At 58.7% G+C, this 57,671-nt stretch carries 48 protein-coding genes, 3 tRNA genes and 1 other RNA gene (2 of these 52 only partly in view); 16 read left to right on the top strand and 36 right to left on the bottom strand.

All coding sequences use genetic code 11. The features are described from left to right. On the bottom strand, positions 1 to 753 hold the 5' portion of the coding sequence (locus J4E63_RS24480) for a DUF1631 domain-containing protein (RefSeq protein WP_207283600.1). 1,461 nt of this gene lie to the left of the window's left edge; only the first 753 of its 2,214 coding nucleotides appear in the window; its start codon is at positions 751 to 753; its stop codon lies off the left edge, out of view. Positions 754 to 976: 223 nt separating this feature from the next. Here J4E63_RS24480 and nadC point away from each other — a divergent pair, with 223 nt between their 5' ends. After that, positions 977 to 1,825 carry a carboxylating nicotinate-nucleotide diphosphorylase gene (nadC, locus tag J4E63_RS24475; protein WP_060739212.1) on the top strand — a complete coding sequence of 283 codons (849 nt, stop codon included), beginning with the start codon at positions 977 to 979 and terminating at the stop codon, positions 1,823 to 1,825. A 38-nt stretch (positions 1,826 to 1,863) separates the two neighbouring features. Here nadC and J4E63_RS24470 read toward each other — a convergent pair whose 3' ends face one another. Then, positions 1,864 to 2,169 (bottom strand): DUF6388 family protein, encoded by a 306-nt coding sequence (locus tag J4E63_RS24470; protein WP_060739213.1) that lies wholly within the window; start codon positions 2,167 to 2,169, stop codon positions 1,864 to 1,866. A 305-nt stretch (positions 2,170 to 2,474) separates the two neighbouring features. Here J4E63_RS24470 and J4E63_RS24465 point away from each other — a divergent pair, with 305 nt between their 5' ends. Beyond that, complete coding sequence (locus J4E63_RS24465; protein ID WP_060739214.1) at positions 2,475 to 3,023, top strand: hypothetical protein; 549 nt, start codon at positions 2,475 to 2,477, stop codon at positions 3,021 to 3,023. Positions 3,024 to 3,036: 13 nt separating this feature from the next. Here J4E63_RS24465 and J4E63_RS24460 read toward each other — a convergent pair. The 16 genes from J4E63_RS24460 to rlmE form a co-directional block, all read right to left on the bottom strand. Next, positions 3,037 to 3,109: transfer RNA gene (locus tag J4E63_RS24460), tRNA-Thr, on the bottom strand. Positions 3,110 to 3,234: 125 nt separating this feature from the next. Beyond that, positions 3,235 to 5,340 carry a polyribonucleotide nucleotidyltransferase gene (pnp, locus tag J4E63_RS24455; protein ID WP_060739215.1) on the bottom strand — a complete coding sequence of 702 codons (2,106 nt, stop codon included), beginning with the start codon at positions 5,338 to 5,340 and terminating at the stop codon, positions 3,235 to 3,237. Positions 5,341 to 5,534: 194 nt separating this feature from the next. Further along, positions 5,535 to 5,804 (bottom strand): 30S ribosomal protein S15, encoded by a 270-nt coding sequence (gene rpsO, locus J4E63_RS24450; protein WP_011332409.1) that lies wholly within the window; start codon positions 5,802 to 5,804, stop codon positions 5,535 to 5,537. Positions 5,805 to 5,947: 143 nt separating this feature from the next. After that, entirely contained in the window at positions 5,948 to 6,865 is a 918-nt protein-coding gene (gene truB, locus J4E63_RS24445; RefSeq protein WP_207283599.1) for a tRNA pseudouridine(55) synthase TruB, read from the bottom strand. A gap of 3 nt (positions 6,866 to 6,868) precedes the next feature. Continuing rightward, on the bottom strand, positions 6,869 to 7,270 hold the full coding sequence (rbfA, locus tag J4E63_RS24440; protein ID WP_060739217.1) for a 30S ribosome-binding factor RbfA: 402 nt from the start codon (positions 7,268 to 7,270) through the stop codon (positions 6,869 to 6,871). Positions 7,271 to 7,429: 159 nt separating this feature from the next. Further along, complete coding sequence (gene infB, locus J4E63_RS24435) at positions 7,430 to 9,949, bottom strand: translation initiation factor IF-2 (protein WP_060739218.1); 2,520 nt, start codon at positions 9,947 to 9,949, stop codon at positions 7,430 to 7,432. A gap of 27 nt (positions 9,950 to 9,976) precedes the next feature. After that, positions 9,977 to 11,458 (bottom strand): transcription termination factor NusA, encoded by a 1,482-nt coding sequence (gene nusA / locus J4E63_RS24430; RefSeq protein ID WP_003177868.1) that lies wholly within the window; start codon positions 11,456 to 11,458, stop codon positions 9,977 to 9,979. Between the two features lie 59 nt (positions 11,459 to 11,517). Then, positions 11,518 to 11,976 (bottom strand): ribosome maturation factor RimP, encoded by a 459-nt coding sequence (rimP, locus tag J4E63_RS24425; protein ID WP_053118762.1) that lies wholly within the window; start codon positions 11,974 to 11,976, stop codon positions 11,518 to 11,520. Positions 11,977 to 12,116: 140 nt separating this feature from the next. Further along, positions 12,117 to 12,193 (bottom strand) — tRNA-Met (locus J4E63_RS24420). A 97-nt stretch (positions 12,194 to 12,290) separates the two neighbouring features. After that, positions 12,291 to 12,376: transfer RNA gene (locus J4E63_RS24415), tRNA-Leu, on the bottom strand. A 21-nt stretch (positions 12,377 to 12,397) separates the two neighbouring features. Continuing rightward, complete coding sequence (gene secG, locus J4E63_RS24410; protein ID WP_003197714.1) at positions 12,398 to 12,781, bottom strand: preprotein translocase subunit SecG; 384 nt, start codon at positions 12,779 to 12,781, stop codon at positions 12,398 to 12,400. A gap of 4 nt (positions 12,782 to 12,785) precedes the next feature. Further along, complete coding sequence (tpiA, locus tag J4E63_RS24405; protein WP_060739219.1) at positions 12,786 to 13,541, bottom strand: triose-phosphate isomerase; 756 nt, start codon at positions 13,539 to 13,541, stop codon at positions 12,786 to 12,788. A gap of 66 nt (positions 13,542 to 13,607) precedes the next feature. Beyond that, positions 13,608 to 14,945 (bottom strand): phosphoglucosamine mutase, encoded by a 1,338-nt coding sequence (gene glmM, locus J4E63_RS24400; protein ID WP_092202126.1) that lies wholly within the window; start codon positions 14,943 to 14,945, stop codon positions 13,608 to 13,610. Between the two features lie 16 nt (positions 14,946 to 14,961). Beyond that, positions 14,962 to 15,813, bottom strand: coding sequence for a dihydropteroate synthase (gene folP / locus J4E63_RS24395; protein ID WP_092173275.1), 852 nt, complete (start codon positions 15,811 to 15,813; stop codon positions 14,962 to 14,964). Positions 15,814 to 15,821: 8 nt separating this feature from the next. Next, complete coding sequence (gene ftsH / locus J4E63_RS24390) at positions 15,822 to 17,735, bottom strand: ATP-dependent zinc metalloprotease FtsH (RefSeq protein WP_053118351.1); 1,914 nt, start codon at positions 17,733 to 17,735, stop codon at positions 15,822 to 15,824. A 191-nt stretch (positions 17,736 to 17,926) separates the two neighbouring features. Next, the gene (rlmE, locus tag J4E63_RS24385) at positions 17,927 to 18,577 is read right to left on the bottom strand and encodes a 23S rRNA (uridine(2552)-2'-O)-methyltransferase RlmE (protein ID WP_060739222.1); all 651 of its coding nucleotides are present in this window, start codon (positions 18,575 to 18,577) and stop codon (positions 17,927 to 17,929) included. Between the two features lie 106 nt (positions 18,578 to 18,683). Between rlmE and J4E63_RS24380 the strand changes: the two genes are divergently transcribed. Then, positions 18,684 to 18,992 carry a YhbY family RNA-binding protein gene (locus tag J4E63_RS24380; protein WP_003177852.1) on the top strand — a complete coding sequence of 103 codons (309 nt, stop codon included), beginning with the start codon at positions 18,684 to 18,686 and terminating at the stop codon, positions 18,990 to 18,992. Between the two features lie 10 nt (positions 18,993 to 19,002). Here the strand turns inward: J4E63_RS24380 and J4E63_RS24375 are convergent, their stop codons facing one another. The 8 genes from J4E63_RS24375 to grpE all read right to left on the bottom strand — a co-directional run bounded on the left by J4E63_RS24375 (position 19,003) and on the right by grpE (position 29,481). After that, positions 19,003 to 19,407, bottom strand: a complete 405-nt coding sequence (locus tag J4E63_RS24375) for a hypothetical protein (protein WP_060739223.1) — start codon at positions 19,405 to 19,407, stop codon at positions 19,003 to 19,005. A gap of 28 nt (positions 19,408 to 19,435) precedes the next feature. Beyond that, on the bottom strand, positions 19,436 to 19,912 hold the full coding sequence (gene greA / locus J4E63_RS24370) for a transcription elongation factor GreA (RefSeq protein ID WP_030139783.1): 477 nt from the start codon (positions 19,910 to 19,912) through the stop codon (positions 19,436 to 19,438). A gap of 2 nt (positions 19,913 to 19,914) precedes the next feature. After that, positions 19,915 to 23,136 carry a carbamoyl-phosphate synthase large subunit gene (gene carB / locus J4E63_RS24365; RefSeq protein ID WP_092202117.1) on the bottom strand — a complete coding sequence of 1,074 codons (3,222 nt, stop codon included), beginning with the start codon at positions 23,134 to 23,136 and terminating at the stop codon, positions 19,915 to 19,917. A gap of 105 nt (positions 23,137 to 23,241) precedes the next feature. Further along, positions 23,242 to 24,378, bottom strand: a complete 1,137-nt coding sequence (gene carA / locus J4E63_RS24360) for a glutamine-hydrolyzing carbamoyl-phosphate synthase small subunit (RefSeq protein WP_003197697.1) — start codon at positions 24,376 to 24,378, stop codon at positions 23,242 to 23,244. A 255-nt stretch (positions 24,379 to 24,633) separates the two neighbouring features. Beyond that, positions 24,634 to 25,440: a 4-hydroxy-tetrahydrodipicolinate reductase gene (gene dapB / locus J4E63_RS24355; RefSeq protein ID WP_207283598.1), complete on the bottom strand. Its 807-nt coding sequence runs from the start codon at positions 25,438 to 25,440 to the stop codon at positions 24,634 to 24,636. A 9-nt stretch (positions 25,441 to 25,449) separates the two neighbouring features. Further along, complete coding sequence (gene dnaJ / locus J4E63_RS24350; protein WP_207283597.1) at positions 25,450 to 26,574, bottom strand: molecular chaperone DnaJ; 1,125 nt, start codon at positions 26,572 to 26,574, stop codon at positions 25,450 to 25,452. Positions 26,575 to 26,896: 322 nt separating this feature from the next. Further along, positions 26,897 to 28,813, bottom strand: a complete 1,917-nt coding sequence (gene dnaK / locus J4E63_RS24345; RefSeq protein WP_003177839.1) for a molecular chaperone DnaK — start codon at positions 28,811 to 28,813, stop codon at positions 26,897 to 26,899. A gap of 101 nt (positions 28,814 to 28,914) precedes the next feature. After that, positions 28,915 to 29,481, bottom strand: a complete 567-nt coding sequence (grpE, locus tag J4E63_RS24340; protein WP_060739227.1) for a nucleotide exchange factor GrpE — start codon at positions 29,479 to 29,481, stop codon at positions 28,915 to 28,917. A 243-nt stretch (positions 29,482 to 29,724) separates the two neighbouring features. On the opposite strand from grpE, the gene recN reads away from it, so the two are divergent. Further along, a complete protein-coding gene (gene recN, locus J4E63_RS24335) occupies positions 29,725 to 31,398 on the top strand; it encodes a DNA repair protein RecN (RefSeq protein WP_072411328.1) in 1,674 nt (557 codons plus the stop codon). 75 nt (positions 31,399 to 31,473) lie between these two features. Here the strand turns inward: recN and fur are convergent, their stop codons facing one another. Then, positions 31,474 to 31,878: a ferric iron uptake transcriptional regulator gene (gene fur / locus J4E63_RS24330; protein ID WP_003197684.1), complete on the bottom strand. Its 405-nt coding sequence runs from the start codon at positions 31,876 to 31,878 to the stop codon at positions 31,474 to 31,476. A 97-nt stretch (positions 31,879 to 31,975) separates the two neighbouring features. Between fur and J4E63_RS24325 the strand changes: the two genes are divergently transcribed. Further along, positions 31,976 to 32,503, top strand: a complete 528-nt coding sequence (locus J4E63_RS24325; RefSeq protein ID WP_060739229.1) for an outer membrane protein assembly factor BamE — start codon at positions 31,976 to 31,978, stop codon at positions 32,501 to 32,503. A 59-nt stretch (positions 32,504 to 32,562) separates the two neighbouring features. Here the strand turns inward: J4E63_RS24325 and J4E63_RS24320 are convergent, their stop codons facing one another. The 3 genes from J4E63_RS24320 to J4E63_RS24310 are packed head-to-tail and all read right to left on the bottom strand — an operon-like array spanning position 32,563 to position 34,716. Then, positions 32,563 to 32,865, bottom strand: a complete 303-nt coding sequence (locus tag J4E63_RS24320) for an RnfH family protein (RefSeq protein WP_207283596.1) — start codon at positions 32,863 to 32,865, stop codon at positions 32,563 to 32,565. Continuing rightward, the gene (locus J4E63_RS24315; RefSeq protein ID WP_060739231.1) at positions 32,862 to 33,305 is read right to left on the bottom strand and encodes a type II toxin-antitoxin system RatA family toxin; all 444 of its coding nucleotides are present in this window, start codon (positions 33,303 to 33,305) and stop codon (positions 32,862 to 32,864) included. The genes J4E63_RS24320 and J4E63_RS24315 overlap by 4 nt, the downstream gene beginning before the upstream one ends. A gap of 7 nt (positions 33,306 to 33,312) precedes the next feature. After that, positions 33,313 to 34,716 carry a sodium-dependent transporter gene (locus tag J4E63_RS24310; RefSeq protein WP_060743081.1) on the bottom strand — a complete coding sequence of 468 codons (1,404 nt, stop codon included), beginning with the start codon at positions 34,714 to 34,716 and terminating at the stop codon, positions 33,313 to 33,315. A 118-nt stretch (positions 34,717 to 34,834) separates the two neighbouring features. Here J4E63_RS24310 and smpB point away from each other — a divergent pair, with 118 nt between their 5' ends. Next, positions 34,835 to 35,317 carry an SsrA-binding protein SmpB gene (smpB, locus tag J4E63_RS24305; RefSeq protein WP_042730880.1) on the top strand — a complete coding sequence of 161 codons (483 nt, stop codon included), beginning with the start codon at positions 34,835 to 34,837 and terminating at the stop codon, positions 35,315 to 35,317. 195 nt (positions 35,318 to 35,512) lie between these two features. On the opposite strand, the gene J4E63_RS24300 is transcribed toward smpB, so the two are convergent. Continuing rightward, positions 35,513 to 36,280 carry an FCD domain-containing protein gene (locus tag J4E63_RS24300; protein ID WP_072411334.1) on the bottom strand — a complete coding sequence of 256 codons (768 nt, stop codon included), beginning with the start codon at positions 36,278 to 36,280 and terminating at the stop codon, positions 35,513 to 35,515. Between the two features lie 263 nt (positions 36,281 to 36,543). Between J4E63_RS24300 and J4E63_RS24295 the strand changes: the two genes are divergently transcribed. The 9 genes from J4E63_RS24295 to J4E63_RS24255 all read left to right on the top strand — a co-directional run bounded on the left by J4E63_RS24295 (position 36,544) and on the right by J4E63_RS24255 (position 48,169). Next, a complete protein-coding gene (locus J4E63_RS24295) occupies positions 36,544 to 38,238 on the top strand; it encodes a lactate permease LctP family transporter (RefSeq protein ID WP_060743082.1) in 1,695 nt (564 codons plus the stop codon). 150 nt (positions 38,239 to 38,388) lie between these two features. Beyond that, a complete protein-coding gene (locus J4E63_RS24290; RefSeq protein WP_207283595.1) occupies positions 38,389 to 39,213 on the top strand; it encodes a (Fe-S)-binding protein in 825 nt (274 codons plus the stop codon). Then, positions 39,210 to 40,679: a LutB/LldF family L-lactate oxidation iron-sulfur protein gene (locus J4E63_RS24285; protein WP_207283594.1), complete on the top strand. Its 1,470-nt coding sequence runs from the start codon at positions 39,210 to 39,212 to the stop codon at positions 40,677 to 40,679. The genes J4E63_RS24290 and J4E63_RS24285 overlap by 4 nt, the downstream gene beginning before the upstream one ends. Beyond that, positions 40,676 to 41,347, top strand: coding sequence for a lactate utilization protein C (locus tag J4E63_RS24280; protein WP_207283593.1), 672 nt, complete (start codon positions 40,676 to 40,678; stop codon positions 41,345 to 41,347). Before J4E63_RS24285 ends, J4E63_RS24280 begins: the two co-directional genes overlap by 4 nt. Beyond that, positions 41,344 to 44,154, top strand: coding sequence for an FAD-binding and (Fe-S)-binding domain-containing protein (locus tag J4E63_RS24275; protein WP_207283592.1), 2,811 nt, complete (start codon positions 41,344 to 41,346; stop codon positions 44,152 to 44,154). Before J4E63_RS24280 ends, J4E63_RS24275 begins: the two co-directional genes overlap by 4 nt. Before the next feature lie 126 nt (positions 44,155 to 44,280). After that, complete coding sequence (locus tag J4E63_RS24270) at positions 44,281 to 44,559, top strand: hypothetical protein (RefSeq protein ID WP_207283591.1); 279 nt, start codon at positions 44,281 to 44,283, stop codon at positions 44,557 to 44,559. Positions 44,560 to 44,653: 94 nt separating this feature from the next. Next, positions 44,654 to 45,050: a transfer-messenger RNA gene (gene ssrA, locus J4E63_RS24265) on the top strand. Between the two features lie 186 nt (positions 45,051 to 45,236). After that, positions 45,237 to 46,493, top strand: coding sequence for an integrase domain-containing protein (locus tag J4E63_RS24260; RefSeq protein ID WP_207283590.1), 1,257 nt, complete (start codon positions 45,237 to 45,239; stop codon positions 46,491 to 46,493). Positions 46,494 to 46,882: 389 nt separating this feature from the next. Then, complete coding sequence (locus tag J4E63_RS24255) at positions 46,883 to 48,169, top strand: hypothetical protein (RefSeq protein WP_207283589.1); 1,287 nt, start codon at positions 46,883 to 46,885, stop codon at positions 48,167 to 48,169. A 142-nt stretch (positions 48,170 to 48,311) separates the two neighbouring features. Here the strand turns inward: J4E63_RS24255 and J4E63_RS30985 are convergent, their stop codons facing one another. From J4E63_RS30985 to J4E63_RS24240, 4 genes are read right to left on the bottom strand one after another with little or no spacing between them, the layout of a single operon-like run. Continuing rightward, positions 48,312 to 48,602 carry a hypothetical protein gene (locus J4E63_RS30985; protein ID WP_259334203.1) on the bottom strand — a complete coding sequence of 97 codons (291 nt, stop codon included), beginning with the start codon at positions 48,600 to 48,602 and terminating at the stop codon, positions 48,312 to 48,314. Continuing rightward, positions 48,599 to 49,579, bottom strand: a complete 981-nt coding sequence (locus tag J4E63_RS24250) for an integrase domain-containing protein (RefSeq protein ID WP_207283588.1) — start codon at positions 49,577 to 49,579, stop codon at positions 48,599 to 48,601. Before J4E63_RS24250 ends, J4E63_RS30985 begins: the two co-directional genes overlap by 4 nt. Next, positions 49,563 to 49,916 (bottom strand): hypothetical protein, encoded by a 354-nt coding sequence (locus J4E63_RS24245; RefSeq protein ID WP_207283587.1) that lies wholly within the window; start codon positions 49,914 to 49,916, stop codon positions 49,563 to 49,565. Before J4E63_RS24245 ends, J4E63_RS24250 begins: the two co-directional genes overlap by 17 nt. Beyond that, on the bottom strand, positions 49,903 to 51,309 hold the full coding sequence (locus J4E63_RS24240) for a YfjI family protein (RefSeq protein WP_207283586.1): 1,407 nt from the start codon (positions 51,307 to 51,309) through the stop codon (positions 49,903 to 49,905). The genes J4E63_RS24245 and J4E63_RS24240 overlap by 14 nt, the downstream gene beginning before the upstream one ends. Before the next feature lie 1,557 nt (positions 51,310 to 52,866). Between J4E63_RS24240 and J4E63_RS24230 the strand changes: the two genes are divergently transcribed. Beyond that, entirely contained in the window at positions 52,867 to 53,364 is a 498-nt protein-coding gene (locus J4E63_RS24230) for a hypothetical protein (RefSeq protein WP_207283585.1), read from the top strand. A 132-nt stretch (positions 53,365 to 53,496) separates the two neighbouring features. On the opposite strand, the gene J4E63_RS24225 is transcribed toward J4E63_RS24230, so the two are convergent. Further along, a protein-coding gene (locus tag J4E63_RS24225; protein WP_207283584.1) for an AAA family ATPase crosses the window boundary here: on the bottom strand, positions 53,497 to 57,671 show its 3' portion. It continues 388 nt past the right edge of the window; 4,175 of the gene's 4,563 nt are visible here — the last part of the coding sequence; the start codon falls outside the window, past its right edge — the gene reads right to left on this strand; the stop codon is at positions 53,497 to 53,499.

The following is a 57,671-nucleotide window of genomic DNA, read 5'->3' as shown; positions in this document are numbered from 1 at the left end:
GATTTCGGCGCTGGGCCTGGGGTTATCCTCGGAACGATCCGACGCCCGGCGCGCCGGGGTCACCTTGAGCTCCGGCAAGATGCCCGTGGCGGCCAGCAACTGATTGGCCTCGGTATAGAGCTGGTCGCACTCGCTGAGCACATAACGCTCGAAGAGCTTGAGCAGGATCAGCTTGACCTTGATGCCCACGCCCAGGTTACGCCCGGCCTGCAGGAACTTCTCGCACAGCAGTGCCGGGCTCAGGGGGTTGTACTGGTTGGCCAGCGGTCGGTCCAACAGCACACCGAGCCGGGCCGTCAGTTGCTCCAGCGACACGCCATCGCGCCTGAGCACCCGAGTGACCATGGCCTCGACCGCCAGATGACGTTCCAGCTCATCGTGGGAGCGCTGGGTCTGGCCGTCCGGCGCCAGGGCGGGCGCCAAGCTGGCGTGGGTCAGGTCGTACTGGGCCAGGCTGACGAAGGTCTCGAAAAACTGCTCGATGAATTCCCGCTCGATGCTTTTGCGCTTCAGGCGCAGGTCCCGCATGGCCTCGAAGTACAGGTTCTGCTCGACGTCGTCGCGCGCCCGGTCGGCCATTTCAAACAAGGTGTCGTCGGCGTTATCGAACAGCCCCTGCAAGCCCAGGCGCAACTGTTGGGCGGCCTTGTCGCGAACCTGAAGCAGAATCACAGGCAGGCGGGCGAGCGGCGAGCGATTCGCCTGATCGGTAGGCACCTTGTGTAAAGGCACTACATTCCCGTCGTTGTGCATCCTGGCCTCCTGAAACGGTTTTCGGTTCGCAACGTCAAAGCTATGACGTCAATCGAAAGGCGGATTATCGGGTAAAACAACCCTGTCGTACCAGCACACTCTGTGATCCAGCTCGAAATACGGCGCAATAAGTGACCGGGAAAATGAGGAAATGTTGCGAGGACGCGACCAAATGCAGGTTTCGACACCCTATAATCGGGCCACTTTGTTTGTGGAGCCCGTTATGCCGAATCTACGCCTCGCCGATCTGACCGCCGAAATCGAAGCCAACGTGCGCCGTGCGTTGCTTGAAGACATCGGCAGCGGCGACATCACCGCGCAACTGATCCCCGCCGAACGCCTGGCCAAGGCCACCATCATCACCCGCGACGCGGCGATCATCAGTGGCACGGCCTGGGTCGATGCCGTGTTCCGGCAACTGGATCCGCGTGTCGCGGTGCATTGGCAAGTGCACGACGGCGACCGGGTCAGCCCCGATCAGGCGCTGTTCCACCTGGAGGGCCCGGCCCGCTCGCTGCTGACCGGCGAACGCAGCGCCCTGAACTTCCTGCAAATGCTCTCGGGCGTCGCCACGCGAGCCCGTTACCTGGCCGACTTTGTCGCCGGGACCCAGGTCAAGCTGCTGGACACCCGCAAGACCCTGCCCGGGCTGCGCCTGGCCCAGAAGTACGCGGTCACCTGCGGTGGCTGCCATAACCACCGCATCGGCCTGTACGACGCTTTCCTGATCAAGGAAAACCACATCGCCGCCTGCGGCGGGATCGCCCAGGCCATCGCGGCCGCCCACAAGATCGCACCGGGCAAACCGGTGGAAATCGAAGTGGAAAGCCTGGCGGAGTTGAACGAAGCGCTGGCGGCCAACGCCGACATCATCATGCTCGACGAACTGAGCCTGGACGACATGCGTGAAGCTGTGCGCCTCAATGGCGGCAAGGCGAAGCTGGAGGCCAGCGGCGGGATCAACGAAAGCACGTTGCGCCCGATTGCCGAGACCGGGGTGGACTACATCTCGATCGGCGCGATGACCAAGGATGTGAAGGCAGTGGATCTGTCGATGCGCTTGAGCCTCTGACAACGAAAAACGCCAGCCTTGAAAGGCTGGCGTTTTTTTCAGACCACCAGATTGTTCATCTCGCAGTACTCATCCCATTCCACACCCAGCACCTCGGCCGCTTCCTTGTGCAACGCAAGGCGCTGCACCTCGAACTCTTCAGGCGTGCTGGTGTACTTGAGCGTCAACTCCCAAGGCTGCAGCCCCTGGGCTTCAGCCTCGTCCTCGAACGCCCATTGGATCTGGTCCTTTTGATCGTCGGCAGACAAGTCCTTGATCTCTTCCAGCAACTGGGGCGCATCCAGCACGTACTTCTTCAGCGCTTCTTCGTGCCTGGCTTCCTGGGTCAATTCTTTAACAGTCATGGCGTTCTCGTTGATCGGGGGAATGGAAGATGGATCTGGATCATCAAGGATCTCTCTGACGCAAAAAACCGTGTGAAGCCCGGTTTATCTGGCCTTCAGAACCATTCGGGGATCATCTGAAAACTGCTGGGCGATGCACATGCAGGCAACGAATATAGGATGTTTTGCCGACGATTTACACGGTTCTTTACATCTATCCCACAAAAAAACCATGCGCCGGAGAAACCAGGGGAGCTTGGGAACATCTGTCAAAATAACCAGTCATAGCCATGTGCCATGCCGGCACTTCAAAAGGAACCCCAGTGATGCGCAGCTTTTCGAAACGCTCGTCGATCCAACTTGTCACCGCGACTTTGCTGCTTGGTAGCCTGACCTTGACTGACGTGACTCAAGCGGCGGTTGAAGTCTCCTCCGATGGGCCGTCTGACAACGATGCCATTCCCGCCCTTCACTATGACCAGTTCGATAAGTACAAGCTCGTCAAGACCGATGTCAGCGCCAGCGTCCTGGAAAGTCTGCCGAAAACCGTGAAAAGTAATGCTGACGAACTGGAAAACCAAAAGCGCACCCTCAGCGAGCAAGCTCGTCAGATCGAAGAACTCAAGCGCAACAGCGGCTCCAGCTCCACCTCCAGCAGCAAGGAGATTGACGAGCTCAAGCGCACCGTCAAGGAACAGGAACGCGACCTGAACGACCTTGGCAAGCAAGTGGAAGAACTCAAGCGCAATAGCGGCTCCAGTTCGAGTTCGAGCAACAGCGAGATTTCGTCCCTGAAACGGGAACTCAGCGATCAGGATCGAGAGATGGACCAGCTTAAACGCACGGTCGAGGAACTGAGCAGGAAGGTGAAATAACGAGGGGAAATCTTGCCCGAGACAGGAATCGAACCTGCGACCTTCGCGTTACGAGTGCGCTGCTCTACCGACTGAGCTACACGGGCGGTGGCTAAAACTAGCACCGTCTCCCGTGGCCAGGCAACCTGCCTGGCAGGGATTTTCGTCACACAGCAAAACGCCCCGAACCAGTCGGGGCGTTTGCTTGTTCAGCGCTTAGGCGATGGGGTGATTAAACGCCCGATGCCTTGGCTGCTGCGACGTCCTTGATGGACAGCTTGATACGGCCGCGGTTGTCCACGTCCAGTACCAGCACTTCCACTTCCTGGCCTTCTTTGAGGATGTCGGTCACTTTCTCGACGCGAGCATCGCTCAGCATGGAGATGTGAACCAGACCGTCCTTGCCCGGCAGGATGTTGACGAACGCGCCGAAGTCGACGATGCGTTCAACCTTGCCGACGTAGATCTTGCCGATCTCGGCTTCCGCGGTGATCCCCAGGACGCGCTGGCGTGCTGCTTCTGCCGCTTCCTTGGTTTCGCCGAAGATCTTGATCGAACCGTCGTCTTCGATGTCGATCGAAGCCTTGGTTTCTTCACAGATCGCACGGATGGTCGCGCCGCCTTTACCGATGACATCACGGATTTTGTCGGTGTCGATTTTCATCGCGATCATGGTCGGAGCATTTTCCGACAGCTCGGTACGGGACTGACCGATGATCTGGTTCATCTGGCCGAGGATGTTCAGGCGCGCTTCCAGGGCTTGGCCCAGGGCGATTTCCATGATCTCTTCGGTGATGCCCTTGATCTTGATGTCCATCTGCAGTGCGGTGACGCCCTTGGCGGTACCGGCCACTTTGAAGTCCATGTCGCCCAGGTGGTCTTCGTCACCCAGGATGTCGGTCAGGACAGCGAATTTCTCGCCTTCTTTCACCAGACCCATGGCGATACCGGCAACCGGTGCCTTCATCGGCACACCAGCGTCCATCAGGGCCAGGGAAGCGCCGCAGACCGAAGCCATGGAGCTCGAACCGTTGGACTCGGTGATTTCCGATACCACGCGAATGGTGTACGGGAACACGTCAGCGGCTGGCAGCATGGCCTGGACCGAACGACGGGCCAGACGGCCGTGACCGATTTCGCGACGACCGGCGCCACCCATGCGACCACACTCGCCCACCGAGAACGGCGGGAAGTTGTAGTGCAGCATGAACGGGTCTTTCTTTTCGCCTTCCAGGGTGTCCAGCAGTTGCGCGTCACGGGCGGTGCCCAGAGTGGCAACGACCAGGGCCTGGGTTTCGCCACGGGTGAACAGTGCCGAACCGTGGGTCTTTGGCAGGACGCCGACTTCGATGTTCAGCGGACGTACGGTGCGGGTGTCGCGACCGTCGATACGCGGCTTGCCGTTGACGATGTTTTCGCGAACGGTGCGGTATTCGATTTCACCGAAAGCCGCTTTCACTTCAGCGGAAGACGGCTGGCCTTCTTCACCGGACAGCTTGGCAACGACCTGGTCTTTCAGCTCGCCCAGGCGTGCATAACGGTCGGCCTTGACGGTGATGGTGTAGGCCTGGGAGATCGCTTCGCCGAACTCGGCACGGATCGCGCCCAGCAGCTCGGTGGCTTCGGCTTGCGGAGCCCAGGTCCAGGTTGGCTTGGCGGCTTCGGCAGCCAGTTCCTTGACGGCGTTGATCACCACCTGGAACTCGTCGTGGGCGAACAGCACGGCGCCCAGCATCTGGTCTTCGGTCAGCTCTTTGGCTTCGGATTCAACCATCAGCACGGCTTCGGAAGTACCGGCCACGACCATGTCCAGGCTCGAAGCCTTCAACTGCTCGTAGGTCGGGTTCAGCAGGTAGCCGGTGCTTTCGTGGAACGCGACGCGGGCAGCGCCGATCGGGCCATCGAAAGGAATGCCGGAGATGGCCAGGGCAGCCGAGGTACCGATCATCGCAGCGATGTCCGGATCGGTTTTCTTGCTGGTGGACACGACGGTGCAGACAACCTGCACTTCGTTCATGAAGCCTTCTGGGAACAGCGGACGGATCGGACGGTCGATCAGTCGGGAAGTCAGGGTTTCTTTCTCGGAAGGACGGCCTTCGCGCTTGAAGAAACCGCCAGGGATCTTACCGGCAGCGTAAGTCTTTTCCTGGTAGTGGACAGACAGAGGGAAAAAGCCCTTGCCTGGATCGGCTTGCTTGGCACCGACAACGGTCACCAATACGCTGACGTCGTCGTCAACGGTGACCAGCACTGCGCCGGAGGCCTGACGGGCGATACGGCCAGTCTCGAGGGTAACGGTCGACTGACCGAACTGGAATTTTTTGATTACCGGGTTCACGGTGTCCTACCTTCTTTGTGGCTCTTGGGGAACTTGTCTTCTTGCGAAATTCTTGGGCAATGACGGGAATCGGCCCGACGCCTGTCCAGGGTAAAACGTGTATCCAGATAAAACTTGAGGCTGGGAGCCTGCCATGCGCCAGCGGGAAACCCACTGACGCACGACAGACCACCAACCTCTAGCGCAATCGCTTATTAGCGACGCAGACCCAGGCGAGCGATCAGAGCGCTGTAACGGCTCACGTCCTTGCCTTTCAGGTAGTCCAGCAGCTTACGACGCTGGTTTACCATGCGGATCAGACCACGACGGGAGTGGTGATCCTTACCGTTGGCCTTGAAGTGACCTTGCAGTTTGTTGATGTTGGCGGTCAGCAGTGCAACTTGCACTTCTGGCGAACCAGTGTCACCAACAGCTTGCTGGTAGTCAGCTACGATTTGAGCTTTTTCTTGAACGTCGAGAGCCATGAGGCAATCCTTTTAGTCAGGAAACTGTTCCGAGGAAACAGCTTCAACAGGCCAGGGACAAATCCCTGTATCTATAAATGAGTAGTGACCGTGCCTGTTAACAGCCACACTCGCCAACCTGCTGTTACGCAGGCTGGTTCCGGTCATTCCGACCGAATCAGTCGACGCGGCGCAATGCGCCCGTCTTCGCTCACTTCACCGATACCGATGAAACGACCGTTGTGATCCTGTACCCGGACCATGCCGAACTTCGGCGCATCCGGGGCGCGTACCGGCTGGCCGTTGAGCCAGTAGAACGCACTGTGTTCCGAGAACTGCAAGAGCGGCCAATCCAGCAACCCGCTGTCCGATGGCATCAGGAAACGGTCGACCGCTTCGTTGCCGCCTTCGGCATGCACCGCTTCGAGCTCTTCCAGCGTGACCGTCTGGGCCAACGTGAAAGGTCCGGCCTGGGTCCGTCGCAATTCTGCCACGTACGCGCCACAGCCGAGCTGCTCGCCGATATCCTCCACCAGGGTCCGGATATAGGTGCCCTTGCTGCAATCCACGGCCAGCCGTGCAGTATTACCGTCAAAGGCCAGCAATTCCAAGCGCGCAATAGTAACAGAACGCGGTTCGCGCTCCACTACTTCGCCTGCACGGGCCAGTTTATACAATGGCTGCCCATCACGCTTCAAAGCGGAGTACATCGGCGGTATCTGGCTGATTTGCCCGCGAAAAACCGGCAAGACCGCTTCGATATCCGCCTGACCAACGGTCACCGGGCGTTCCAGCAAAACCTCACCTTCGGCATCCGCCGTGGTGGTGGTCTTGCCCAGTTGCGCCAGGGTTTCATAACCCTTGTCGGAATCGAGCAGGTACTGGGAGAACTTGGTCGCCTCGCCAAAGCACAGCGGCAGCACGCCGGTGGCCAGCGGATCGAGGCTACCGGTGTGCCCGGCCTTTTCAGCATTGAGCAGCCAGCGAACCTTCTGCAACGCCGCGTTGGAGGTGAACCCCAGCGGCTTGTCGAGCAGGATGATACCGCTGACGTTACGACGGATACGTTTGACCTGAGCCACCGATTACTCCTTGGTGTCTTCGGGGTCAGCCGCAACCGGGTGCTGGCTGTCTTGCGCCACGGCGCGCTCGATCAGTGCCGACAGATGCGCACCCCGTGCGACGCTTTCGTCGTAGTGGAAGTGCAACTGTGGGACGCTGCGCAGCTTCATCTCCCGGGCCAGCTGCATACGCAGGAAGCCGGCGGCCGAGTTGAGCACCTTGATGCTCTGGGCGATTTCTTCGGCGCTATCCTGACCCATCACGGTGATGAAGATCTTGGCGTGACCGACGTCACGACTGACTTCCACTGCGGTGATGGTGACCAGGCCGACGCGCGGGTCTTTGACTTCGCGACGGATCAGTTGGGCCAGCTCGCGCTGCATCTGATCGCCGATTCGTTGGGTACGGCTGTATTCTTTTGCCATGTCTTGTTACCTGTTACTGCCCCACGGTGAAACCCGCGAGGTCTGAAAGCGGCAAACGCCCGGCCTGGCAAAAGCCAGACCGGGCGTTGCGTTTAGAGTCCGCCAGCCAGGCAGTGCATGTTCATGCGACTGCCCGGTGCGGCTCTTGAAGTGCGCGAGTTAGAGGCTGCGAGCAACCTGGACCTTCTCGAAGACTTCGATCTTGTCGCCGACCTTGACGTCGTTGTAGCTCTTGACGCCAATACCGCACTCCATGCCGGCACGTACTTCGGAAGCGTCATCCTTGAAGCGGCGCAGGGATTCCAGCTCGCCCTCGAAGATCACGATGTCTTCACGCAGTACACGGATCGGACGGTTACGGTGAACGACACCCTCGATCACCATGCAACCGGCGATGGCGCCAAACTTCGGCGAACGGAACACGTCGCGAACTTCGGCCACGCCCAGGATGTTCTCCCGCACGTCGCTGCCCAGCATACCGGTCAACGCTTTCTTGACGTCTTCGATGATGTCGTAGATCACGTTGTAGTAACGCATATCCAGGCCTTCCTGCTCGACGATCTTGCGAGCGCCGGCATCGGCACGCACGTTGAAGCCGAACAGTACAGCGTTGGAAGCCAGTGCCAGGTTGGCGTCGGACTCGGTGATACCACCGACACCGCCGCCGACCACACGCACTTGCACTTCGTCGTTACCCAGGCCATTCAAGGCGCCGTTCAACGCTTCGAGCGAACCACGGACGTCGGATTTGAGGACGATGTTGAGCGTCTTCTTCTCTTCCTGACCCATGTTCTCGAAGATGTTTTCCAGCTTGCCGGCGTGAGCACGAGCCAGTTTGACTTCGCGGAACTTGCCTTGACGGAACAGAGCCACTTCACGGGCTTTCTTCTCGTCAGCCACAACGCTCATCTCGTCGCCAGCATCCGGGGTGCCGTCCAGACCGAGGATCTCGACCGGGATAGCCGGACCGGCTTCCTTGATGGACTTGCCGTTCTCGTCGAGCATGGCGCGCACGCGGCCATAGTTCGAGCCGACCAGCACCATGTCGCCTTGACGCAAGGTACCGTCCTGGACCAGGACGGTCGCCACCGGGCCACGGCCCTTGTCGAGACGGGATTCAACGACCACACCACGGCCAGGAGCCGAAGGCGTAGCGGTCAGTTCCAGAACCTCGGCTTGCAACAGAACGGCTTCGAGCAGTTCGTCAACGCCGGTACCCATCTTCGCCGAGACCGGAACGAATGGAGTGTCGCCACCCCACTCTTCGGAGGTCACGCCGTGGACCGACAGTTCGCTGCGGATGCGATCGAGATCGGCGCCCGGCTTGTCGATCTTGTTCACTGCAACCACCAGCGGCACACCAGCTGCCTGGGCATGCTGAACGGCTTCGATGGTTTGCGGCATGACGCCGTCGTCCGCCGCAACCACCAGGATCACGATGTCGGTCGCCTTGGCACCACGGGCACGCATCGCGGTAAACGCGGCGTGACCCGGGGTGTCGAGGAACGTCACCATGCCGCGGTCGGTTTCAACGTGGTAGGCGCCGATGTGCTGGGTAATACCGCCAGCCTCACCTGCTGCTACCTTCGCACGACGGATATAGTCGAGCAGGGAGGTTTTACCGTGGTCGACGTGGCCCATTACGGTCACGACCGGCGCACGGGAAACCGCCTCACCTTCAAACTTCAGGGACTCGGCCAGGGAATCTTCCAGGGCGGTGTCGCTGACCAGGGTCACTTTGTGGCCCAGCTCTTCAGCAACCAGTTGGGCAGTTTCCTGGTCCAGTACCTGGTTGATGGTGGCTGGCGTACCCAGCTTGAACATGAACTTGATGATTTCAGCAGCCTTGACCGACATCTGCTGGGCCAGATCGCCCACAGTGATGGTCTCGCCGATCTTCACTTCACGCACGACAGGGCCGGTAGGGCTCTGGAAACCGTGGGCGTTGCGTTTCTTCAGCTTGGCCTTGCCGCGACCGCCGCGACGGAAGCCATCGCTTTCCTCGTCGGTGGTACGTGGCGCAACACGAGGTGCTGGTGCCTTTTCCTTGACCGACGCACGATGAGGCGCGTTCTTGCGCTCGCCATCGCCACTGCCACGACGGTTGTCGTCGGCACGTGGCTTGTCTGGACGACGCTGTTCATCGCGCTTGCGAGTATCGGCCGGAGCCGGCGCTGGTGCCACGACTGGCGCCGCTTCGCGCACAGGTTCGGCGACCGGGGCAACAGCCTCGACGGCTTCTACCGGAGCGGTTTGCGCAGCAGCAGGCTGGCGGCGCGCTTCTTCTTCGGCGCGACGCTTGGCTTCTTCTTCAGCCTTCTGACGAGCAGCATTTTCTACTGCGCGACGTTCTTCCTGTTCGCGTTTGCGCTCGGCTTCGATTTCTTCCGGGCTGCGTTGTACGAAGACTTTCTTCTTGCGTACTTCAACGCTGATGCTTTTGCTACCGGCAACACGCAGGGTGCTGGTGGTTTTACGCTGCAGAGTGATCTTGCGCGGTTCTTCCACTTTAGCCTTGTGACTGCTCTTCAAGTGAGTCAGCAGGGACTGCTTCTCACTGTCGGTCACATGTTCCTCGGCGGCGGTGTGCGGCAGACCTGCCTCACGCATCTGCTGCAACAGGCGCTCTACCGGTGTTTTGACCTCATCGGCCAGTTGTTTCACCGTGACTTGCGTCATGCACTTCTCTCCTCAGGCCGCGCCTAATTACTCGAACCAGTGGGCTCGGGCGGCCATGATCAACTTGCCGGCACGATCATCGTCAATGCCGTCGATGTCGAGCAGATCGTCAATAGACTGCTCGGCCAGGTCTTCGCGGGTAATTACGCCGCGCACCGCCAGTTCCATCGCCAAATCCTTGTCCATGCCCTCAAGCGAGAGCAGGTCTTCGGCCGGATGGGCGTCTGCCAGCTTTTCCTCAGTAGCGATGGCTTTGGTCAACAAACGATCCTTGGCCCGAGCGCGAAGCTCGTTGACGATTTCCTCGTCAAAGCCGTCGATGTTGAGCATTTCCTCCACCGGTACGTAGGCAATCTCTTCCAGGCTGGTAAAGCCTTCATCCACCAGCACCTGCGCCAGCTCTTCATCGACTTCAAGCTCTTCGATGAAGTTGCGCAGGATGTCGCCGGTTTCAGCTTGCTGTTTAGCCTGGATGTCCGATTCGGTCATCACGTTCAGGGTCCAGCCAGTCAATTGGCTGGCCAGACGCACGTTCTGACCACCGCGACCGATGGCCTGAGCCAGATTGTCTGCGCCAACGGCGATGTCCATGGCGTGGGCATCTTCGTCGACGATAATTGCCGCCACTTCAGCAGGCGACATGGCATTGATCACGAACTGAGCCGGGTTGTCGTCCCACAGGACGATGTCCACGCGCTCGCCGCCCAACTCGCCGGATACGGCCTGGACACGCGAACCACGCATGCCGATGCAGGCACCTTGCGGGTCGATGCGCTTGTCCTTGGAGCGGACCGCGATCTTGGCACGCGAACCCGGATCACGGGAGGCGGCCATGACTTCGATCAGGCCTTCAGCAATTTCCGGCACTTCGATGCGGAACAACTCGATCAGCATTTCCGGCGCTGTACGCGACAGGATCAGCTGCGGGCCCCGGTTCTCGGTGCGGATTTCCTTGAGCAGCGCACGCAAACGCACGCCAACCCGGAAAGTTTCGCGAGAGATGATGTCTTCGCGAGCCAGCAACGCTTCGGCGTTGTTGCCCAGGTCGACGATCACGTTGTCGCGGGTCACTTTTTTCACGGTGCCGGAGATGATTTCCCCCAGGCGCTCGCGATAAGCGTCGACCACTTGCGCACGCTCGGCTTCGCGAACTTTCTGCACGATGACCTGCTTGGCAGTCTGTGCAGCGATGCGACCGAACTCAATGGATTCGATTTTTTCTTCGACGACATCACCAACCTTGGCGCCCGGATGCGTTTCTGCAACCTTGCTTGGCCAGGTTTCGATAGCCGGATCGTCCAGGTCGGCTTCCTCGACGACCGTCCAGCGACGGAAAGTCTCGTAGGCGCCCGTGTGGCGATTGATCTCCACACGCAAATCAACTTCGTCTTCGAACCGCTTCTTGGTAGCAGTGGCCAGAGCCAGCTCCAGCGCTTCAAAAATAACGTTAGCCGGTACGCCCTTTTCATTGGATACCGACTCAACAACCAGCAGTACTTCTTTGCTCATCGTACGCCTCGCCTTTCGCAAGCCATTGGATCCGCGGGATCCGCAGTATCTGGCACGTATCAGTCAAAACTGGGAATAATGTTGGCCTTGTCGATCATATCGATCGGCAACAGGAACTCATGGTCATCTACCTGCACCACGACGTCCTGCTCTTCTACACCGCGCAGAAGGCCTTGGAAGTTGCGTCGACCCTCGAAAGGCGAGCGCAGCTTGATCTTCACTTGTTCACCGGCAAACAAAGCGAACTGTTCAAGTGTGAACAGGGGGCGCTCCATGCCAGGCGAGGAAACTTCAAGGGTGTATTCGGAGGTGATTGGATCTTCGACATCCAGTACACCGCTGATCTGACGGCTGACGATGGCGCAATCGTCCACCAACACGCCGCCTTCCTTATCGATATAAACGCGCAACAGTGAGTGGCGACCTTGAGCCGAAAACTCAATACCCCAGCATTCATAGCCAAGGGCCACGACCACCGGGGCCAACAAGGCCTGCAACTGTTCTAGCTTGCTCGACACCTGAACCCCCTCGTGCATGTTTGTGCATGCTGTGCAAATAAAAAAAAATGGGCGAATCGCCCATCCCTGAAACGCCGTCGAATAGCGGCGTTATAAAGTGTCCAGCTAACAAAAAGCCCCTTGGAAGGGGCCCCTGAAACTGGTTGCGGGAGCCGGATTTGAACCGACGACCTTCGGGTTATGAGCCCGACGAGCTACCAGACTGCTCCATCCCGCGACAAAGCTGGGGCGGAAGTATACGACCGATCCCTTACAGGGTCAATGTAACCCTTCCACCTACAAGAAAGCCCGCAATCGCGGGCTCTCCTGATAATTGGTACCGAGAAGGGGACTCGAACCCCTACACCCTATGGGCACAACCACCTCAAGGTTGCGTGTCTACCAATTCCACCACCTCGGCAATACAGCGTTTGAAACCTTCTTACTTCTGCTCTTGAGCTGGAGGCACGTCAGTCGCCGGGTTGGCCGACTTTTGCTCTTGAAGCACCGGGACATCATCAGAAGCCGGTTGTTGCTTGGGCGCTTCCAGTACCGCTGGGTTTGGCAAACCTACTTGAGTCAGCTCGTGAGCTTTCTCTTTAGCAAAGTAACCTAACCCTAAGCTGGTCATGAAGAAACCGGCGGCAAGTATAGCAGTAAACTTACTAAGAAAGGTAGAGGAACCTTGGCTTCCGAACACAGTATTTGAAGCACCTGCACCGAAAGACGCACCAGCATCCGCACCTTTACCCTGCTGCAGCAATACGAGAGCAACTACGCCCAGTGCACCCAGCAGATGAAAAACGACTACGACTGTTTCCAGCATTTTTTCAGTTTCCCGCGGCGCGACAGATCGCACCGAACTCATCTGCATTCAGGGACGCTCCACCAATGAGCCCCCCATCGATATCCGGCATGCCGAACAGTTCGGCCGCATTGGCCGCCTTCACGCTGCCGCCGTATAGAAGCCGCACACCTCGTGCCACTTCAGAATTCTCTTCCGCCAACTGCGCGCGGATGGCTGCGTGCACATCCTGCGCCTGTTGCGGCGAAGCCGTCAGCCCGGTACCAATGGCCCAGACCGGCTCGTAGGCAATGACTGCCTTTGCAAAAGCACCGACACCCAGGTCTTCGATGATGCTGCCGAGCTGACGCCCGACAACTTCAAGGGTCTTGCCGGCTTCACGCTGCGCGAGGGTTTCCCCTACGCACAACACCGGAATCAGACCACAGGCCTGGGCCGCAGCAAACTTGCGGATCAAGGTCTTGTCCTGCTCGCCCATGATCTGGCGACGCTCGGAATGTCCAACCAGGACCAGGGAGCAACCTGCATCCACCAACTGACTCGGTGCAATCTCACCGGTCAACGCACCTTGCATGGATTCCACCGCAGAGTTCTGCGCGCCGACCGAAATCGACTTGCCTTTCAAGCCATCAATCACTTGATTGATATACAAGCAAGGCGGGAATACCGCGACATCAACACCGCTTGGCAAGGCCAGATGACGAAGGCCATTGATCAGCTCAGCGACGCTGGCGCGGGTACCGTGCATCTTCCAGTTACCAGCTACCATAGGGCGACGCATGCTGTACCTCGTCGGTCAAAGTGGGCGCAGATGTTACCCAACCGATTCATGACTGGCAAGCCGAATTCAGGCAGAAACTTCAGTAACCAGTTTTGCCAGCTCCTCGGCATAACCGCGAACTTGCGCTTCATCCTCGCCTTCGACCATGACACGTACCAAAGGCTCTGTGCCGGACTTGCGCAACAACACGCGCCCACGCCCCGCCATCGCCGCTGTCACACGTTCGCTGGCCTGCTTGACCTGCGCATGTTCGAGAGGGTTCACACCGCCACCGAAACGCACGTTGATCAACACTTGCGGGCATTTACGCAATGCCTGGCGCGACTGTGCGAGCCCTTCGTTGCGCGCCTTGAGCGCCATCAGCACCTGCAGGGCCGCAATGATCGCATCACCGGTGGTGGTATGGTCGAAGCACACGATGTGGCCGGAGTTCTCGCCCCCGATCACCCAGTTGCGCTCCAGCAACTCCGAAATCACGTAGCGGTCGCCGACGTTGGCCCGCACGAACGGGATATCCAGGTCCGCCAGGGCCAGTTCAAGCCCGAGGTTGCTCATCAACGTGCCGACCACGCCGCCCTGCAGCTTGCCGCGCCCATGCAGGTCACGAGCGATGATGAACAGCAGTTCGTCACCATCGACGACCGTACCGGTGTGATCGACCATCAGGACCCGATCACCGTCGCCATCGAAGGCGATACCGAGATCGGCCTGCTCGGCCAGCACTGCAGCCTGCAACGCCTCGGTATGGGTGGAACCACAGTTGTGATTGATGTTCAGGCCATTAGGCTGGGCGGAAAGCACCACCACATCGGCACCCAACTCGCGAAAGACGCTCGGTGCGACTTTATAGGTGGCGCCGTGAGCACAATCGACAACAATTTTCAGGCCGGAAAAGCTGGTACCGGTCGGCACGCTGCCTTTGCAGAACTCGATATAGCGACCCGAGGCATCGTTGATCCGCGACACCTTGCCGATCTTGCTCGACTCGACCACGGTCATCGGCGCGTCCAGCAGTTCTTCGATCATCAGTTCGATGTCATCCGGCAGCTTGGTACCCTGGCCGGAGAAAAACTTGATGCCGTTGTCATCATGGGGGTTGTGCGAGGCACTGATCACGATGCCGGCCTGGGCCTGGAACGTACGGGTCAGGTAGGCGATGGCCGGCGTCGGCATCGGGCCCAGCAGCATCACATCGGCGCCCGCCGACGTCAGGCCGGCCTCGAGCGCCGATTCGAACATGTAGCCGGAAATTCGCGTGTCCTTGCCGACCAGCACCTTGCAGGCGCCCATCTTGCGGAATGCCATGCCTGCCGCCCAGCCGAGCTTGAGCATGAAATCAGGGGTAATAGGGTATTCGCCGACCCGACCACGAATACCGTCGGTGCCAAAGTATTTCTTGCTCATAAGTGCTCCGTCATTCTTATTCGGCTGAATCCACAGCTGCGATCATCCGCACGACATCCATCGTTTCGGCTACATCGTGCACGCGCAATATGCGTGCACCTTTGGCGAGGGCCAAGGCCGCAAGGGCGAGACCACCATACAGGCGCTCTCCCACCGGCCGACCCAGGGCATTGCCTATCATGCTCTTTCGCGAGACCCCAACCAACAGGGGCCGCCCCAGGGCGTGCAAGGCTTCCATATGTTTGAACAGGCTCAGGTTGTGCGCCAATGTCTTGGCAAAGCCGAACCCGGGATCAAGGATGATCCGCTCGGCGGGAATGCCCACGGCAGCACATTGGTCCAGCCGCGCCACCAGGAACTCACCCACCTCCCTGGTCACATCATCATAGTGCGGGTCGTTCTGCATGGTCCCCGGCTCGCCGAGCATATGCATCAGGCATACCGGCAACCCGGTGGCCGCCGCGGCATCCAGGGCACCATCGCGCTGCAAGGACCGAACATCATTGATCAGGCCCGCCCCCAGTCGCGCAGTCTCGCGCATGACCGCAGGCGTGGACGTATCGACCGAGATAATGACATCGAGTTCGCGATGGATGCGCTCGACAATCGGCGCCACCCGTTCCAGCTCTTCGATGGGCGAAACCGCGCGCGCACCCGGCCGGGTCGATTCACCACCCACATCGATCAGCGTTGCGCCAGCGGCCACCATGGCCTCGGCATGCCGCAGCGCGGCATCGAGCTGGCTGAATCGACCACCATCGGAAAAGGAATCAGGCGTGACATTGAGAATGCCCATGACATGTGCATGGGCCAAATCAAGAACCCGGTTGCCGCAAGGCAACCGGGTCGAGGACTGAACAGAAGTCATTTCAAGCCTTAGACATCAGCGGCCGGACCGCCAATCGGTGTTTCCGGACGCTCACCCTGTACCGCCGGAGGTGTACCGGAGGTACCGGTACCACCGCCCGACCAGTCACGAGGCTCGCGAGGTTCGCGACCCGCCATGATGTCGTCGATCTGCTCGGCATCGATGGTTTCGTACTTCATCAGGGCATCGGCCATGGCATCGAGCTTGTCACGGTTGTCCGTGAGGATCTGCCGGGCAGTGCCGTAGCACTGGTCGATGATGCTACGCACCTCGGAATCGATCAGCTTGGCCGTCTCGCCGGAGAAGCTTGCATGCTGGCCACCGCCACCACGACCGAGGAACACTTCCCCTTCTTCTTCGGCATACATCAGCGGCCCCAGCTTCTCGGACAGGCCCCACTTGGTGACCATGTTCCGAGCGATCTGACTGGCGCGCATGATGTCGTTGGATGCACCCGTGGTCACACCGTCGAAGCCCAGCGTCATCTCTTCAGCGATACGACCGCCGTACAACGAGCAGATCTGACTGATCAATGCACGCTTGGACAGGCTGTAGCGATCCTCTTCCGGCAGGAACATCGTCACGCCCAGGGCACGACCGCGCGGGATGATCGAGACCTTGTAGACCGGATCATGCTCGGGCACGACACGACCAACGATCGCGTGACCCGCCTCGTGATACGCGGTGTTCTGCTTTTCTTTCTCCGACATGACCATGGATTTGCGCTCCGCGCCCATCATGATCTTGTCCTTGGCCAGCTCGAATTCCTTCATTTCCACGACGCGCTTGCCGGTACGAGCGGCGAACAGCGACGCTTCGTTGACCAGGTTCGCCAGGTCGGCACCGGAAAAGCCCGGCGTGCCACGCGCGATGACGGCCGGAGCGACGTCGTCACCCATCGGCACCTTGCGCATATGGACCTTGAGGATCTGCTCGCGACCACGAATATCCGGCAGCCCCACCACGACCTGGCGGTCGAAACGACCTGGACGCAACAGCGCAGGGTCGAGCACGTCAGGACGGTTGGTGGCGGCGATCACGATGATGCCGTCGTTCATTTCGAAACCGTCCATCTCGACCAGCAACTGGTTGAGGGTCTGTTCGCGCTCGTCGTGACCGCCACCCATGCCGGCGCCACGATGGCGACCAACGGCGTCGATTTCGTCGATGAAGATGATGCAAGGCGCGTGTTTCTTGGCCTGTTCGAACATGTCGCGGACACGACTGGCGCCCACGCCGACGAACATTTCGACGAAGTCGGAACCGGAAATCGTGAAGAACGGCACCTTGGCTTCACCGGCAATCGCCTTGGCCAGCAAGGTTTTACCGGTACCTGGCGGGCCGACCATCAGCACGCCGCGTGGAATACGACCGCCCAGGCGCTGGAACTTGCCCGGATCGCGCAGGAACTCGACCAGCTCGCCCACTTCTTCCTTGGCTTCGTCGCAGCCTGCGACGTCGGCCAGGGTGGTTTTCACCTGGTCCTCGGAAAGTAACCGGGCCTTGCTCTTGCCAAAGCTCATCGGCCCGCCCTTGCCACCGCCGCCGCCCTGCATCTGGCGCATGAAGAACATGAACACGGCGATGATCACCAGGATCGGGAAGCTGGCCACCAAGAGCTGGGTCCAGATGCTTTGCTGCTCAGGCTGCTTGCCTTCGACCACGACGTGGTTGTCCACCAGGTCGCCAATCAGGCCATTGTCCTGGATTGCCGGACGAATGGTCTTGAAGCTGTCGCCGTCGGTGCGCTTGCCGGTAATCACATAGCCATCAACGGCTACGCGCTCGACCTTGCCATCCTTGACCTGCTGGATGAAGTCGGAATAGTTGAGGGTCTGCGGCTCGTTAGGACTGGAGAAGTTGTTCATCACGGTCACCAGGACAGCGGCGATGATCAACCACAGGATCAGATTCTTTGCCATATCGTTCAATTAACTACCCTCTGAAGCAAGCTCCGCTACTGGCGCGCGCTTCGCATGATATTCACCGGCCTAACTTACTACATTACCTACGACTCTGGCAGGCGCCGTCTGTAACCCTTTGTGAAACTTTGACCGCATAATTTTGGTTACGCGGCTTTTTCAATGCGAGACAAAAAAAACTATCGCCCTGCTCAAAGACGCTCATCACTGGCCGCGCCTTCAACACCGCGAAACCCCCGCGCCAGCAGATACTGCTCGCGAGAACGGTCACGGGACGACAATGGCTTGCGCATCTGCACCTTGTCGAACAACTTGCGGATGCCCTTGTGGTATTCGTCGAAGCCTTCACCCTGGAAGACCTTGATCAGAAAATCACCGCCCGGACGCAGAACCCGCCCGGCAAGATCCAGGGCCAGCTCGCTGAGGAACATGGCACGAGGCATGTCGACAGCCGCTAATCCACTCATATTGGGGGCCATATCGGAAATCACAAGGTCAACTTGCGTATTTCCGACGGCTTCCAGGATTTTCGCCAGCACGGCGTCTTCCGTGAAATCGCCCTGGATAAAGGTCACATCAGGGATGCTGTCCATTTCCAGGATGTCGGAAGCGATCAAGCGGCCCTGACCACCAATCAGACGACTGGTAACCTGGGACCAGCCGCCCGGCGCCGCGCCGAGGTCGATCACGGTCATGCCTGGACGGATCAGGCGATCCTTTTCCTGGATCTCCAGCAATTTATAGCTGGCACGAGAGCGATAGCCGTCCTTTTGCGCCATTTTGACGTACGGATCGTTGAAATGCTCTCTGAGCCAGTTCTGGCTAGTCTTGGAACGGGCCACGGGCCACCTCTAAAAATAAAACGGGTCGTGATTAAGTGGGCGGTCCCGGACTTGCTCGGGTAAACTGGCCGCCGCTTTTTACAAGATCAGACGCAGGGGTCAGATTATGCCGCTCACTCAAGAGCAGAAGAAACAATACAAATCCATTGGCCACCATCTGAAACCGGTTTTGACTGTGGCTGACAACGGTTTGACTGAAGGTGTACTCGCCGAACTGGAACGCGCCCTGGGCGATCACGAGCTGATCAAGATCAAGCTCAACATCCTCGATCGCGAAGCCCGCCTGGCTGCCGTTGCCGAATTGTGCAAGACCGGCAAGGCAGACCTGGTGCAGGTCATCGGCAAGATGGCGCTGATTTATCGCAAGAACTTCAGCGTCAACAAGCAACTGTCGAACGTTCACCGCTTCAAGTGATGCCAAAGGGTCAAGGGTGTGCTTCGCACACCCTGCCGCTCCACCCCGGAACCGGCTGCAAGACCAGTACCAGACCGGAAAAACCCAGCACCAGGTAACTGAATACCTGCCACTGGCTCGCATCCGGCCAGCCGAAATGCACGGCAAAGAACATCCCGCACGCATACAACGACATGAGCAGCAATTGCCCACGAATGTCGCGCCATAGGCTGGCAAGGCCTTCGGCCTGAACCAGCACCAACGCCTGAAACATCACGCACGCCGCGGAAAAACCCACCAGCAGCGCCGTCAGCATGCCTGCGATTTCATCGATGAGCAGCGGTGCCAGGCCCACTCGACCCAGCACCGGCAGCAAACCGATGTGCAGCAACCAGACGCCACCCACCCACAACATCTGGGTGAGCTGCCAGATCATGGCACCCGCTCGCAGCGGGCGCCTTCGTTCAGATGTGACGGACTTCGACAATCTCATACTCGATGACACCACCCGGTGTCTTCACCGCCACCACATCGCCCTCTTCCTTGGCAATCAAGGCACGAGCAATGGGTGAACCGACGGAAATCTTGCCGAGCTTGATGTCTGCCTCGTCTTCGCCAACGATCTGGTAAGTCACGCTTTCATCAGTCTCGACGTTGGCGATTTCCACCGTGGTGCCGAAAATCACTTTGCCGGTATGTGGAATCGTCGTGACATCGATGATCACCGCATTCTGCATGCGGCCTTCGATGTCACGGACACGCGCCTCGACCATCCCCTGCTCCTCTCGGGCAGCGTGGTATTCGGCGTTTTCCTTGAGATCGCCCAGCTCACGCGCTTCACCGATAGCCTGGCTCAAGCGCGGGCGCTCGACCTTGGTCAGGAAAGCGTGTTCTTCTTCCAGGGCCTTCGCGCCCTGAACAGTCATCGGGTACTTGGTTATGCTCATGCCTTCAATCCTGCATGTAGATCCTGCAAGCGACGCACGGTCTTCTCGGGACCGAACTTGAGCGCTTCGCAGATCGCTTCGCCTGCCGCAATGGTCGTGGTGCAGTAGATCTTGTGCTGCAGCGCATTGCGACGAATGGAGTAGGAATCGGCGATCGATTGACGACCTTCGGTGGTGTTGATGATCAGCGTGACTTCGTCATTCTTGATCATGTCGACCACGTGCGGACGCCCCTCGGTCACCTTGTTCACGCGGCGCACTTTCAGGCCAGCGGCTTCGATCAGCCTCGCAGTACCGGCAGTGGCGACCACTTCGAAGCCCAAGTTGATCAGATCACGGGCCACGCCTGCAACCAGTGGCTTGTCGTCATCACGCACGCTGATGAACGCCGTGCCACCAGTCGGCAACACTTCGCTGGCGCCCATCTGGGCCTTGGCAAACGCCTCACCGAAGGTATCGCCCACACCCATCACTTCGCCGGTGGACTTCATTTCCGGGCCGAGGATCGGGTCCACGCCCGGGAACTTGGCGAACGGGAACACTGCCTCTTTCACGCTGTAGAAGTTCGGAATGATTTCTTTGGTGAAGTTCAGCTCTTTCAGGGTCTTGCCGGCCATGACTCGCGCCGCGATCATCGCCAGGGAAACGCCGATGCACTTGGAGACGAACGGCACGGTCCGAGAAGCGCGCGGGTTGACTTCGATGACGTAGATGTCTTCACCCTGCAGGGCCAATTGCACGTTCATCAGGCCGACGACGCCCAGCTCCAGGGCCATTTTCTTGACCTGCTCGCGCATCTCGTCCTGGATGTGCGCCGGCAACGAGTAAGGCGGCAGTGAACAGGCGGAGTCACCGGAGTGAACACCGGCCTGCTCGATGTGCTGCATGATCGCGCCGATCACCACATCCTTGCCGTCGCTGACCGCGTCCACGTCCATTTCGATGGCGCAGTTGAGGAAGTGGTCCAGCAGCACCGGGCTGTCGTTGGACACCTGGACCGCTTCGCGCAGGTAGCGCTTGAGTTCGTCTTCCTGATAGACGATTTCCATCGCACGGCCGCCCAGAACATAGGACGGACGCACCACCAGTGGGTAACCGATCTTGGCGGCGGCACGAATCGCTTCGTCTTCGCTGCGCACGGTGGCGTTTGGCGGCTGACGCAGGTTCAGGCGCTCGACCATCTGCTGGAAGCGCTCACGGTCTTCGGCGCGGTCGATCGCATCCGGGCTGGTACCGATGATCGGCACGCCGGCGGCTTCCAGGGCACGGGCCAGTTTCAGCGGGGTCTGGCCGCCGTACTGGACGATCACACCTTTTGGCTTCTCGACGCGGACGATTTCCAGCACGTCTTCCAGGGTCACTGGCTCGAAGTACAGGCGATCGGAGGTGTCGTAGTCGGTGGACACGGTTTCCGGGTTGCAGTTGACCATGATGGTCTCGTAACCGTCGTCGCGCAGGGCCAGTGCCGCGTGTACGCAGCAGTAGTCGAACTCGATGCCCTGGCCGATCCGGTTAGGACCGCCACCCAGGATCATGATCTTGTCCCGAGTCGATGGCGCGGCTTCGCACTCTTCTTCGTACGTGGAGTACAGGTAGGCGGTATCGGTGGCGAACTCGGCCGCGCAGGTGTCGACGCGCTTGTAGACCGGGAACACTTCCAGCTTGTGGCGATGGGTGCGCAGGCTCTTCTCGGTCACACCCAGCAGCTTGGCCAGGCGCATGTCGGAGAAACCTTTGCGCTTGAGGCGGAACATCGTGTCGCGATCGATGCTGGACATGCCCAGGGTCTTGACCTTCTCTTCTTCCTTGATCAGATCTTCGATCTGCACCAGGAACCAAGGGTCGATCATGTTCATGCCGAAGATCTGCTCGACGGTCATGCCGGCGCGGAAGGCATCGGCCACGTACCAGATGCGTTCGGCACCCGGCACGGTCAGCTCGCGCTTGAGCACGCTCATGCTTTCCGGGTCGTTCAGGTCCAGCTTCGGATCGAGGCCACAGACGCCCACTTCCAGGCCGCGCAGGGCTTTCTGCAGGGACTCCTGGAAGGTCCGGCCGATGGCCATGACTTCACCGACCGACTTCATTTGGGTGGTCAGGCGGGCATCGGCCTTGGCGAACTTCTCGAAGGCGAAGCGTGGCAGTTTGGTCACGACGTAGTCGATGGACGGTTCGAAGGACGCCGGGGTCTTGCCGCCGGTGATGTCGTTCGACAGCTCGTCCAGGGTGTAGCCCACGGCCAGCTTGGCGGCGACCTTGGCAATCGGGAAACCGGTGGCCTTGGACGCCAGGGCCGACGAACGGGAGACCCGCGGGTTCATCTCGATGACCACCATGCGACCGGTGTTCGGGCAGATGCCGAACTGGACGTTGGAGCCGCCGGTTTCCACGCCGATCTCGCGCAGCACCGCCAGGGAGGCGTTACGCAGGATCTGGTATTCCTTGTCGGTCAGGGTCTGGGCCGGTGCGACGGTGATCGAGTCGCCGGTGTGCACACCCATCGGGTCGAAGTTCTCGATGGAGCAGACGATGATGCAGTTGTCCTTTTTGTCGCGGACAACTTCCATTTCGTATTCTTTCCAGCCGATCAGGGATTCGTCGATCAGCAGTTCCTTGGTCGGCGACAAGTCGAGACCACGGGCGCAGATTTCTTCGAACTCCTCACGGTTGTAGGCGATGCCACCACCGGTGCCGCCCATGGTGAAGGACGGACGGATGATGCATGGGAAGCCGAGGCGCTCCAGGACGGCGTTGGCCTCTTCCATGCTGTGGGCGATGCCCGAGCGCGGGCAGTCCAGGCCGATGGATTTCATCGCCTTGTCGAAGCGCGAACGATCTTCGGCCTTGTCGATGGTATCGGCGTTGGCGCCGATCATTTCCACACCGAACTTCTCCAGGACGCCTTCGCGTTCCAGGTCGAGGGCGCAGTTGAGCGCGGTCTGGCCGCCCATGGTCGGCAGCAGCGCGTCCGGGCGCTCCTTCTCGATGATCTTGGCAACGGTCTGCCACTTGATCGGCTCGATGTAGGTGGCGTCGGCCATGGCCGGGTCGGTCATGATGGTGGCCGGGTTGGAGTTCACCAGGATGACGCGGTAGCCCTCTTCGCGCAGGGCCTTACAGGCCTGGGCGCCGGAGTAGTCGAACTCGCAGGCCTGGCCGATCACGATCGGGCCAGCGCCGAGAATCAGGATGCTTTTTATGTCTGTACGTTTTGGCATGGGTTTGTCACTCAAATCCGCAGGTCAGTCGGCTAGGCCGTCGAACAATCTTTGAAGCGCCCGAAGGGGCCGCCGCACTCGGGGCCGCCCTCGGGCTTCACGCGGTCAGCGTCGCTTGGCCATCTCGTTGATGAAGCGATCGAACAGCGGCGCCACATCGTTCGGGCCCGGGCTCGCTTCAGGGTGGCCCTGGAAGCTGAACGCGCTCTTGTCGGTACGCTCGATACCTTGCAGCGTGCCGTCGAACAGCGACTTGTGAATCGCACGCACGTTGGCCGGCAGGGTCGCCTCATCCACCGCAAAACCGTGGTTCTGGCTGGTGATCATCACCACGCCGGTATCCAGGTCCTGCACCGGGTGGTTGGCACCGTGGTGGCCGTGGCCCATCTTCAAGGTCTTGGCACCCGAAGCGAGGGCCAGCAACTGGTGACCGAGGCAGATACCGAACACCGGGATCTCGGTTTCCAGCACGTCCTTGATCGCCTGGATCGCGTAGTCGCAAGGCTCCGGGTCACCTGGGCCGTTGGACAGGAACACGCCATCGGGCTTGAGGGCCAGGACATCGGCGGCCGGGGTCTGGGCCGGTACCACGGTGACGCGGCAGCCACGCTCGACCAGCATGCGCAGGATGTTCAGCTTGACGCCGTAGTCGTACGCCACCACGTGGTAGGGCAGCTCGGAAGCCTCGATCGTCGCGTGACTGTCGGTCTTCAGGTCCCAGACCGTGGAGCGCCATTCGTACTGTTTCTTGGTGCTGACGACTTTCGCCAGGTCCATGCCCTTGAGGCCAGGGAAGCCCTGGGCCGCGGCAATGGCGGCTTCTTCGGAAATGTTGTCGCCGGCCATGATGCAGCCGTTCTGCGCGCCTTTTTCCCGAAGGATGCGGGTCAGGCGGCGCGTGTCGATACCGGCGATCGCCACGACGTTGTTGGCTTTCAGGTAATCGGACAAGGACATCGTGTTACGCCAGTTGCTCGCTACCAGCGGCAAGTCACGGATGACCAGGCCGGCGGACCAGACACGATCGGACTCGGCGTCTTCCGGCGTGGTGCCGGTGTTGCCGATGTGCGGGTAAGTCAGGGTAACGATTTGCTGGGCGTAGGAAGGATCGGTAAGAATTTCCTGATAGCCGGTCATTGCGGTGTTAAACACCACCTCACCAACGGTCTGACCGTCGGCTCCAATGGCTTCGCCGCGAAAAATGCTGCCATCAGCAAGGGCGAGTATGGCTGGCTTAGTCAAGAAGACCTCCCGTAAATAAAGCCTGAAAGGGCGATCGCAGGTTGTAAAAAAGCGGAGTGACGTATGGACACGTCACCCCGCTTGTTCACTGAATTATTCTGCGCGCTTTTAGTGGACACACTAAAGCTGTAGCTTACAGAAAAAGGCTTTTTTGGTCCACCGCTAATGAGCCTTAAAGGCAGGGGAATGCGACAGGTCGTCGCGAAGCGGTGTAAAACGGGGCGCAGTATAACCTGAACCCCGCCTTCAATGGCATCAACGCAGGTCGAGAACGTCCTGCATGTCGTACAAGCCAGGCTCGCAGCCGTCCAGCCACAACGCGGCACGCACGGCGCCCTTGGCGAAGGTCATCCGGCTGGATGCCTTGTGGGTGATCTCCAGGCGCTCGCCTTCAGTGGCGAACAACACCGTGTGATCACCTACCACATCACCACCGCGCACAGTGGCGAAACCGATGGTGTCGCGCTCGCGGGCACCGGTATGCCCTTCACGCCCATATACGGCGACCTTCTTCAGATCACGCCCCAGCGCATCGGCAATCACTTCACCCATGCGCAAGGCCGTTCCCGAAGGTGCGTCGATCTTGTGCCGATGATGCGCCTCGATGATTTCGATATCGGCATCGTCACCCAAGACCCGGGCCGCCATGTCCAGCAGCTTCAGCGACAGGTTCACGCCCACGCTGAAGTTCGCCGCGAACACGATTGCGATGTCGTTGCCCGCCTCGGCCAGCAGTTGCTTTTGCGCAGCATCCAGTCCCGTGGTGCCAATCACCATGGCCTTGCCATGCTTGCGGCAGATCGCGAGGTTTTTCAACATCACGTCCGGCAGGGTGAAGTCGATCAGCACATCGAACTCGTCAAGCACCTTCTCCAGGCCGCCGGACATCGGCACACCGATACGCCCCAGCGAAGCCAGCTCGCCAGCATCGGCGCCCACCAGCGTACTGTCGGGCCGCACGATGGCCGCTGTCAGGCCGGAGAGCGGCGAGCGCTGCTGCACCGCCTCGACCAACGCCTTGCCCATGCGCCCCGCAGCGCCCATCACAGCTATACGTCGCATGCGAACTCCTTACAGGTCGCCGAAGAAGCGCTTGACGCCTTCGAACCAACCGGTGGTTTTCGGCGAGTGACTGTTGTCATCCGCCAGCGTGCCGCGGAACTCTTCCAACAGCTCACGCTGACGCCGACTCAGGTTGACCGGTGTCTCCACCGCCACACGGCACATCAGGTCACCCGCACCACCGCCACGCACTGGCGCGACACCTTTGCCACGAATCCGGAACTGTTTGCCGGTCTGCGTGCCCTCGGGAATTTTCAGCTTGACGCGACCGTCGAGGGTCGGGATCTCGAGCTCGCCACCCAAGGCCGCGTCGACGAAGCTGATCGGCACTTCGCAGAACAGGTGCTTGCCGTCGCGCTGGAAAATCGCATGCTCGCGCACGTTGATGACCACATACAGGTCGCCAGTCGGACCACCCTGGGCACCCGCCTCGCCTTCGCCGGACAGGCGAATGCGGTCACCAGTGTCGACACCGGCCGGCACTTTGACCGACAACGTCTTGTACTCTTCGACACGCCCTTCGCCATGGCAGGAGTCGCACGGATCGGAGATGATCTTGCCTTGGCCATGGCAACGCGGGCAGGTCTGCTGGACCGAGAAGAAGCCCTGCTGCATGCGAACCTGGCCGATGCCGCCGCAAGTCGGGCAGGTCACGGGCGAGGAGCCCTTCTTTGCACCCGAGCCATCACACGGCTTGCAGTTGACCAATGTCGGCACACGGATATTGACGGTGGTACCGCGTACCGCTTCTTCCAGGCTCAGCTCCAACGTGTAGCGCAAGTCGCTGCCACGCTGGGCGCCACCACGGGCACCGCCGCGACCGCCGCCGAAGAAATCGCTGAACACGTCACCGAAAATATCCGAGAAGTTCTGACCGCCGAAACCGGCACCGCCGCCACCCATGCTTGGGTCGACACCGGCATGCCCGTACTGATCGTAGGCCGCGCGCTTGCTGGAATCGGACAGAACCTCGTAAGCCTCGTTGGCTTCCTTGAACATCTCTTCCGACGCTTTATCGCCGGGATTACGGTCCGGGTGGTGCTTCATCGCCAGGCGACGATAAGCCTTTTTCAGCTCTGCCTCGCTGGCCCCCCGCTCGACACCCAATACTTCGTAAAAATCACGCTTCGCCATTAGTCTTTGCACTCTTATAGGACGTCCGGCAAACCTCTCCTGAACCTTGCCAAACTCGTTGAGCCCCAATACAGGCCCGGACCCAACTCACGTCAATTCAACGATCCTGGTCTTTAAATATTTCAGCCAGGGCCCCGGCCAAAACGCAGTGCCCATCGCCGGAAAGCAGGAGCATTCCCGAACGCACCGCCAACATCCGAACACTGTCGCATGCTGTAAAAATTCATTAGCTCCAGACACGCCAACGCGGGAGCAAGCCCCCGCGCGGCGACATCCTACCAGCCACCGCACAAATGCAGTCAACCGGCCGACCAACAAGCGATTACTTGTGGTCTTTCACTTCTTCGAACTCGGCATCCACGACGTCGTCGGCTTTTTCGGCCGATTCGCCCTGGGCAGCCGCGCCTTCAGCGGGCTGAGCCTGCTCGGCGTACATCTTCTGAGCCACTGGTGCGGAGACCTTGGACAGCTCTTCGATCTTCGCCTCGATGGCCGCCTTGTCGTCGCCCTTCACAGCGGCTTCCAGGGCAACCACGGCCGCCTCGATGGCGGTTTTCTCTTCCGCGGTCACTTTCTCACCAGCATCAGCGACCATCTTGCGAGTCGAGTGCACCAGGGCATCGCCCTGGTTACGGGCACTGGCCAGCTCTTCGAACTTGCGGTCTTCCTCGGCGTTGACTTCAGCATCGCGAACCATCTGCTGAATTTCTTCCTCGGACAGGCCGGAGTTGGCCTTGATCACGATCGACTGAGTCTTGCCAGTGGCCTTGTCTTTCGCGCCGACGTGCAGGATGCCGTTGGCGTCGATGTCGAAGGTCACTTCGATTTGTGGCACGCCACGTGGCGCTGGTGGAATCTCGGCCAGGTCGAACTTGCCCAGGGATTTGTTCTGGGCAGCCTGCTTGCGCTCACCCTGCAGCACGTGGATGGTCACGGCGCCCTGGTTGTCGTCAGCCGTCGAGAACACCTGGGATTTCTTGGTAGGAATCGTGGTGTTTTTCTCGATCAGCGCGGTCATCACGCCGCCCATGGTTTCGATACCCAGGGTCAGCGGGCTGACGTCGAGCAGCAGAACGTCCTTCACGTCACCGGCCAGAACAGCGCCCTGGATGGCAGCGCCCATGGCAACGGCTTCGTCCGGGTTCACGTCCTTGCGAGCTTCTTTGCCGAAGAAGTCGGTCACCAGCTTCTGAACCAGCGGCATACGGGTCTGGCCGCCCACCAGGATCACGTCGTTGATCGAACCAACGTCGATACCGGCGTCTTTCATGGCGATACGGCAAGGTTCGATGGTGCGCTGAACCAGGTCTTCCACCAGCGCTTCGAGCTTGGCGCGGGAGATTTTTACGTTCAGGTGCTTAGGACCGGTGGCGTCTGCAGTGATGTACGGCAGGTTCACGTCGGTCGACTGGCTCGAGGACAGTTCGATCTTGGCTTTTTCAGCGGCTTCTTTCAGGCGCTGCATGGCCAGCGGGTCACCTTTGAGGTTCATGCCGCTTTCTTTCTTGAACTCGTCGACGAGGTAGTCGATCAGGCGGATGTCGAAGTCTTCACCACCGAGGAACGTGTCACCGTTGGTGGCCAGTACTTCGAACTGGTGCTCGCCGTCGACTTCAGCGATCTCGATCACGGAAACGTCGAAGGTACCGCCACCCAGGTCGTAAACGATCACGGTGTGATCGCCCTTGGCCTTGTCCATACCGTAGGCCAGAGCGGCCGCGGTCGGTTCGTTGATGATACGTTTTACGTCCAGGCCCGCGATGCGGCCGGCGTCTTTGGTCGCCTGGCGCTGGCTGTCGTTGAAATAGGCTGGAACCGTGATGACCGCCTCGGTCACCGCTTCGCCGAGGTAGTCTTCGGCGGTTTTCTTCATTTTCTTGAGGATTTCAGCCGAGATCTGTGGCGGTGCCATTTTCTGGCCGTTCACTTCAACCCAGGCGTCGCCGTTGTCAGCCTTGGCGATTTTGTAAGGCACCATCTTGATGTCTTTCTGAACGACTTCTTCGTCGAACTTGCGACCGATCAGACGCTTCACCGCGTACAGGGTGTTATGCGGATTGGTCACTGCCTGACGCTTGGCCGACTGGCCAACCAGAATTTCGCCATCATTGGCGTACGCGATGATCGACGGCGTGGTACGCGCGCCTTCAGCGTTTTCAATAACCTTGGCCTTGCCGTTTTCCAGCACGGAGACGCACGAGTTGGTGGTCCCCAGGTCGATGCCGATAATCTTGCCCATGTTAACTCTCCCGGAACTTGGATTTGGTTGCCGCAGCAGTGGTGGCTAACTGCGGTAGCACTTAAACGCTTGACTTATAGATGGGGCCGCTGCGCCCGATTTCAAGCCTGCTCATCAATAGAAGGCGAAACCGGTGCCGGCGCCTTGCTGACCACGACCATGGCCGGGCGCAGCAGACGGCCGTTAAGCAGATAGCCCTTCTGGAAAACCTTCAAGACACTGTTTGGCTCGACGTCGGCACTTTCCTGCATCGCCATGGCCTGGTGATGTTCGGCGTTGAAGGGCTCGCCATGGGGATCAAGGGCTTCGAGCTGATAACGCTTGAGGGTGTCCTGGAACATTTTCAGGGTCAGCTCGATGCCTTCACGCATCGGACGGATGTTTTCGTCGTCCGGGTTGGACAGCTCCAGGCCGCGCTCCAGGCTGTCGATGATCGGCAGCAGGTCGCCGGCAAAACGCTCCAGGGCGAATTTATGGGCCTTTTCTACATCTTGCTCGGCGCGACGGCGGACATTCTGCAGGTCGGCGGCTACACGCAACGCCTGATCCTGCGCACCGGCCAGTTGCTCCTCGAGCACTTGTACACGTGCCGCCAGGTCTTCACCGGAATCCTGGGAAGCCTGATTGGCGTCTAGATTTTGCGTGTCCTGCGTCTGTTCGTCAGCCATAGAGATTTCTCCTTTCAACTTCGTCCGCGAGCTCGACTCGCGCTTCTGCCCCGGTATATGGGGCCGGGTTTTCCAGCTTCAAGGGCCAACTGACGAATTAACCTTACAAAAAGCAGCTGCATAATCATTCCTCACGGCGCTAAGAAAATCACTTTCCCAAGCAAATCGAGCTAAGCGCGGGCATTGTCAGGCCGAAACAAAACACTGTATAAATAACCAGACCTAAAGCCTGGGAGCGGCCTTATGCTGGTGCACCTGTCCGTACACAACTACGCCATCGTCGAACATCTCGACCTCGAACTCGATCGAGGCATGAGCGTGATCACCGGTGAAACCGGCGCGGGCAAGTCGATCATGCTCGACGCCCTGGGCCTGACGCTGGGTGACCGCGCCGACAGCGGCGTGGTGCGCCCCGGAGCGGACAAGGCCGACATCCTGGCGACGTTCGACCTGGTCGACATCCCCGAGGCCAGCGCCTGGCTGGCCGAACGCGACCTGGACACCGACGGCCTGTGCATCCTGCGCCGGGTCATCACCGCCGAAGGCCGCTCCCGAGGCTACATCAACGGCACACCCTGCCCCCTGGGCGATCTCAAGGCCCTCGGCGAACTGCTGATCGACATCCACAGCCAGCATGAACACCAATCCCTGCTCAAGACCGATACCCATCGTCGCCTGCTGGATGAATACGCCGGCGCCACCGACCTGGCCCGGCAAGTCCAACTGGCCGCCCAACGCTGGCGCCAGACTCGGCAGGAACTCGACCGCCTTTCCAACTCCGGCGACGAACAGCGTGCCCGTCACCAGCTATTGAGCTACCAGCTCGAAGAACTGGAGAACCTGTCCCTAGGCGAAAATGAACTGGAAGAACTGGAGCAGGAACACAAGAACCTGACCAACGCCGAAACCCTGCTGGGCATCTGCCGACAGGTGGTCGAACAATGCAGCGAGAGTGATTCGGGCAATGTGCTCAATGCCCTGACAGCGAGCCTGAACCGACTCTCCAGCGTGAACAATTCGGTGGGCGCCCTGAACGAAGCGACCAACCTGCTGACGAGCGCGCAGATCCAGGTCGAGGAAGCCGTTGGGGAACTGAACCGCTTTCTCGATCATTTCGATGCCGACCCGGCGCGCCTGCAGTACCTGGAAGAGCGCCTGGACACCATCTATACGCTGGCGCGCAAGCACCGCATCCAGCCAACCGATGTTGCCGAACTCCAGCAGCGCCTGCTGGAAGAACTGGAAACCCTGAACGCCAACGATGAATCCATCGAGCGCCTGGGGGACGAACTGGCTTCTTATGCCCGTCATTACCAGGAAAAGGCCAAGGAGCTCAGTGAACTGCGGCGCCAGGCCGCGACAGGGCTGGCCAGTGCCGTGGAGCAGGAGATCCAGCGCCTGGGCATGCCGGGCGGACGCTTCACCATCGAGTTGCGCCCCAACGCCGGTGACGAGCTCCAACCCAATGGACTGGAACAGGTGGAACTGCTGGTCAGCGCCAACCCCGGGCAACCGCTCAAGGGCCTGGCCAAAGTCGCCTCCGGCGGTGAGTTGTCGCGAATCAGCCTGGCTATCCAGGTCATCACCGCGCAGACCTCTCGGGTGCCAACACTGGTATTCGACGAAGTGGACGTGGGCATCGGTGGTCCAACCGCGGAAATTGTCGGCCAGTTGCTGCGCCGACTGGGGGAACGCGGCCAGGTGCTGACCGTCACTCACCTGCCCCAGGTCGCCGCCCAGGGACACCAGCATTTATTCGTGCACAAAGTGCGTGGCGAGGACGCGACTCGCACCGCCGTGTCCAAACTCAACAAAAACGAGCGAGTAGAGGAGGTGGCGCGAATGCTCGGGGGTATCGACCTCACCAAGGAATCCCTGGCCCACGCGAAAAAAATGGTCGTTACCGCCAAAATCTGAGAGCGACAGAAAGCACGAAGGCGACCCTGGGGTCGCCTTCGTTCGTTTCGCGAACCTCAAGTCCGCGCGACATGCTTACTTTTTCTTGCGTACGTACAGTACAAGATTGTGATCAACCATCTCGAAACCATACTTGTCGACGATTGCTTTCTGCAGCCGCTCGATTTCTTCGTCGAAGAATTCGATGACTTCACTGGTCTCGACGTTGACCATATGGTCGTGATGCTTGCCATCGTCCAGTTCGAAGACCGCATGGCCTCCGTCGAAGTTGTGTCGCACCACAAGGCCAGCTGCCTCGAACTGGGTCAGAACACGGTAAACCGTGGCCAGACCGACGTCCTCGCCAGCCTCCATAAGCGCCTTGTAGACATCCTCGGCACTCATGTGGCGTTGCTCTGCGGAATCGAGCATTTGTAGAATCTTGACCCGTGGCAGGGTCACTTTGAGGCCGGCTTTGCGTAGTTCGCTATTTTCAACCATGGTCAGCTTTCTCGCGATGCTGCTTCGCAGCTTCTCTTAATGCGGGTATGATCGGCGTTTACGTTGTCCCAGCCAAGATAGTGGAAGTCGCCCACCGATGCAAAACACCAAGCTCTTGCTAACCAGTTTCACCTTTGTGGGACTGCTCGCACTCGCCGGTTGTTCATTCCCCGGGGTTTACAAAATCGACATCCAGCAGGGCAATGTCGTCACGCAGGACATGATAGACCAGTTACGCCCGGGAATGACCCGCCGGCAAGTACGGTTTATCATGGGTAACCCTCTGCTGACCGACACGTTCCATGCCGATCGCTGGGATTATCTGTACAGCTTGCAGCCTGGCGGCGGTGAGCGCCAACAGGAACGCATCAGCGTTATCTTCAGTCCTGACGACCAACTTGTCAGCCTGTCGGGCGATTTCATGCCTGGCGTGAGCCGCGACGAGGCCATCATGGGCAAGGACAGCGGCACCACCGTGACCGATCCGACCCAGAACGCCGAACAGCCGAAACCGGAAAAACCGGTCAAGCCAGGTTCGTTGCTGGACCAGATCCAGAAGGACGTGGACAAAGTCGAGACCGTACCGGTCCCGACACCAGAGCCGCTGGACACCTCGCCGCAATAAATTGCGACATGAAAAAACCCGGCATGCCGGGTTTTTTATTGCCTGCCATTCAAGCCAGGTCATTGCTCCGATTGTCGCGCCTGGGCAGCCTTGGCCGCGCGCAGGCGACGAATTTCCTTCGGATCAGCCAACAAAGGTCGATAAATCTCCAATCGATCCGCCGCTTGCACCACTTGATTAACCGGATCGGCAACCACCTTGCCAAAAATCCCCACCGGGCACGTCGCCAGGTCCAGCTCCGGGAATGCATCGGCAATCCCCGAGCCCAGCAGTGCCGCGCGAACACTGGTGCCTTCCTGCACCATGCACGTGCGCAAGACCTGGCGGTCCACCGCGGCATACACCACTTCTATCTCAATCAACGCTTGAGCTCTGCATTCTGCTTGGCCCGCTGGCAGAACGCGTCAACCAGCGTATTGGCGGCCTGATTGAACAGCGGCCCCAACGTCGCTCGCACCAGCGGACCGGCGTAGTCGAACGACAGGTCCAGGCTGATCTTGCAGGCCTTCTCACCCAACGGCTTGAACACCCAGACGCCGTGGAGCTGATTGAAGGGCCCCTCTTCCAGGTTCATTTCGATGGACTGCCCCGGCACCAGCGTATTACGCGTGACGAAGCGCTGGCTCAAGCCACTCTTGGCAATGTTGAGGCTGGCGCGCATCTGGGTTTCGGAGCTTTCCAGCACCTCGGCGGATGAGCACCACGGCAAGAACTCCGGGTAGCTCGCCACGTCGTTGACCAGGTCATACAGCGCCTGCGCCGGGTAGGGCAGCAAGGCCGAGCGTTGAATATGTGTCGTCATGTAAGCGTCACTTCCACAGCTGGGCGGCAAACACTACGAGAATGCCGATGGGCGCCACATAGCGCATCAAGAACAGGCTCAAGGCAAACAATACCGGGCTGCGCAGCGACAGTTCATCACGCACCGCATCACGCCCCATGACCCATCCTGCAAACACCACGAAACACAAACCACCCAATGGCAGCATGATCCGTGATGTGAAGAAATCAATCACGCCGAAGAAATCCAGCCCTCCGGTCGCCCCCCACTGATAGAGATGGAACAGCCCACCTTCGTTCACGAAAAACTTCGCTTGCTTCCATATATTGAAGGAAAACACCGTACCCAGGCCGACAAACCAGCACGTGAAAGCCAGCCAGAACGTCACCCAGGCGCGGCTGATGCGGGTCCGCTCAACCAAGTAAGCCACCATGGGTTCCAACAGGGAAATGGCCGAACTCCAGGCCGCGATGGCCACCAGCACGAAAAACACCACGCCCATCACTTGGCCGAAAGCCATGCTGCCGAAGGCAAAGGGCAGGCTGACAAACATCAACCCTGGCCCCTCGCTGGGATTCAGGCCAGCGGCGAACACAATCGGAAACAATGCCACACCCGCCAGCAGCGACACGAAAGTGTCCAGCAGCGCGACGCCAAAGACGGTTCGGGTCAGGGAGGCGTTCTTGGGCATGTAGGCGCCGTAGATCATGATCGAACCGACCCCGACGCTCAGGGAGAAAAACGCATGCCCCATGGCCGGCAGCAGGCCGTCCAGGACTTTCTCCGGCTGGAAGTCGAACATGAAATGCACGCCCTCCATGAAATGCCCGGTGGTCATGCTGTAGCCCAGCAGCACCAGGATCATCACGAACAGCAACGGCATCATGATCCGCAGGCTGCGCTCGAGTCCGGCCACCACGCCCCGGGCAATCACCACCGCCGAAAGGACCATGAAGATCGTGTGCCAAAGGGTCAGCCTCCAGGGATCGGCGATCACATTGCCGAAGTAGGCGCCCACCTGATCTGGCGTGGCCCCTTGGAAATCCCCGCGCCCCATGTCGATGATGTAGTCCAGGGACCAGCCACCGACCACGCTATAGAAAGACAGGATCAACAGCGCCGTGATCATCCCGGCGAAGGCGCCCCACGACCACTTGGTCGAATGGCCAGCCTCTACCGCCAGTACCTTCAGGGCATTGGCCGGGCTTTGCCGGGCCCGACGGCCGATCAGCGTCTCGGCCAGCATCACCGGCGCGCCGATCAGCGCGATGCACGCCAGGAACATCAATACGAAGGCGCCGCCACCGTAGACGCCGACCATGTACGGAAACTTCCAGATACTACCCAGCCCCACGGCAGAACCGGTCGCCGCGAGTATGAAGACCCAGCGGCTAGCCCAACTGCCGTGGACAGAAACCTTGTCTGTCGACATCGTGATCACGCCCAAGCGTTCAAAAAAGAGGCCGCATTGTCCGGGATTCACTCAACGTGCTCAAGCACGCAGGTTCACCGTAGCCGACACGCCCGCAACTGCCTATAATGCCGCCCCTATGGCTAAACAGAAGAAACACCCCACAGGGACCATCGCGCAAAATAAAAAGGCGCGACACGATTACTTCATCGAACAGCGTTTCGAGGCTGGCATGGTCCTGGCCGGCTGGGAAGTAAAGAGCTTGCGTGCTGGCAAGGCGCAGTTGGTCGACAGTTATGTACTGCTCAAGGACGGCGAGGCCTGGCTGCTGGGCAGTCATATCACGCCGCTGACCACCGCCAGCACCCACGTGATTGCCGACCCGGTGCGCTCGCGCAAGCTGCTGCTCAACAAGCGCGAGCTGGAAAAGCTCTTCGCCTCCGTGCAGCAGAAGGGCTACACCTGCGTCTGCACGTCGTTGTACTGGAGCAAGCACCTGATCAAGTGCGAAATTGCCCTGGGCAAGGGCAAGAAGGAGTACGACAAGCGCGATACCGAGCGCGAACGCGACGCCGGCCGCGAGCTGCAGCGCGCGGTGCGCAACAAGGGCAAGGAAGACTGATTCTTTCGTCCTAAGGACCGCTTTCGCGAGCAAGCTCGCTCCCACAGGATCACGGCGATACGCAACCCCCGCGTTCACCGAAGATCCAATTGTGGGAGCGAGCTTGCTCGCGATGGCGTCGACTCATTCAACATTGATGGGTCAGACTGACCGCTATCGCGAGCAAGCTCGCTCCCACAGGCTTCGCAAGCACACTCACATCCCCTTGCGCCGCTCCGCCCGCGCCACCCGCTGCACTTCCTGGCGCACCTCTTCCAAGACTTCCTGCACATACAAGATATGTCGGCTGGACACTTCCCGCGCCTGTTCGGCATGCCCGTCCATAATGGCCTGGTACAACTCCCGATGCTGGCTGATCAGCATGTCGCGGGTTTCACTGCGCTGCTTGTACATGCCGCCGATGTTGGTGACGACGTTGCGCTTGAGCAGGTCGAACAAGCCGCGAATGGTGTGCAGCAAGACTGCGTTATGACTGGCCTCGGCGATCGCCAGATGGAACCGGGCATCTGCCGCGCCCTCCTCCGCCCGGCTGACCTCATCGTGGCGCGAGTAACAATCCTGCAGCTCGTCGAAGGCTGCCGTCAGCCGTTCGCGATCCACATCCGTGGCCCGTTGTGCCGCGTAGTACGCACAGGACGCCTCCAGGGTGTGGCGGAACTCCAGCAAGTCACGTTGCGCTTCGGGATTGCTTTCCAGCAGTTGCAGCAGCGGATCGCTGAATGTCGAGCCCAGTGACTCGACGACATAGTTACCGCCGCCCTGGCGACTGACGAGCAAGCCCTTGGCGGCCAGTTTCTGGATCGCCTCGCGCAATGAAGGACGTGACACGCCGAACTGTTCGGCCAGGGTCCGTTCGGCCGGCAGGCGCTCGCCGGACTTCAGCGTGCCCTCAAGGATCATGCCTTCAAGCCGCTCGACAATATCGTCAGACAAACGGCGCTGACGAATCTGATCAAACCCCATAACTCAATTCTCCACGATCCCGACGGCTCGCCGGGCTCTCTATTCTGGCCCATCCGGGCCGTGCCTACACCCACCAAAAGCCATTTGTTCGAACGGATCAAATGCCGTCTGCACCGCTTATTCGACGAAAGTTTCAGGGCGGCAAATTGACACACGACAACCAAGGCTTTTACCCTAGCCAACAGCGCTTGTAAATTGGTATTACCAATTAACCAAACCCGCTGACCAGTGCCTGACCAACAACAATTAGGGGCCCACCCACTATGCAAACCTGGCAACAGCTCTACAGCCCGCTCGGCAGCCTCGGCTTGTCCGCACTCGCGGCCGTTATTCCCATCGTATTTTTCTTCCTGGCCCTGGCGGTGTTTCGCCTCAAGGGGCATGTGGCCGGCAGCATCACCTTGGCCCTGGCGATTGCCGTGGCGATTTTCGCGTTCAACATGCCCGCAGACATGGCCTTCGCCGCCGCCGGCTATGGCTTTGCCTATGGCCTGTGGCCCATCGCCTGGATCATCGTTGCCGCGGTGTTTCTCTACAAACTGACCGTCAAGAGCGGCCAGTTCGAGGTGATTCGCAGCTCGGTGCTGTCGATTACCGATGACCAACGCCTGCAAGTGCTGCTGATCGGTTTCTGCTTCGGCGCGTTCCTGGAAGGTGCCGCCGGCTTCGGTGCACCGGTGGCGATCACCGCCGCGCTGCTGGTCGGCCTGGGCTTCAACCCTCTGTACGCCGCGGGCCTGTGCCTGATCGCCAACACGGCCCCGGTGGCGTTCGGCGCCCTGGGCATTCCAATCATCGTGGCCGGCCAGGTCACTGGGATCGATGCCTTCAAGATCGGCGCCATGACCGGTCGTCAACTGCCCCTGTTGTCGCTGTTCGTGCCGTTCTGGCTGGTGTTCATGATGGACGGCCTGCGCGGCGTGCGGGAAACCTGGCCAGCAGCGCTGGTGGCCGGTTTGAGCTTCGCCATCACCCAGTACTTCACCTCCAACTTCATCGGCCCGGAACTGCCGGACATCACCTCGGCCCTGGCCAGCCTGATTTCCCTGACCCTGTTCCTGAAAGTCTGGCAGCCCAAGCGCACTGCCGGCGCCCAGATTGCCGGCGCGACGTCCAGCGCAACGGTCACCGCCAGCGTCGGCGGTTTCGGCCAGCCGCGCAGCACCGTGGCTTCGCCCTACAGCCTGGGGGAAATCATCAAGGCCTGGTCGCCGTTCCTGATCCTGACCGTGCTGGTGACGATCTGGACCCTCAAGCCGTTCAAGGCCATGTTCGCCGCGGGCGGCTCGATGTACGGCTGGGTGTTCAACTTCGCCATCCCGCACCTGGACCAGATGGTGATCAAGGTCGCCCCCATCGTGATCAACCCCACCGCCATCCCGGCTGTGTTCAAGCTTGATCCGATTTCCGCCACCGGCACGGCGATTTTCTTCTCCGCGTTGATCTCGATGCTGGTGCTGAAGATCAACATCAAAACTGGTCTTACCACTTTTAAAGAGACGCTTTTCGAGCTGCGCTGGCCGATCCTGTCCATCGGCATGGTGCTGGCCTTCGCCTTCGTCACCAACTACTCGGGCATGTCGTCGACCATGGCCCTGGTGTTGGCCGGCACGGGCGCAGCGTTCCCGTTCTTCTCGCCATTCCTGGGTTGGCTGGGCGTGTTCCTGACCGGTTCCGATACCTCGTCCAACGCGCTGTTCAGCTCGCTGCAAGCCACCACCGCGCACCAGATCGGCGTCAACGACACCCTGCTCGTCGCAGCCAACACCAGCGGCGGCGTGACCGGCAAGATGATTTCGCCACAATCGATTGCGGTGGCTTGCGCGGCGACCGGGCTGGTGGGCAAGGAATCGGATCTGTTCCGTTTCACCCTCAAACACAGCCTATTCTTTGCAACGATTGTCGGCCTGATCACGTTGGCCCAGGCCTACTGGTTTACCGGCATGCTGGTTCATTAAGTCCTACACGCAATACTGGAAAAACCGACGCCGAACCGTGATTCGGCGTCTGCTATTCACAACCGGGTCTGCAAGGCTGCTGAAAGATTTCCTGGCTATATTCAGCAGCCTCAGCGGACGGATAACCGGGACCACCCGGAGACACGCCTGATGAGCGAGCTTTTTTACAACGCCGTACCAAACGCGACCCGTCTCGCCCCGCCCTTGCCCGAGCCTCGGCAGTACCCCAGCGAAAAGCCGCGTCGGGTCTACCTGTTCGGCACGTGCGTGGTGGACCTGTTCTATCCCGAAGCCGGGATGGATGCGATTCATCTGCTGGAGCGCGAAGGGATCCGGGTGGACTACCCGCAAGGGCAAAGTTGCTGCGGACAACCGGCCTACACCTCGGGGTACACCGAGCAGGCGCGGACGGTGGCACGGGCGCAACTGGCCCTGTTTGCCGAAGACTATCCGGTGGTGGTGCCCTCGGGTTCCTGCGCCGGCATGTTGCGCGAGCATTACGCCGACCTGTTCAAGGACGAGCCGGAGACCCTCAAACAGGTGCAGGCCCTGGCGGCCCGGACCTATGAACTGGCCGAGTTCCTGCTGTTGGTCTGCAAGGTGCAGTTGAACGACAGCGGCGAGCCGGTGAAGGTCGCGCTGCATACGTCTTGCTCGGCACGGCGTGAGATGAATACCCACTTGCACGGCCGCGCGTTGTTGGCGCAGTTGCGTAATGTGGAGCGAGTCGAACACAGCCACGAAAGCGAGTGCTGTGGGTTTGGTGGGACGTTCAGTGTTCGCATGCCGGATATTTCCGGCGCGATGGTGGCCGACAAGACCCGGGCGCTGAAGGAATCCGGCGCACATCAGGTCCTCAGCGCCGACTGCGGTTGCTTGATGAACATCAACGGCGCATTGGAAAAACAGCAGGAGGCGTTGCGCGGCAAGCACCTGGCGAGCTTCCTCTGGCAGCGTACCGGAGGTGCCGCATGAGCACGCCGACGCTGATCCCCACCGTTGTAGTACCGGTTGAGGCGCAGGAAGATTTTCGTGCCCGGGCCCACAAGGCCCTGGACGACACGCAACTGCGAAACAACTTTCGCAGCGCGATGGATTCACTGATGACCAAGCGGGCAGCGTCCTTCAGCGATGCCCACGAAAGAGAACACCTGCGGGTGCTGGGCAATGCCGTCCGCGCCCGTGCGTTATCCAAGCTGCCCGACCTGCTCGAGCGACTGGAAACCAACCTGACCCGCAACGGTGTGAACGTGCACTGGGCGGAGACGGTGGACGAAGCCAATGGCATCGTCCTCTCGATCATCCGCGCTCACGAGGCGCGGCAAGTGATCAAGGGCAAATCGATGGTCAGCGAAGAGATGGAGATGAACCATTTCCTCGAGGCTCGGGACATTGAATGTCTCGAATCCGACATGGGGGAATACATCGTCCAGCTCGACCACGAGAAGCCTTCACACATCATTATGCCGGCGATCCACAAGAATGCCGGTCAGGTCGCGTCCTTGTTCCACGACAAACTCGGCGTGGAGTACACCAAGGACGTCGACCAACTCATTCAGATCGGTCGCAAGGTATTGCGGCAGAAATTCTTCGAAGCCGACATCGGCGTCTCCGGCGTCAACTTCGCCGTTGCCGAAACCGGCACGCTGCTGCTGGTGGAAAACGAAGGCAATGGGCGGATGTCCACCACCGTGCCGCCGGTGCACATCGCCGTGACCGGCATCGAAAAAGTGGTGGAGAACCTGCGCGATGTCGTGCCACTGCTCTCGCTGCTGACTCGCTCGGCCCTCGGCCAACCCATCACGACCTATGTCAACATGATCTCCGGGCCACGCAAGGCCGATGAGCTGGACGGTCCCCAGGAAGTCCACCTGGTCCTGCTCGATAACGGTCGCAGCCAGGCGTTTGCCGACAGCGAACTGCGCCAGACGCTGAACTGCATTCGCTGCGGCGCCTGTATGAATCATTGCCCGGTCTATACCCGAATCGGCGGCCATGCCTACGGCGAGGTGTACCCGGGGCCTATCGGAAAAATCATCACACCGCACATGGTCGGCCTGGCCAAGGTGCCGGACCACCCGAGCGCGTCTTCGCTGTGCGGCGCCTGCGGTGAAGTGTGTCCGGTGAAGATCCCGATCCCCGCGCTGCTGCGGCGACTGCGGGAAGAAAACGTCAAGGCGCCGGACAGCCCGAACCAGGTGATGCGCGGCCAGGGCAGCAAATACTCGCCCAAGGAGCGCTTCATCTGGAATGCCTGGGCCTGGCTCAACAGCTCACCGCGGCTGTACCGACTGTTCGGGTTCCTCGCCACGCGCCTGCGCGCCCTGACACCGAAAAACCTCGGCCCATGGGCCCAGAACCACAGCGCCCCCCAACCCGCCGCCCGCTCATTGCATGACCTGGCTCGCGAACACCTGAACCAGCAGGGAGACCGCCGATGAGCGCCAAGGAAAATATCCTCGCCAAGCTGCGTAAAAGCCTGACGGGCACCACGCCGGTTGCCGACAATTTCGATGTCGAACTGGTGACGCAAACCTATCGCTACGCGCCGGAGGAACGTATCCCGCAATTGCGCAAGCTGATGGAGGCGGTGCACACGGAAATCCATCTGACGTCCGAGGACGGCTGGCCGGCCCTGCTCGCGCAATTGCTGCGCGACCGTCAATTGCCGAGCCTGCTCATCGCCCCGACCACCGCACACGGGAAAAAAATCGCACAGTTCTGGGCGAACAATCCGGACCTGCCAACTCTCAAGGCTTACGACCGACCGATAGAGGAATGGAAAGCCGAGTTGTTCAACGACACCCCGGCCAGCCTCACTGGAACCCTCGGCGCCATTGCCGCCACCGGCAGCCTGATTCTCTGGCCAACGCGGGAAGAGCCACGGCTGATGAGCCTGGTACCACCGGTGCATTTCGCCCTGCTCAAGGCCAGCGAGATCCGCGACAACTTTTATGAGGTGCAGCAGGAATTCGAGTGGGCCCAAGGCATGCCCACCAATGCCCTGCTGGTGTCCGGCCCGTCGAAAACCGCCGACATCGAACAAGTCCTGGCCTATGGCGCCCATGGTCCGAAGGATCTGGTGGTCTTGATTCTGGAGGACCAATGACCCTTCCGGCCCCTTTCCTGCGCGACGTCCAACAGCTGATCCCACAGAAGCGACGTTTCGACGATCCCTTGTCGACCTTGGCCTTCGGCACCGACGCCAGTTTCTATCGGCTGATTCCGAAACTGGTGGTACGCGTCGAGTCCGAAGATGAAGTGATTGCCCTGCTGAAACTGGCCCAACGGGACCAGGTCCCGGTCACGTTCCGCGCCGCCGGCACCAGCCTGTCCGGCCAAGCCATCAGCGACTCGGTACTGATTGTGCTGGGGGATAACTGGAACGGTCGCGAGATTCGCGCGCAAGGCACGCAGATTCGTTTGCAACCCGGCGTGATCGGCGCCCAGGCCAACGCCTGGCTGGCTCCGTTCGGGCGCAAGATCGGCCCTGATCCGGCGTCGATCAACGCCTGCAAGATCGGCGGCATCGTCGCCAACAACGCCAGCGGCATGTGCTGCGGCACCGCGCAGAACACCTATCACACCCTGGCCGGTATCCGCCTGGTACTGGCCGATGGCACACGCCTGGACACCGAAGACGACAACAGCGTGGCGGCTTTTCGTACAAGCCATGGCGAACTGCTGGAACGCCTGGCCACCCTCGGTCGCGAAACCCGCGCCAACACCGAATTGGCCGCTCGAATTCGCCACAAATACCGTCTGAAAAATACCACCGGCCTGTCACTCAATGCCCTGGTGGATTTCGACGAGCCTGTGGATATCTTGAGCCACCTGTTGGTGGGCTCCGAAGGCACCCTCGGCTTCATCAGTGCGGTGACCTACAACACCGTCGTCGACCATCCGAACAAGGCGTCGGCGCTGATCGTTTTCCCGGATGTGGAAACCTGCTGCAACGCCGTCACCGTGCTGAAAAGCCAGCCGGTATCGGCCGTGGAACTGCTGGACCGCCGCAGCCTGCGCTCGGTGCAGGACAAACCAGGCATGCCGGATTTCGTACAGCATCTGTCGATTAATGCCTGCGCCTTGCTGATCGAATCCCGCGCGGCTTCATCGTCGTTACTACAGGAACAGCTGGCCCGGATCATGACCTCCCTGGCCGGCTTCCCGGTGGAAAAACAGGTCGACTTTACCGAAGACCCACGGGAAAACGCCCGGCTCTGGGCGATCCGCAAAGACACCTTTCCAGCCGTGGGGGCGGTACGCAAAACCGGGACCACGGTGATCATCGAAGACGTGACCTTTCCGGTGGAGCAACTGGCCCTCGGCGTGAACCGCCTGATCGAGTTGTTCGACAAACATCACTACGACGAAGCGATCCTTTTCGGACACGCGCTGGAAGGCAATCTGCACTTCGTCTTCACCCAGGGCTTCAACAGCGCCGAAGAAGTCGCACGCTACCAGGCGTTCATGGATGACGTGGCGCAGTTGGTGGCGGTGGAATTCGGCGGCTCGCTGAAAGCCGAGCACGGCACCGGGCGCAACATGGCGCCGTTCGTCGAGCTGGAATGGGGCAGCGATGCCTATCAACTGATGTGGCAGCTCAAACGCCTGCTCGACCCCAACGGCATCCTCAACCCGGACGTGGTGCTCAGCGAGGACCCGCAGATCCACCTCAAGCACCTCAAACCGCTACCGGCCGCCGATGAGATCGTGGACAAGTGCATCGAATGCGGCTTCTGCGAGCCGGTGTGCCCGTCCAAAGACCTGACCTTGAGCCCGCGCCAGCGCATCGTCATCTGGCGGGACATCCAGGCGAAAAAACGCGCCGGCACGGACACCACCGAACTGGAACGTGCCTACCAATACCAGGGCATCGACACCTGCGCCGCCACGGGCCTGTGTGCGCAACGTTGCCCGGTAGGCATCAATACCGGCGAGCTGGTGAAAAAACTGCGCAGCCGCGACGCGACGAAGACGAAAACCGCTAACTGGATTGAGGGAAATTTCGCCACCACGCTGCAAGGCGCACGCTTTGCCCTGCACGTCGCCAACGGTGCTCGCATGCTATTGGGCGCCCCCCGCCTGGCGAAACTGTCGGCCTCGTTGACGCGCCTGTCCAAGGGCCAGGTGCCACAATGGACCAGCTCCATGCCTCAGCCGGAAAAGGCCATCCGTTTCAGCCCCACCGTGTCGAATGAACGCCCGCGAGTGGTGTACCTGGCGGCTTGCGTGTCGCGGGTCATGGGCCCGACGGCAGCGGACAAGGAGCAGATGTCGCTGTACGACAAGACCCGCGGCCTGCTGGAAAAGGCCGGCTATCAGGTGGTCTTTCCAGACAATGTGGACAGCCTCTGCTGCGGCCAACCCTTTGCTTCCAAAGGCTACACAGAACAGGCCGAGCACAAGCGCCAGGAACTGATCGGTGCCTTGCTGCACGCCAGTCGCGGCGGGCTCGACCCCATCTACTGCGACACCAGCCCCTGCACGCTACGGTTGGTCCAGGACCTTGGTGACGTGCGCCTGGACCTGTATGACCCGGTGCGCTTCATCCGTACCCATTTGATGGAGCGTCTCGACTTCATCCCTCAGGAGGCGCCCATCGCCGTGCACATCACCTGCAGCACACAGCACCTCGGCGAAAGCCAGGCGCTGATCGACCTGGCGCGCAAATGCAGTAAAAACGTGGTCATCCCCGAAGGCATCCATTGCTGCGGTTTCGCCGGCGACAAGGGCTTCACCACACCCGAGCTGAACGCCCACTCGCTGCGCTCGTTGAAGGACGCGGTGCAGCATTGCAGCGAAGGGATTTCCACCAGCCGCACCTGTGAGATCGGTCTTACACAACACGGCGCAATCGACTACCACGGGCTGGTCTACCTGGTGGATCGAGTGACCCAAACCAGGGTGACCTGAAGAAAAATAGAACCCTGGCGAACGGTCACAGTCCACTGATCAAGTCCTGCAAAGCGGGACCTTCCCTCAATTGGTAGCCGTCCTGATGGCCAGCGATGCCTGGGCCCTCAGTTCAAGGAGAGACATATGAAACGCTCTGTACTGCTAGGTCTGTTCGTTACTGCCTCCATGCTGGCGTCGTCTTCGTTTGCCGCCGATCTCTGTGATACAAACCTGAAAACCATCGAGAACGCGAAGACCCAGTATCAGGGCTCGGATATCGAGGCCCGCGTCGAGGCAAGCGTTCAGCAAGCCAAGGCCCATCAAGACCTGAATACCAAGGAAGGCACCGAGAAATGCATCTCCGAGACCACCCAGACCATCCAGGAGATCCAGAAGGTCAGCAAAGACGGTAAAAGCTCCTGACCGCCACCGGCCAACCTTCGGGTTGGCCTCAGACGCGGATTGGCGTACACTGCACATGCCTGCCGCTCCTACAGATTCATGGAGCGACAGGTTCGGGGCCGTTTAGGATTCGACGCCGGTTGCGAAACTTTAGGTGCATGCCGAGTTGGTAACAGAACTCGTAAATCCACTGTTGCAACTTCTATAGTTGCCAATGACGAAAACTACGGCCAGGAATTCGCTATCGCTGCGTAAGCAGCCTTAGATCCTGAGCTTCTGGTACCTTCGGGTCCAGCAATCATTAGGGGATGTCCGTAAACCCAAAGTGATTGTCATATAGAACGGAATCGCCGTGCAGTACGTTGTGGACGAAGCGGCTAAAACTTACACAACTCGCCCAAAGCACCCTGCCCGTCGGGTCGCTGAGGGTTAACTTAATAGACACGGCTACGCATGTAGTACCGACAGCAGAGTACTGGCGGACGGGGGTTCAAATCCCCCCGGCTCCACCATTTCATCATCTAAAGACGTCCACGGACGTCTTTTTTTGTGCCTGAAATCCAGTAAACACAAGGGTTTCAGCGCTTTTTAGGGCTTTGGAGGATTTCTGAGTTCCAGTCGTTTTGGTATCCCAGGTGGTATCCCGGGCTACCAAATGCTATTTTCAGGATACCAAAACGGTGCTGGAGGTAGCTCCCATGCCTACTAACGCAACCCGCCTCTCCGATCGCCAGCTCAAGGCAGTCAAGGCAACTGGTAAAGACTTCGTCCTCAGCGACGGCGATGGCTTACAGCTTCGAGTACGCGCGAGCGGCTCAATGATGTGGAATTTCAATTACCGCGAGCCGTTGACCAGAAGCCGTATCAACATGGCGCTTGGTCCATACCCCGACCTCTCGCTAGCCAACGCCCGGAAGAAAGCCGCAGAGGCGCGTGAGTTGCTCGCTTTGGGCACTGATCCCAAAACCCAGCGTGATGAGGTAAGGCAAGCCAAACTTGCTGAGACTGAACACACTTTCGAGAAGGTGGCCACTGCCTGGTTCGAGCTGAAGAAAGACTCCGTAACCAAAGCCTACGCCGAAGACATTTGGAGATCGCTGACGCTTCATGTTTTCCCAAGCATGAAAACAACGCCGCTCTCTCAAATCACTGCTCCGATGGTTATCAAGATCCTTCGCCCAATCGAGGCCAAAGGGAGCCTCGAAACCGTGAAACGATTGAGCCAACGACTCAACGAGATCATGACCTACGGGGTCAACTCCGGGCTGATATTTGCGAACCCTCTCAATGGCATTCGGGCGGTGTTCAAGAAACCCAAGAAAGAGAACATGGCTGCGCTACCACCTGAGGAGCTTCCCGAGCTCATGATGGAAATCGCGAACGCCAGCATCAAGCGCACGACCCGCTGCCTGATCGAATGGCAGTTGCACACGATGACCCGCCCTGCCGAAGCAGCCACCACACGATGGGCAGATATCGACTTCGACAAACGCATTTGGACCATTCCGCCAGAGCGCATGAAAAAGCGTCGGCCGCACACAATCCCTCTTACCGATCAGGCACTTTCGTTACTGGAGACGCTCAAGCAACTCAGCGGTAACAGAGAGTACGTGTTCCCCTCAGATAGAAACCCCCGCACCCATGCCAATAGCCAGACCGCCAACATGGCGTTGAAGCGCATGGGCTTTCAGGACCGTCTAGTCAGCCACGGCTTGCGCTCGATGGCGAGCACCATCCTGAATGAGCATGGCTGGGATCCGGAGCTGATCGAGGTCGCACTGGCGCATGTCGACAAGGACGAAGTTCGTAGCGCCTACAACCGGACGGATTACATCGAACGCCGGCGTCCGATGATGGCCTGGTGGAGTGAACATATCCAGAAGGCGGCCACCGGCAGCCTGTCGGCATCGGCCATCAATCAAACCAGGGACCATAATATGGTGCCGATACGCTGAGCATCACCGGCGACAATCCATGCGATCCCTGTCGTGGAGCATGGCAACAGAAATGACGATTGTCGCTAATTCTCCGACGTGCCTGCGCCTCCTCGGCCAAACCTCTGAGCATGGGAAGGCTCCGCATTCCCATGCTCAGGGGCTCACGCTTAAAAGTTCTGTCAGACAACCACGAGTTACGCAGACGGGACGCCCGGACGCTTACGGCGTGTTTCAGCCACAGATCCGTTGAGAGGGCGTTAAAGCCAGGCGTAACGGGTACGGCCATCTGGCATAACCGGCGATTGGTAGTGAGTTTTGACAAGGGGTATCGTTCCATTAGAATTGCGCACTTCGCAAAGCCAGAACGACCAAATGGCATTCGATCCCCAAGGAAGGAATTTTCTCTAATGACCGGTGAAGCGGATCAGCAAAGCACCGCGCAAAACCCACTACCCGAAACGCCAACGGAGATATCGAGACCTACCAGCTACCGGCAAGCGCTGTCTGGACTGCTTGCCGACATCAAATGGTGGCTTCCCTTGGCAGCGACATTAATTTCCACTTCACTTCTAACCAAGTATTTGTGGGTTATCCATCACCCAGAATTGATTCTGAGCTCTTTGGGAAACCCATCGAACCTCGTAGCTTGGTTGTTTTTTACTTTACTCGTTCTAGCTTCGCTTCTGGTTATCGTATCAGTGCCGTCGTTAGCCTTCATGATGTGTATTACACAATGTTCGCCTGGAAGGGAGTTAGAAAAGACGCTCGCCTTTCGATTTAGCCTTATTGTCGGTGGAGGATACGGACTACTCTCGCTTAATCTACTGGGTTCAACCTTTGGTACAGCCGTTGCTCCTGGCTACTTTTTCGTATTTGTCGCATTTGCTGCTGCTTGGGCAGCGTGGCATGTCCTCTGCAGCGAAGCATCACTCAAGGAAAAAGTACTGGAGCTCTCGCCTGGGCCTCGTAAACCTTGGCATAGAAAAGGCTATCGCACCGTTCGGCTTGGCTGGCTAGGTCTATTGCTCGCTTTTACTTCAATGAGCGGAGTGTTTCCGGCTCAACTAGGTATTATGGCTTGGCGCGGCGGAGAGGACGGCTGGGAAGCACTTGGGGCGATCGGCGTCTGCTTGTTGATCATGTGTCTTTACCTAGCGCCTGTTTTGTCTTTCTATTTATCGGAAGGCAACGTGCTGCAGCGCACCGGTCGAGCCGCTCTTGCTCTGCTGGTATGCATTTTTGCCAATGCTGTTTTACTTCCTGCAATTTTGGATTTATGGGTCTATTCCGCAGGCAATCTGATCAAGATCAGGGACAATACCGAGCGGAGCTATGTCCTGGACGAAAAGGATTACCCAAAGGAGGTTTTTGATAAAAATCTCTGGCAGCTGGAGGTCTACGGAGGGCCCAATGGTTTGTACAGCGTGAGGGCGTTCCGTCAGTTTCGCTTTGGAGACATATTGTTGATCTGCCCTGGCCGGCACAGAAATGTCGGTTTGAAGAAGATAGGTAGCTACGCGCATCTATGTATTACATTGTCTGACGCCAAGGTGAAAGTGGCGGCGCCTGTTGCAAGCAAGAACATCGCAGTGCTTCCCAAGCTGGACTGTATTTTGGCGGCTCAAACGCCTACGCCCGCTCCGCTGTTGATTAAAAACACGGGGACATGCCTGTACCGAAGTCTCTATAAATGAACGTACTCCGTCATGCGAATCAGGCGCAAGCCTGTACTCTGACGTTTGCTTTACTCAGGTATCTTTTGTCTGATCTCACGCTGTTCTATCGCGACTGATGAAGGTACTGCTTCGGCTAGCTCTGGAGCAGCAAACGACTAGATCAGACGCAAGATGGACACACTGTCCTCTTACCGAGTTGCGCCTTTCTGCAGCTGATTAACCTCGCTGTTAATCCGTAGTAGTAGACAGTCCCTGGTGCTGAACAACGCAGATGATGCTCCAGAAACCATCTCATGTGCTTTTCCCTCCAGGACCAGGGAGTCGCGCAACCCCAGCGCTCACGAATCGCCTCGTGCATCCTCTCTGCCTGCCTTATGTGACGCTGCCGCGTGGCATGTGCACCTTTGAGCACAGGACTCAGAAATAACGTCATATCGAATTCGGCCTTCATCGCCGACCTCCGATGTAGGCGCTAACCACGTCGATGCGGTTATGTCCCAATTCGTGGCTGATCTGCTGTCGTGCACGCTGATCAAGCTCTCGATCTTCTCGATGAACACGATCGCCATTGACGGGTGCGGGGAAGCCGGTCAGTTGCTCATAGCGCTCACAGGCGTAAGCCGCCCGCAGCTCATGAAAGCCTTTCAATCCATGCTCGTGCAAGATGTCCCGTGCCGGTCGCACAACTGACTGCATAAACTCTTTGTAGCTCTCATTGGGGGCCAACAGGTTCCGACTGCGACTGGGTGAAGCCTCCCAGGCCCTATCCAAGGCGCCACGGATTTGATCAGTGACCGCGATCCAACGCGGTGCTGATGCGCCTGATCGGCCGCCTTTGGTGCCGTCCTGGATGTTGACCTTGCCCAGTTGCCCGGCCTCATGCTGCAGTCGGGGCAGGTCCGCCAAGATCGCCTCACGCAAACGCATGCCGGTCTCCCGGGCGAGGAGCACAATGGCACTCACCCTAGATTGCTCACGCTCCGACAGCGCTTGCGCAATCAGCTTGACCTGCGCACGGTCTTGGCCTTGCGGGACCTCACTACGCACGCTGGAGCGCTGCAAGCCCAGCGCCTTGCTCGGACTGGGGATTTTGACGTACTGATCACCGCGCAGCGCGGCCATCGTTCGGTTCACGCTGGATAGTCGGTTCTGCGCGGTGGCAACGCCGACGTTGCCCTGATCAACCTGCTCCCGCACGTGGACGGCGTACCGCATGAGTATCTCGCGGTCTATCTGGCGCGCGTCATTGACCCTCGGTCCTTCATCGGATCGACACCAATGCACGAACGCCTGCCAGCGATCACTATGGGCTTTGACGGTAGCAAAATGGCCGTCGCCAAACAGGTCTTTCAGTGCTTGCGGTCCAGCATAGCTAAGCTGGCGACCGAAGCCGAAATTGCGCCCCGCTCGCTTACCGACCCGAGCCATTTTCCTGCTCCTGATCGACTGCCGCGAGATCATGCAAAAGGGCTCTCCAGTGCACACTCACGATAGCGAACTGGGCCCAATCAGTCGGGCGAAAACACAGCGCGTTGTCGGTGACGTAAAGATGCGCGCCTTCCTCTTTCAACCATTGAAGGATGGCTGTCGTCGAGGTGATAGTTTTACGGAGGGTGGCGACATCGGCGACACCGGCGACAACCCTTGCCTTGTCTGGTTTTGAGCGTGGCGACAAAGTGGCGACACTCGCGGCGACAAACCGCACTTTCGGTTCTTTTTGGCGCTGAGCCAGATGGTTGCGCAGCGCTTCATCAAGATTGAACATGGCGCACCTCGAAGGTGTGACCGTCGGTGATCAGCCACTGATGTTCAAGCAACTCGACCAGCAGCTTGGCGGCATGACGACTGCTCTTACGGGCAAAACGGGGACCGTTGCGGTTCAGGTCTCGAATACTGAAGCACTTCCAATCCTTGGCCTGCAGCCAGCGCAGCAGACGGTCCGCCTCCTCCTTTACCCGGCATACCGGTTCCTGTTCGGTCAGACGCTGGATCTCGGTGAGGTAGTAGCCGACTAAAGCGGAGGCCCGCTGGATATGGTCGGCCCCCACCGTGCTGCCCTCCTCCACAACTGCTAGGATGGCAGCGATTCGGAGCAGGTTATCGGCGGCCTTCGATCCGCTAGGCCGTACGCTGGCCAGTTCCCCAAACTCACCCAATTGGGCTTCGATAGCATCATGCAGATCAATCCAGCGACGACGGGCCAACGGACTGAGACTCAGCGTTGATAGTTGCAGAGCACCGTCAGAGGAAAGTGACCACGGTTGATGAAATAGGCCCGAAAGGCGGCGGTGATAGCGTTTTAGTGCGGCGTCTTTGGACAAGTCGACGGCCTGATAACTGCGCTGTCCGGCCAGACTGGTAGGCCAGGTCATCAGGCAGCGACCGAGGACGCCTTGCCCCTGCAGCAACGGGTCACTGAGTAACTGCATGGCCAGGTATGGTTGCAGCATCAAGTGCAGGCTCACGCGCCGGTCATAGGCTCGCAGGCTTTCGCCTGCCATCGAGCGAGCACGATCAATAGGGCTACCGTCCCAGAGTGACGACAAGGCGGTAACCGCTTTCAAACGGTTATCCCGACTCATGGTGCTGCTGCCGAGAAATTGTCCGCCCTCATCACAGAACAACCCCATGCTGGGCAAGTCATGACAGAGCCCCTTGATCAGGGCTTCAATGGTTGGATCTGTGGTGATAAGTCTGGGTGCAGAGGGCTCCGCTTCAAGCGCCATGCTTACTGTGGAGTCGGGTTCGACAGGGTTGATACGCAGTGCCTGTCGCTGTGCGACACGGTACCGGGCGAGCTGTTCGCGGTAGCGCTGCCACTGCTCACGCTCCCATTGCCGCGCAGGCAGCAATGCAAATCGATCTGCCGCCGTCTTGCGATCTCCTGACGCGGCCACAGTGATCAAGTACAGCGACAGGGGATAATTTCTCCCGTCGAGCTGTAAGCCCGCATGACCTTGGGTCGCCAGCGCCGAGGCGGCCAACACCGATTGCGCGGCCAGTGCCTGGGGCACGCCGATGACCTCGGCCATGCGCTCAACCGCGGGCCCAAGAATTCCACCCAACGCCTTAACTGGATAAGGCTCGGCCACCGTGCTCGACTCGATTAACGGTCGAGGGGATCGTGGTAGTTCAAGCTTCGGATCTAACTGCTGCATGGGCCCTCTCCTCGTTCATTACTGATTGTCCTCACGTAGTCCCGCCACGGCTGTTGAGTGTTATCAGGGATCAAGGCCCCTGCGGCCTGTGAGGTGTTCACTGACGCGGAACGAACGGCTCCTTACGACCGGGAGCAAGGGCATGACCCCATGAATCTGGCCTCCTTAGACGCATCCGAAAATGCGGGCGGGCGGAGGCTGTGCCGACTGACGAGTTCGGCACCTGGAGATCCTGAGTGGGAGAAGGCAACAACATCGACGCCTGGGGCATGCCTGACTGTCAGTCAGGTGCAGCCTTTCCATGGGCTGCGGCACCGGTGCCTGTGTCGTCGCAGATGGCGACGAATCGGATTTGTCAGACCGATTGTCACGAGGAGAGTTGCGGCAATACCTTGTACGACGTGGCTTGCAGCAGTGGTACGAGCGCCCGTCTCTTTCCAGGAGAAAGAGACGGGCGCGGATTGGCGCAGCTAAGTGTGCCGAGAGATGAAGTTGCTGCAGCGCAGCGAGGAAGGTCCATCGTCCGCCGCTGTGGGCAGATAAGTCGAGTAGGCATCCATCACTTTTGCGGAGTGACCGTGCGAGCCGCCAGACGCTAATCGCACTTCGGGAGAACCACCACGCAAGTGGCGTAGCCTTAAAGGTTTTGGCTACCTGGGCTGGTGCTGTCAACGACAGCGGTCCGTGCGCCAATTTTTATACCCACTCGAAAAGACGGTCAAGCGTCATGGCCAAAGCGTGCAAAAAGTGGCGACTGTCGCCACTTTTGTCGCCACGTTCCAGGCCCCGTGCTGCGCGGGTTGTCGCCGCTGTCGCCGGTGTCGCCACCTCTCTAGCCATAGACCTACGACAAGCTCGGCCCTAACGCTGAAACTGCGTTGCGCTCGATAGAGATCGTGGGCAATTACTCGAAAAAAGAAGACGTGGCGCTAATCACATTTGAAATGGGAGGAAGGAACGAGGTGGCTCCGCGAAAAGAGCGAGTGAACCCTCCGATCGGCGCGATCAAAGATCGCTGGATCGGAGGGTTTGGCGGGAAAAATAAATCTCAAACGTCAAAGACCGCCTCAAGCATCAAAGCCGGTTGATTGGGTGGTGGCGGCTTCACGGCGCATGATCAGCGTCTGCTGCAAGCGCAGCAGAAAACCGGCCTCGAACGCTTCCCGGGGATCACCTGGACGATGATGCTTTCGGTTTGCGCCAGCGCCCACCACAACGGTAATGATGAGCCATCGAGCTAGGTCTCAGCGCGATCGAACGCCGCCCTCAATTATCGGGCGGAATGCATAGCCCCATGGTGTTCGGATAGGCCCATCGTATGACTTTAATCCACCCTTGTAGTCGTTTAGCTGCTATGTTCACACTCCAGTAACGGCTGTGTTCGAGGTCGCGTCATCGCACCATTCGGGAAGCTAGGAGCTGCTGTAGCGATCAACATAATCGTGGAAAGGGACCGTTGTGCCCGGTGGAGGTAAGAGCATCTAATAGCTCTCAAGTCATTCACCGAGACAACATAAAGCCCCCCTATCTAATCACTAGGTACATAGAGTCATTATCGTGCCAGATATCAATGACATAGTAGCCGAAGCAGAAAAAATCAGACGCGCATTGGAGTTATGCGATAAAGAAACAACTCCACTGATTACAAAAGACTTTCCTGCCATGAACTGCAAGCTATCCTCCTTAATACTTACTTACCACATTCTAAAAAAATGGCCGACAATCACAGTTTATGGCGTATCTGGAGTAGCCACTGATCACTACGGAAATGATACTATATCTCACTACTGGCTGGAACACCAAGCAACAGCGATAGATATAACAGCTGACCAGTACAACATCATTGAAGACAAGGATCTCAACACAAGAATAATCAGCAATAGGCCGTTCAACCCAGTATCCAGCGGGCGAATCGGCAGCCTACCCAATTATAGCTTATTCAAAATCACCAATAGAGATATTTATATTAGCGGCCTACCAGAGCTAGCGGAAGACTTCCTTGAAAAACTTCATAACACCTATGAAATACTAACGGATATTTCTCCATCAGTGTAAGAACACCCTAAGATCTTTCGCCCCACTTACTAGGCAGGACCAACGATCGCAGCTTACTATATATTCCGCACGATCAATTATCGACCTTATATATCCTACAGCCATCATAAACATCAGATGCCTACATTGTTTTCAAGGTCGCTCAGCTGCCGCAAGCCAATCACTGATACCTGAAACTCCACGAGACAACAATTCGTCCTGCACCGAAACGACACGCTGAAGCATCGCCCCTCCATCGGTTTCTTCCCACTCTTCCGCTTCTGCAAACAGCCGGGTAAGTAACTGAGTGAAATTTCCACCATGGTCGTACATGTGTGCGCCTTTCTCTCGCACATAGTCAAGGTACAGTTCAAAGACCGTAAGAGCCTCCGCGGGATCTCGCTGCGCAGTAGCGCTTAACCATTCATCTAGACCATAGATATATGCATTGGCGCCATCGCTACTCGCCTCCCGAGAGGCGAAATAGCAACGGATGAGATCAGAAGGTACGCCCGTCACATCGCTACGAAACAGCTGGCTCATTCGCTGCACGACAGCGCTGACATGCGAACCGACGGACAGGCCATATTCAAGACCTGCAATACATTGGGTACGATACCTGCCGAAGTTCTGGGCGTTCGCCCATACGGCTGAAGCTCCATGCCATGCAGAAACTTCATTTATTGCAGACAGCTCAATCATTAGCTCGGAAGTACGACCGTGATGAGGTAAGGCGGCTAAAGCGGATATTCTTCCCCAAGTCTCGAAATCCTTACCAACCCCTTCCAAGCGAAGACGCCGCAACCATTTCGAAACGCGCTCAAAATCATTATGGTAAGCGTAATAGAGACATGGCTCCGCCCCTCCCCACAGCCCAGACGTGCTGCCTTTCATGCAGCGATCGAACAAATCCCAGCCCACGTTGGAGTCCAAACTCTGCAGGTACGCCAAGCGCCGAATAATCACAGCGGCTATAGCTGGATTTCCCTCATCAGCAAAATCGAACAAAAGTCGCAGTAATGCGTCAGGCAGCGGTGTACCATCGTCCAGCAAGTTAGTAGCCAGAATCACCAGCGCCTCGGCAATATGCCCACGAGCCATATTGATCCCAACATCAAGATGGTCGACCCCATCACCACTGATAGGCACCTCCTCACGCATCTTCAAAAACTCCGCCCCCAAACTAACCAGGCGTTGAACCTGGTCGACGTCCTCAATCACATGAGCACATGCGTTCAGAGCGTTCGACGCAGCGCGGTTCTGTCGCCAATATTTTGCATTGTAACCAAGTTCGTGAATAATCTTTCCTGCCAATGTAGGTCCATCTACAGCGGCAAATGGCTCCCAGGAACTCTCTGACCGCAAATTACCGTAAAGATGAGCTAAGCAATTACCAGATCCGCTCATGATTGCGTCGCGAAAAAGTGGTGCAATGTCATCCCAACTTTCCAACATAATTCCCAAAAAACGATCTGGATCGCGAGACGCTGCCTCTCGAAGCATCGAGGCAACTTCATCCTTGCCGCCGATCAAGTGTTCTTCAAACGCACGCGCGTATCCGGCGTAGTGCTTTAGGAGCCGCAGTACCCCATGGTTACTCGTTTCGAGGAATACGCTATATGGGAAAGGAGCTGAAACCATCCCACTCCAAGCCCGAATTGGTGGCGCATCATTGAAGATCCCCTCGCTCTCAATTACTTCTTCAAGTAGCAACTGAGCGTTTATCGGACGCAAATGACATGGAATACATGCAATAAGCCGTGCCTGAACACTTCGCCGCCATGAGATCTCTTGCTCGTCTTGGTCATCACACTCACCAATAGCGAATACCGCCGCGTTTACAGCGTCCTGTTGGCTCGAATCAAAATGAACAAACACAACCTTGGCAAGACAACCTAGCTCGTAGAGAAACTCGGAATCCTCCAAGGACTGATCACAGAACAATCGTACTGAAAGATCGGCATTGAGAGACGGGGCTTCTTTGCACGCGAGTATTCCAAAATAGCGCAACGCCCCCTCATGGCTGAGACAGAGCCGTTCACGATTGCCTCGCCACCATTTAGAATCAAGTGAAGCATGGTTGAGCACAGCCGCTTCAATTGCGCTCATGAGTAGGCTATCTGCTTCTACATGCTGGAAATCATCTTGGGTGCGAATAGCCCTATACGAAGTACTCCGCAAGAATCCCGAGCTATCAGCTGCCCACTCTCCAATTTCCGATATCCTGAATCGACTCCAATCTTCTATAGAATGAATTGCAAGATTCAATAGCTCTACAGAGGATTTCATACGCTCGGCAATGTAATGCTTGCATTGATCACCGAATTCATAATCCTGCCACCTAAGCTTCGCGCCAATATGATGAAGATCACGCACGTCATCCTCAGTAACTCCACCGGTAACAAACGTCCACAGCACCTCATCTGATAAGAGACCAACGGCGATGCAACGCGCGATGGATCGCCCAAGGTGGCTATGCTCATGCACAGGTATACGAAGAAGTGCCTCCACCAACTTCACGGTAAGAATTGCATGTTCAGGCGCTACATCGGACAGCAAGTACCCCAGCCTGCTTGCAACAAGGCCTTGATCCATCCAGTCGGCCTCAAGCAGTTCGGTCCAGAATGGCAAGACCAATAATGGAGTCTGATTGACCCACACTGAAGATCTGTGCAGATGCATCATCAGCGCTTCTTGGTCCCGCTCAGCCCTCAGCACAGGTACTAAATGCGTAGACCAAAACTCGCCCCACTCGACCGCCTTGCCTTGCAAATAGATGACCTGAAACACATCATTACAATCTCTACGGAGATCGCGAAGTAGCGGCCAGTCATCATTATGGGGCGGTCGATCCGCGAATGATTCCGCCACAAGGCGACGCACATGGAATGAGCACTTCCCCATAAGAACAGCGCGCAACTGAGTTCGAAACACCCGACGATCACCGACAGCCAACTGCGCTACGAAACTTCGAATACTCGGCCTGATGAATGGCGCAGGTGACGAGCTCAGGATAAACCCGTTCAGTGTCACTCCCCTTCGAATGGCTGAGCTGATCACTAGCACATCAAGCAAAGTCTGGTGGCCAAACCCCACCCGGCCGTCCAAAGCTTGATGCAGCACGTTGTGACTGAGCAGTACACGCAAGACACTTTGCAACCCACCGAATCGCTGAGCAGGGATAGTGAGGCTGCGAGTACGAAGCATCTCGTCCGCGACTGACTCTATTGCTTCAAGCGCTACATCGCCCAATCTCGCGTCTGCACGAACCAATGTATCCAGGTAACGCTGTGCCAGCGCCTGGCTAGTCACAACACTAAACCCGCCCTCAAACTGCGCAAGCTCGATGAAGATCGCAAGTTCTCGATGATTTTGAATGAGTGCGCGCGTTGATACGTCTATTCCCGCAGTATCAATATCAAGTGACTGAAGCAACGGCAGCACTTCGCAGTCCCAATCCAAAGGTTGGCAAGCCAGCTCACACTCCCACACTCGCGCTGCCAGACGACGGTCGTAGCGACGGTCAAAATCACGGCAGGCCGTCAGTACGGTCACGTTCTCGATAAACAATAGCCTGTCGATTTGCGCCAAGAAATACGTTAGTGCCGCGTGCTCGCGCGAGATTGACAGTACATCGAGCGAATCAACAACAATGACAACGTGAGCTTTGTCAGCAAGGCGAGCAACCTTTTCTACCCAGTCTTCGCATAAACCCTGAGCCTGGCGATCCTGTGCAGTCGCAAGGTCGGCAAACTCTCGGGACTGGATGAACAAAGGCACTAATGAGCTATCACATTTGGCTCGGAGTTCCAGTGCTTCTTGCACAGCTAGAAGGGCGCACGTTTTTCCCGATCCTGGCAACCCAGTGAGCAGGATAGAGCGCTTCCTATTGTGAATAGCAGAAAGTAAATCATCAACGACATGGCTTGGAAACCGCCTTCCACCTGTTTCGCGCCGCCAATTCCGCCCAACAGCAGATACGTCGTTAAGCGAGGCGCGAATTTCAGACTCGTCCATATGCGGCGCAAGCATTGACCCTGATTGTTTAAGCAGCGCAACGAGGTCCCCCCTCGTCAATCGATGCTGAACAGACGCCGCCTTTGAGCCGACCGAGGGCAGCCGCGAGCCCAGTTGATCGAGACGGTGCCAAAGGGTGTCGTAAGCAGTCTGCACATTGGTCGCCAGAAGACGCAGCCGCTCTAGCAAGGCCCCTTCAAGATCACTGAAATCATCTGTGTTGTGGAAGGTAGTACGGCCTAAGAAATCATAGGTAGTAAGCGATACGGTGGTGTTGAAGGTACGGCCCAAAGAGGCATCAGTTGTCGCAT

The sequence above is a fragment of the Pseudomonas sp. FW300-N2F2 genome (assembly GCF_017351655.1).
GTDB lineage: Bacteria > Pseudomonadota > Gammaproteobacteria > Pseudomonadales > Pseudomonadaceae > Aquipseudomonas > Aquipseudomonas fluorescens_AA.
The sequence above is the reverse complement of the archived record's forward strand: the minus strand, read 5'-3'. Positions and strand labels throughout refer to the sequence as shown.

What these genes read in the sequence shown, in the direction of transcription:
- J4E63_RS24275 (WP_207283592.1), top strand. Translation starts at nt 41,344, where the DNA reads ATGACCCTTCCGGCCCCTTTCCTGCGCGACGTCCAACAGCTGATCCCA.
- carB (WP_092202117.1), bottom strand. Translation starts at nt 23,136, where the DNA reads ATGCCAAAACGTACAGACATAAAAAGCATCCTGATTCTCGGCGCTGGC.
- rbfA (WP_060739217.1), bottom strand. Translation starts at nt 7,270, where the DNA reads ATGGCAAAAGAATACAGCCGTACCCAACGAATCGGCGATCAGATGCAG.
- J4E63_RS24270 (WP_207283591.1), top strand. Translation starts at nt 44,281, where the DNA reads ATGAAACGCTCTGTACTGCTAGGTCTGTTCGTTACTGCCTCCATGCTG.
- secG (WP_003197714.1), bottom strand. Translation starts at nt 12,781, where the DNA reads ATGCTGGAAACAGTCGTAGTCGTTTTTCATCTGCTGGGTGCACTGGGC.
- tpiA (WP_060739219.1), bottom strand. Translation starts at nt 13,541, where the DNA reads ATGCGTCGCCCTATGGTAGCTGGTAACTGGAAGATGCACGGTACCCGC.
- J4E63_RS24280 (WP_207283593.1), top strand. Translation starts at nt 40,676, where the DNA reads ATGAGCGCCAAGGAAAATATCCTCGCCAAGCTGCGTAAAAGCCTGACG.
- glmM (WP_092202126.1), bottom strand. Translation starts at nt 14,945, where the DNA reads ATGAGCAAGAAATACTTTGGCACCGACGGTATTCGTGGTCGGGTCGGC.
- J4E63_RS24295 (WP_060743082.1), top strand. Translation starts at nt 36,544, where the DNA reads ATGCAAACCTGGCAACAGCTCTACAGCCCGCTCGGCAGCCTCGGCTTG.
- ftsH (WP_053118351.1), bottom strand. Translation starts at nt 17,735, where the DNA reads ATGGCAAAGAATCTGATCCTGTGGTTGATCATCGCCGCTGTCCTGGTG.
- recN (WP_072411328.1), top strand. Translation starts at nt 29,725, where the DNA reads ATGCTGGTGCACCTGTCCGTACACAACTACGCCATCGTCGAACATCTC.
- J4E63_RS30985 (WP_259334203.1), bottom strand. Translation starts at nt 48,602, where the DNA reads ATGAAGGCCGAATTCGATATGACGTTATTTCTGAGTCCTGTGCTCAAA.
- J4E63_RS24315 (WP_060739231.1), bottom strand. Translation starts at nt 33,305, where the DNA reads ATGACGACACATATTCAACGCTCGGCCTTGCTGCCCTACCCGGCGCAG.
- J4E63_RS24465 (WP_060739214.1), top strand. Translation starts at nt 2,475, where the DNA reads ATGCGCAGCTTTTCGAAACGCTCGTCGATCCAACTTGTCACCGCGACT.
- dnaJ (WP_207283597.1), bottom strand. Translation starts at nt 26,574, where the DNA reads ATGGCGAAGCGTGATTTTTACGAAGTATTGGGTGTCGAGCGGGGGGCC.
- J4E63_RS24260 (WP_207283590.1), top strand. Translation starts at nt 45,237, where the DNA reads ATGCCTACTAACGCAACCCGCCTCTCCGATCGCCAGCTCAAGGCAGTC.
- J4E63_RS24310 (WP_060743081.1), bottom strand. Translation starts at nt 34,716, where the DNA reads ATGTCGACAGACAAGGTTTCTGTCCACGGCAGTTGGGCTAGCCGCTGG.
- grpE (WP_060739227.1), bottom strand. Translation starts at nt 29,481, where the DNA reads ATGGCTGACGAACAGACGCAGGACACGCAAAATCTAGACGCCAATCAG.
- smpB (WP_042730880.1), top strand. Translation starts at nt 34,835, where the DNA reads ATGGCTAAACAGAAGAAACACCCCACAGGGACCATCGCGCAAAATAAA.
- rpsO (WP_011332409.1), bottom strand. Translation starts at nt 5,804, where the DNA reads ATGGCTCTCGACGTTCAAGAAAAAGCTCAAATCGTAGCTGACTACCAG.
- J4E63_RS24380 (WP_003177852.1), top strand. Translation starts at nt 18,684, where the DNA reads ATGCCGCTCACTCAAGAGCAGAAGAAACAATACAAATCCATTGGCCAC.
- J4E63_RS24375 (WP_060739223.1), bottom strand. Translation starts at nt 19,407, where the DNA reads ATGATCTGGCAGCTCACCCAGATGTTGTGGGTGGGTGGCGTCTGGTTG.
- dapB (WP_207283598.1), bottom strand. Translation starts at nt 25,440, where the DNA reads ATGCGACGTATAGCTGTGATGGGCGCTGCGGGGCGCATGGGCAAGGCG.
- J4E63_RS24250 (WP_207283588.1), bottom strand. Translation starts at nt 49,579, where the DNA reads ATGGCTCGGGTCGGTAAGCGAGCGGGGCGCAATTTCGGCTTCGGTCGC.
- dnaK (WP_003177839.1), bottom strand. Translation starts at nt 28,813, where the DNA reads ATGGGCAAGATTATCGGCATCGACCTGGGGACCACCAACTCGTGCGTC.
- J4E63_RS24300 (WP_072411334.1), bottom strand. Translation starts at nt 36,280, where the DNA reads ATGGGGTTTGATCAGATTCGTCAGCGCCGTTTGTCTGACGATATTGTC.
- J4E63_RS24285 (WP_207283594.1), top strand. Translation starts at nt 39,210, where the DNA reads ATGAGCACGCCGACGCTGATCCCCACCGTTGTAGTACCGGTTGAGGCG.
- J4E63_RS24255 (WP_207283589.1), top strand. Translation starts at nt 46,883, where the DNA reads ATGACCGGTGAAGCGGATCAGCAAAGCACCGCGCAAAACCCACTACCC.
- infB (WP_060739218.1), bottom strand. Translation starts at nt 9,949, where the DNA reads ATGACGCAAGTCACGGTGAAACAACTGGCCGATGAGGTCAAAACACCG.
- folP (WP_092173275.1), bottom strand. Translation starts at nt 15,813, where the DNA reads ATGACTTCTGTTCAGTCCTCGACCCGGTTGCCTTGCGGCAACCGGGTT.
- nusA (WP_003177868.1), bottom strand. Translation starts at nt 11,458, where the DNA reads ATGAGCAAAGAAGTACTGCTGGTTGTTGAGTCGGTATCCAATGAAAAG.
- J4E63_RS24245 (WP_207283587.1), bottom strand. Translation starts at nt 49,916, where the DNA reads ATGTTCAATCTTGATGAAGCGCTGCGCAACCATCTGGCTCAGCGCCAA.
- J4E63_RS24290 (WP_207283595.1), top strand. Translation starts at nt 38,389, where the DNA reads ATGAGCGAGCTTTTTTACAACGCCGTACCAAACGCGACCCGTCTCGCC.
- nadC (WP_060739212.1), top strand. Translation starts at nt 977, where the DNA reads ATGCCGAATCTACGCCTCGCCGATCTGACCGCCGAAATCGAAGCCAAC.
- J4E63_RS24240 (WP_207283586.1), bottom strand. Translation starts at nt 51,309, where the DNA reads ATGCAGCAGTTAGATCCGAAGCTTGAACTACCACGATCCCCTCGACCG.
- J4E63_RS24470 (WP_060739213.1), bottom strand. Translation starts at nt 2,169, where the DNA reads ATGACTGTTAAAGAATTGACCCAGGAAGCCAGGCACGAAGAAGCGCTG.
- J4E63_RS24325 (WP_060739229.1), top strand. Translation starts at nt 31,976, where the DNA reads ATGCAAAACACCAAGCTCTTGCTAACCAGTTTCACCTTTGTGGGACTG.
- fur (WP_003197684.1), bottom strand. Translation starts at nt 31,878, where the DNA reads ATGGTTGAAAATAGCGAACTACGCAAAGCCGGCCTCAAAGTGACCCTG.